53 protein-coding genes and 5 tRNA genes (2 of these 58 cut by a window edge) are annotated in these 57,671 nt (G+C 44.2%); 46 read left to right on the plus strand and 12 right to left on the minus strand.

Translation table 11 applies throughout. The annotated features are described in order from the left end of the window. From codY to BMX69_RS06465, 21 genes are all read left to right on the plus strand, one after another. Positions 1 to 122 carry the final stretch of a GTP-sensing pleiotropic transcriptional regulator CodY gene (gene codY, locus BMX69_RS06365; protein WP_100041888.1) on the plus strand. Its footprint begins 694 nt before the window's first position, so the window shows 122 of its 816 coding nt (coding positions 695-816); its start codon lies off the left edge, out of view; the stop codon is at positions 120 to 122. Positions 123 to 444: 322 nt separating this feature from the next. Continuing rightward, positions 445 to 1,185, plus strand: a complete 741-nt coding sequence (rpsB, locus tag BMX69_RS06370; RefSeq protein ID WP_054790600.1) for a 30S ribosomal protein S2 — start codon at positions 445 to 447, stop codon at positions 1,183 to 1,185. Between the two features lie 187 nt (positions 1,186 to 1,372). Beyond that, positions 1,373 to 2,296, plus strand: coding sequence for a translation elongation factor Ts (gene tsf, locus BMX69_RS06375; protein WP_054790601.1), 924 nt, complete (start codon positions 1,373 to 1,375; stop codon positions 2,294 to 2,296). 130 nt (positions 2,297 to 2,426) lie between these two features. Then, positions 2,427 to 3,344: an ABC transporter permease gene (locus BMX69_RS06380; protein WP_025232842.1), complete on the plus strand. Its 918-nt coding sequence runs from the start codon at positions 2,427 to 2,429 to the stop codon at positions 3,342 to 3,344. Between the two features lie 16 nt (positions 3,345 to 3,360). Further along, positions 3,361 to 4,401 carry an ABC transporter permease gene (locus BMX69_RS06385; RefSeq protein WP_054790602.1) on the plus strand — a complete coding sequence of 347 codons (1,041 nt, stop codon included), beginning with the start codon at positions 3,361 to 3,363 and terminating at the stop codon, positions 4,399 to 4,401. Positions 4,402 to 4,415: 14 nt separating this feature from the next. After that, complete coding sequence (locus BMX69_RS06390; RefSeq protein WP_025232844.1) at positions 4,416 to 5,420, plus strand: ABC transporter ATP-binding protein; 1,005 nt, start codon at positions 4,416 to 4,418, stop codon at positions 5,418 to 5,420. Then, entirely contained in the window at positions 5,420 to 6,397 is a 978-nt protein-coding gene (locus tag BMX69_RS06395) for an ABC transporter ATP-binding protein (RefSeq protein ID WP_334292479.1), read from the plus strand. The genes BMX69_RS06390 and BMX69_RS06395 overlap by 1 nt, the downstream gene beginning before the upstream one ends. Before the next feature lie 108 nt (positions 6,398 to 6,505). Further along, positions 6,506 to 8,197, plus strand: coding sequence for a peptide ABC transporter substrate-binding protein (locus BMX69_RS06400; protein WP_100041889.1), 1,692 nt, complete (start codon positions 6,506 to 6,508; stop codon positions 8,195 to 8,197). A 194-nt stretch (positions 8,198 to 8,391) separates the two neighbouring features. Beyond that, entirely contained in the window at positions 8,392 to 10,092 is a 1,701-nt protein-coding gene (locus tag BMX69_RS06405; RefSeq protein WP_054790603.1) for a peptide ABC transporter substrate-binding protein, read from the plus strand. A gap of 160 nt (positions 10,093 to 10,252) precedes the next feature. Then, a complete protein-coding gene (gene pyrH, locus BMX69_RS06410) occupies positions 10,253 to 10,954 on the plus strand; it encodes a UMP kinase (protein ID WP_025232848.1) in 702 nt (233 codons plus the stop codon). A 14-nt stretch (positions 10,955 to 10,968) separates the two neighbouring features. Further along, complete coding sequence (gene frr / locus BMX69_RS06415; protein ID WP_025232849.1) at positions 10,969 to 11,523, plus strand: ribosome recycling factor; 555 nt, start codon at positions 10,969 to 10,971, stop codon at positions 11,521 to 11,523. Positions 11,524 to 11,718: 195 nt separating this feature from the next. Continuing rightward, positions 11,719 to 12,441, plus strand: coding sequence for an isoprenyl transferase (locus BMX69_RS06420; RefSeq protein WP_100041890.1), 723 nt, complete (start codon positions 11,719 to 11,721; stop codon positions 12,439 to 12,441). Between the two features lie 19 nt (positions 12,442 to 12,460). Further along, positions 12,461 to 13,261 (plus strand): phosphatidate cytidylyltransferase, encoded by an 801-nt coding sequence (locus BMX69_RS06425; protein ID WP_025232851.1) that lies wholly within the window; start codon positions 12,461 to 12,463, stop codon positions 13,259 to 13,261. Between the two features lie 58 nt (positions 13,262 to 13,319). Then, positions 13,320 to 14,462 carry a 1-deoxy-D-xylulose-5-phosphate reductoisomerase gene (locus BMX69_RS06430; RefSeq protein WP_054790604.1) on the plus strand — a complete coding sequence of 381 codons (1,143 nt, stop codon included), beginning with the start codon at positions 13,320 to 13,322 and terminating at the stop codon, positions 14,460 to 14,462. Position 14,463: 1 nt separating this feature from the next. Beyond that, the gene (gene rseP, locus BMX69_RS06435) at positions 14,464 to 15,522 is read left to right on the plus strand and encodes an RIP metalloprotease RseP (RefSeq protein WP_100041891.1); all 1,059 of its coding nucleotides are present in this window, start codon (positions 14,464 to 14,466) and stop codon (positions 15,520 to 15,522) included. 132 nt (positions 15,523 to 15,654) lie between these two features. Beyond that, positions 15,655 to 16,710: a flavodoxin-dependent (E)-4-hydroxy-3-methylbut-2-enyl-diphosphate synthase gene (ispG, locus tag BMX69_RS06440; protein ID WP_100041892.1), complete on the plus strand. Its 1,056-nt coding sequence runs from the start codon at positions 15,655 to 15,657 to the stop codon at positions 16,708 to 16,710. Between the two features lie 8 nt (positions 16,711 to 16,718). Further along, positions 16,719 to 21,278, plus strand: a complete 4,560-nt coding sequence (locus tag BMX69_RS06445; RefSeq protein ID WP_100041893.1) for a PolC-type DNA polymerase III — start codon at positions 16,719 to 16,721, stop codon at positions 21,276 to 21,278. 154 nt (positions 21,279 to 21,432) lie between these two features. Then, positions 21,433 to 21,506, plus strand: a tRNA-Pro gene (locus BMX69_RS06450). Positions 21,507 to 21,532: 26 nt separating this feature from the next. Further along, positions 21,533 to 21,604: transfer RNA gene (locus BMX69_RS06455), tRNA-Glu, on the plus strand. A 147-nt stretch (positions 21,605 to 21,751) separates the two neighbouring features. After that, on the plus strand, positions 21,752 to 22,297 hold the full coding sequence (locus BMX69_RS06460) for a flavodoxin domain-containing protein (protein ID WP_100041894.1): 546 nt from the start codon (positions 21,752 to 21,754) through the stop codon (positions 22,295 to 22,297). Between the two features lie 16 nt (positions 22,298 to 22,313). Beyond that, complete coding sequence (locus tag BMX69_RS06465) at positions 22,314 to 23,195, plus strand: GGDEF domain-containing protein (RefSeq protein WP_100041895.1); 882 nt, start codon at positions 22,314 to 22,316, stop codon at positions 23,193 to 23,195. Between the two features lie 63 nt (positions 23,196 to 23,258). Here the strand turns inward: BMX69_RS06465 and BMX69_RS06470 are convergent, their stop codons facing one another. The 5 genes from BMX69_RS06470 to BMX69_RS06490 all read right to left on the minus strand — a co-directional run bounded on the left by BMX69_RS06470 (position 23,259) and on the right by BMX69_RS06490 (position 26,961). Further along, the gene (locus BMX69_RS06470) at positions 23,259 to 24,806 is read right to left on the minus strand and encodes a flotillin family protein (protein ID WP_100041896.1); all 1,548 of its coding nucleotides are present in this window, start codon (positions 24,804 to 24,806) and stop codon (positions 23,259 to 23,261) included. A 289-nt stretch (positions 24,807 to 25,095) separates the two neighbouring features. Continuing rightward, a complete protein-coding gene (locus tag BMX69_RS24385; protein ID WP_054790607.1) occupies positions 25,096 to 25,335 on the minus strand; it encodes a hypothetical protein in 240 nt (79 codons plus the stop codon). 231 nt (positions 25,336 to 25,566) lie between these two features. After that, positions 25,567 to 25,953 (minus strand): hypothetical protein, encoded by a 387-nt coding sequence (locus tag BMX69_RS06480; RefSeq protein ID WP_100041898.1) that lies wholly within the window; start codon positions 25,951 to 25,953, stop codon positions 25,567 to 25,569. Beyond that, positions 25,916 to 26,356, minus strand: coding sequence for a helix-turn-helix transcriptional regulator (locus BMX69_RS06485; RefSeq protein ID WP_100041899.1), 441 nt, complete (start codon positions 26,354 to 26,356; stop codon positions 25,916 to 25,918). The genes BMX69_RS06480 and BMX69_RS06485 overlap by 38 nt, the downstream gene beginning before the upstream one ends. Positions 26,357 to 26,781: 425 nt before the next feature. After that, positions 26,782 to 26,961, minus strand: coding sequence for an IS110 family transposase (locus BMX69_RS06490; protein WP_242941372.1), 180 nt, complete (start codon positions 26,959 to 26,961; stop codon positions 26,782 to 26,784). Positions 26,962 to 27,500: 539 nt separating this feature from the next. Between BMX69_RS06490 and BMX69_RS24060 the strand changes: the two genes are divergently transcribed. The 4 genes from BMX69_RS24060 to BMX69_RS06510 all read left to right on the plus strand — a co-directional run bounded on the left by BMX69_RS24060 (position 27,501) and on the right by BMX69_RS06510 (position 29,608). Continuing rightward, positions 27,501 to 27,650, plus strand: a complete 150-nt coding sequence (locus BMX69_RS24060) for a hypothetical protein (RefSeq protein WP_157724397.1) — start codon at positions 27,501 to 27,503, stop codon at positions 27,648 to 27,650. Further along, the gene (locus BMX69_RS24675; RefSeq protein ID WP_054790611.1) at positions 27,643 to 28,077 is read left to right on the plus strand and encodes a peptidoglycan recognition protein family protein; all 435 of its coding nucleotides are present in this window, start codon (positions 27,643 to 27,645) and stop codon (positions 28,075 to 28,077) included. Before BMX69_RS24060 ends, BMX69_RS24675 begins: the two co-directional genes overlap by 8 nt. A 211-nt stretch (positions 28,078 to 28,288) precedes the next feature. After that, positions 28,289 to 29,089: a collagen-like domain-containing protein gene (locus BMX69_RS24680; protein ID WP_242941373.1), complete on the plus strand. Its 801-nt coding sequence runs from the start codon at positions 28,289 to 28,291 to the stop codon at positions 29,087 to 29,089. Between the two features lie 336 nt (positions 29,090 to 29,425). Continuing rightward, a complete protein-coding gene (locus tag BMX69_RS06510; RefSeq protein ID WP_054791785.1) occupies positions 29,426 to 29,608 on the plus strand; it encodes a hypothetical protein in 183 nt (60 codons plus the stop codon). 137 nt (positions 29,609 to 29,745) lie between these two features. Here BMX69_RS06510 and BMX69_RS06515 read toward each other — a convergent pair whose 3' ends face one another. Further along, the gene (locus tag BMX69_RS06515) at positions 29,746 to 30,420 is read right to left on the minus strand and encodes a YczE/YyaS/YitT family protein (RefSeq protein ID WP_100041901.1); all 675 of its coding nucleotides are present in this window, start codon (positions 30,418 to 30,420) and stop codon (positions 29,746 to 29,748) included. Between the two features lie 354 nt (positions 30,421 to 30,774). On the opposite strand from BMX69_RS06515, the gene BMX69_RS24065 reads away from it, so the two are divergent. Continuing rightward, positions 30,775 to 31,083, plus strand: a complete 309-nt coding sequence (locus tag BMX69_RS24065) for a hypothetical protein (protein ID WP_166433182.1) — start codon at positions 30,775 to 30,777, stop codon at positions 31,081 to 31,083. Positions 31,084 to 31,486: 403 nt separating this feature from the next. On the opposite strand, the gene BMX69_RS06525 is transcribed toward BMX69_RS24065, so the two are convergent. Further along, positions 31,487 to 31,559 (minus strand) — tRNA-Thr (locus tag BMX69_RS06525). Positions 31,560 to 31,868: 309 nt separating this feature from the next. Between BMX69_RS06525 and BMX69_RS06530 the strand changes: the two genes are divergently transcribed. Further along, the gene (locus tag BMX69_RS06530) at positions 31,869 to 32,150 is read left to right on the plus strand and encodes an acylphosphatase (RefSeq protein WP_054791811.1); all 282 of its coding nucleotides are present in this window, start codon (positions 31,869 to 31,871) and stop codon (positions 32,148 to 32,150) included. A gap of 262 nt (positions 32,151 to 32,412) precedes the next feature. Further along, positions 32,413 to 33,045, plus strand: coding sequence for a manganese efflux pump MntP (locus BMX69_RS06535; protein WP_100041903.1), 633 nt, complete (start codon positions 32,413 to 32,415; stop codon positions 33,043 to 33,045). 234 nt (positions 33,046 to 33,279) lie between these two features. On the opposite strand, the gene BMX69_RS06540 is transcribed toward BMX69_RS06535, so the two are convergent. Beyond that, positions 33,280 to 33,350, minus strand: a tRNA-Gly gene (locus BMX69_RS06540). A 155-nt stretch (positions 33,351 to 33,505) separates the two neighbouring features. On the opposite strand from BMX69_RS06540, the gene BMX69_RS06545 reads away from it, so the two are divergent. The 8 genes from BMX69_RS06545 (at position 33,506) to BMX69_RS06580 (ending at position 45,258) form a co-directional block, all read left to right on the plus strand. After that, positions 33,506 to 35,425, plus strand: coding sequence for a DNA gyrase/topoisomerase IV subunit B (locus BMX69_RS06545; protein ID WP_054791787.1), 1,920 nt, complete (start codon positions 33,506 to 33,508; stop codon positions 35,423 to 35,425). A gap of 12 nt (positions 35,426 to 35,437) precedes the next feature. After that, positions 35,438 to 37,672: a DNA gyrase/topoisomerase IV subunit A gene (locus BMX69_RS06550; RefSeq protein ID WP_100041904.1), complete on the plus strand. Its 2,235-nt coding sequence runs from the start codon at positions 35,438 to 35,440 to the stop codon at positions 37,670 to 37,672. Between the two features lie 160 nt (positions 37,673 to 37,832). Beyond that, positions 37,833 to 38,921 carry an aspartate-semialdehyde dehydrogenase gene (asd, locus tag BMX69_RS06555; protein WP_100041905.1) on the plus strand — a complete coding sequence of 363 codons (1,089 nt, stop codon included), beginning with the start codon at positions 37,833 to 37,835 and terminating at the stop codon, positions 38,919 to 38,921. Positions 38,922 to 38,988: 67 nt separating this feature from the next. Next, a complete protein-coding gene (locus BMX69_RS06560; RefSeq protein ID WP_100041906.1) occupies positions 38,989 to 40,050 on the plus strand; it encodes an aldose epimerase family protein in 1,062 nt (353 codons plus the stop codon). 78 nt (positions 40,051 to 40,128) lie between these two features. Further along, positions 40,129 to 41,019, plus strand: a complete 891-nt coding sequence (locus BMX69_RS06565; RefSeq protein ID WP_100041907.1) for a DMT family transporter — start codon at positions 40,129 to 40,131, stop codon at positions 41,017 to 41,019. A 77-nt stretch (positions 41,020 to 41,096) separates the two neighbouring features. Continuing rightward, positions 41,097 to 43,223, plus strand: a complete 2,127-nt coding sequence (locus BMX69_RS06570; RefSeq protein WP_100041908.1) for a DNA topoisomerase — start codon at positions 41,097 to 41,099, stop codon at positions 43,221 to 43,223. Between the two features lie 11 nt (positions 43,224 to 43,234). Continuing rightward, positions 43,235 to 43,918 (plus strand): LbetaH domain-containing protein, encoded by a 684-nt coding sequence (locus BMX69_RS06575; protein ID WP_100041909.1) that lies wholly within the window; start codon positions 43,235 to 43,237, stop codon positions 43,916 to 43,918. Between the two features lie 11 nt (positions 43,919 to 43,929). Next, on the plus strand, positions 43,930 to 45,258 hold the full coding sequence (locus BMX69_RS06580) for a sodium-dependent transporter (protein WP_174715206.1): 1,329 nt from the start codon (positions 43,930 to 43,932) through the stop codon (positions 45,256 to 45,258). Positions 45,259 to 45,340: 82 nt separating this feature from the next. On the opposite strand, the gene upp is transcribed toward BMX69_RS06580, so the two are convergent. The 3 genes from upp to BMX69_RS06595 all read right to left on the minus strand — a co-directional run bounded on the left by upp (position 45,341) and on the right by BMX69_RS06595 (position 47,703). Then, complete coding sequence (upp, locus tag BMX69_RS06585) at positions 45,341 to 45,970, minus strand: uracil phosphoribosyltransferase (protein ID WP_025232901.1); 630 nt, start codon at positions 45,968 to 45,970, stop codon at positions 45,341 to 45,343. Between the two features lie 576 nt (positions 45,971 to 46,546). Further along, positions 46,547 to 47,392 carry a polysaccharide deacetylase family protein gene (locus tag BMX69_RS06590; protein ID WP_100041911.1) on the minus strand — a complete coding sequence of 282 codons (846 nt, stop codon included), beginning with the start codon at positions 47,390 to 47,392 and terminating at the stop codon, positions 46,547 to 46,549. Positions 47,393 to 47,620: 228 nt separating this feature from the next. Further along, positions 47,621 to 47,703, minus strand: a tRNA-Leu gene (locus BMX69_RS06595). A gap of 134 nt (positions 47,704 to 47,837) precedes the next feature. Between BMX69_RS06595 and BMX69_RS06600 the strand changes: the two genes are divergently transcribed. The 10 genes from BMX69_RS06600 to BMX69_RS06645 all read left to right on the plus strand — a co-directional run bounded on the left by BMX69_RS06600 (position 47,838) and on the right by BMX69_RS06645 (position 57,117). Then, positions 47,838 to 48,185 (plus strand): anti-sigma factor family protein, encoded by a 348-nt coding sequence (locus BMX69_RS06600; RefSeq protein ID WP_100041912.1) that lies wholly within the window; start codon positions 47,838 to 47,840, stop codon positions 48,183 to 48,185. A 123-nt stretch (positions 48,186 to 48,308) separates the two neighbouring features. Further along, on the plus strand, positions 48,309 to 50,861 hold the full coding sequence (gene polA, locus BMX69_RS06605; RefSeq protein ID WP_054791791.1) for a DNA polymerase I: 2,553 nt from the start codon (positions 48,309 to 48,311) through the stop codon (positions 50,859 to 50,861). A 104-nt stretch (positions 50,862 to 50,965) separates the two neighbouring features. Further along, positions 50,966 to 51,547, plus strand: coding sequence for a dephospho-CoA kinase (gene coaE / locus BMX69_RS06610; RefSeq protein WP_100041913.1), 582 nt, complete (start codon positions 50,966 to 50,968; stop codon positions 51,545 to 51,547). Between the two features lie 74 nt (positions 51,548 to 51,621). Then, complete coding sequence (locus BMX69_RS06615) at positions 51,622 to 52,419, plus strand: MBL fold metallo-hydrolase (protein ID WP_100041914.1); 798 nt, start codon at positions 51,622 to 51,624, stop codon at positions 52,417 to 52,419. Between the two features lie 104 nt (positions 52,420 to 52,523). After that, positions 52,524 to 52,796 (plus strand): ACT domain-containing protein, encoded by a 273-nt coding sequence (locus BMX69_RS06620; RefSeq protein WP_054791792.1) that lies wholly within the window; start codon positions 52,524 to 52,526, stop codon positions 52,794 to 52,796. 39 nt (positions 52,797 to 52,835) lie between these two features. After that, positions 52,836 to 54,200, plus strand: coding sequence for a PFL family protein (locus BMX69_RS06625; protein WP_100041915.1), 1,365 nt, complete (start codon positions 52,836 to 52,838; stop codon positions 54,198 to 54,200). A gap of 26 nt (positions 54,201 to 54,226) precedes the next feature. After that, a complete protein-coding gene (locus BMX69_RS06630) occupies positions 54,227 to 54,868 on the plus strand; it encodes a histidine phosphatase family protein (RefSeq protein WP_100041916.1) in 642 nt (213 codons plus the stop codon). A gap of 122 nt (positions 54,869 to 54,990) precedes the next feature. Beyond that, positions 54,991 to 56,163 carry a class I SAM-dependent methyltransferase gene (locus BMX69_RS06635; RefSeq protein ID WP_100043787.1) on the plus strand — a complete coding sequence of 391 codons (1,173 nt, stop codon included), beginning with the start codon at positions 54,991 to 54,993 and terminating at the stop codon, positions 56,161 to 56,163. Between the two features lie 66 nt (positions 56,164 to 56,229). After that, complete coding sequence (locus BMX69_RS06640; RefSeq protein ID WP_025232911.1) at positions 56,230 to 56,574, plus strand: phenylpyruvate tautomerase MIF-related protein; 345 nt, start codon at positions 56,230 to 56,232, stop codon at positions 56,572 to 56,574. Positions 56,575 to 56,610: 36 nt separating this feature from the next. Further along, positions 56,611 to 57,117, plus strand: coding sequence for an NUDIX hydrolase (locus BMX69_RS06645; protein WP_054791793.1), 507 nt, complete (start codon positions 56,611 to 56,613; stop codon positions 57,115 to 57,117). Here the strand turns inward: BMX69_RS06645 and BMX69_RS06650 are convergent. Further along, a protein-coding gene (locus tag BMX69_RS06650; protein ID WP_100041917.1) for a nucleotidyltransferase crosses the window boundary here: on the minus strand, positions 57,112 to 57,671 show its 3' end. It continues 700 nt past the right edge of the window; the window shows 560 of its 1,260 coding nt (coding positions 701-1,260); the start codon falls outside the window, past its right edge; the stop codon is at positions 57,112 to 57,114. The two genes, BMX69_RS06645 and BMX69_RS06650, sit on opposite strands and share 6 nt — an antisense overlap.

Here is a 57,671-nt window from a genome sequence, read left to right on the forward strand (position 1 = left end):
CCTCTGGTATGAAGGGAACTTATATTAAGGTACTGAACGATGTGGTGTTTGATGAATTGAAAGTCATAAAGGCCGGAACCATAAAAAATATGCCGGAGCGCCGGGAAATTAAAGATATGTAAAGCCATTGTCAGGAGAAAAAGGAGCAGAGTGATAGACTGCTCTTTTTTATATGGAAGGTTAAGGAAAAACGTTCAGATTTGAATTTATGAATCTGACGAATATGCTTTCATATCCAGTTGTTTCATCTGTACACAAAATATGGTAGGACATGTTTAATTTGAACACAAAATGTAAAAAAATACTTGCATCGTGTAAAAAGATATGCTATACTGGCTAAGCTGATAAAAAACACGTCTGCGGATTCCTGAGGAAGGTGCCGGATACCGGTCTCCCCGGAAGCATAAGAAGCGGGCGGAAGTAAAACCAAATGGAGGTAATAACATGAGCGTTATTTCAATGAAGCAGCTTTTAGAAGCTGGCGTACACTTCGGTCATCAGACAAGAAGATGGAACCCTAAGATGGCTCCATACATTTACACAGAGAGAAACGGCATCTATATTATTGATCTGCAGAAGTCTGTTGTAATGGTAGATGAAGCTTACAAGGCAGTATCCGATATTGCTGCAGAAGGCGGCAAGATCCTTTTCGTAGGAACAAAGAAGCAGGCTCAGGATGCCATCAGATCTGAGGCAGAGCGTTGCGGAATGTATTTTATTAATGAGAGATGGCTTGGCGGTATGCTTACAAACTTTAAGACAATCCAGTCCAGAGTTGCAAGATTAAAGCAGATTGAGACCATGTCCCAGGACGGCACATTTGATGTTCTTCCTAAGAAAGAAGTTATTGCTCTTAAGAAAGAGTGGGAGAAATTAGAGAAGAACTTGGGCGGAATCAAGGATATGAAGAAGATTCCGGATGCGATTTTTGTTGTAGATCCAAAGAAAGAAAGAATCTGCGTTCAGGAAGCTCATACACTGGGAATTCCGTTAATTGGTATCGCTGATACAAACTGTGATCCTGAAGAACTTGATTTCGTGATCCCAGGTAATGATGATGCGATAAGAGCCGTTAAGTTAATTGTTGCCAAGATGGCAGACGCAGTAATCGAAGCAAACCAGGGCGAGGCAGTAGCAGAGGAAGCAGAAGCAGCTCAGGAAACAGAAGAGACTGTAGAGGCTTAATTATTCAGGCGATTGAATGCTTCGACCTGCTTTGAGAAGCGGGTCGAAGCTTTTTTTACTGGAAAAAGGTTCCTGTAATAAAACGGCCTTTTATAATATCGAAATTGAAATGACGCCCTGCGGGCATACCTTTATTCCCAAAGAGCATGGGCATTAATAATGAAATCAATTGATGGAGGGAAAACAAATGGCAGCAGTTACAGCTGGAATGGTAAAAGAATTAAGAGAGATGACCGGCGCGGGCATGATGGATTGCAAGAAAGCTCTTGCAGAAACAGACGGTGATATGGACAAAGCAGTAGAGTTCTTAAGAGAAAAAGGACTTGCAGCTGCTTCTAAGAAGGCAGGAAGAATTGCAGCAGAAGGTATCGTTACCACGGTTGTATCAGAAGACGGAAAATCTGCAGCAATCGTTGAAGTAAACAGTGAGACAGACTTTGTTGCAAAGAACGCTCAGTTCCAGACCTATGTTGCTGAAGTTGCAACTCAGGTGCTTACTTCCCAGGCAACAGATATGGAAGGATTCCTTGCAGAGCCATGGACACAGGACAACTCCTTAACCGTTGCTCAGGCATTATCCAGCCAGATCGCTGTGATTGGGGAAAATATGAACATCAGAAGATATAAGAAGATCGTTACCGAAGGAGTCGTTGTTGATTACATCCACGGCGGCGGAAGAATCGGTGTCCTGATTGAAGCTGATGCAGAAGTAGTGAATGATACGGTAAAGGAAGCTTTAAAGAATATTGCCATGCAGATCGCTGCATTAACACCAAAGTATGTGAAGAGAGATGAGATTCCTCAGGATTTCATTGATCATGAGATGGAAATCTTAAAGGTTCAGGCTAAGAATGAGAATCCGGATAAGCCAGATAACATTCTTGAGAAGATGATTGTAGGTCGTTTAAACAAAGAATTAAAAGAATTCTGTCTGGTAGATCAGGCTTATGTAAAAGATGGAGATTTAACTGTTGGAAAGTACTTGGAGCAGGTTTCCAAGGAAGTCGGCGGTAAGGTAGATGTGAAAAAGTTCGTACGCTTTGAGACTGGTGAAGGTCTTGAAAAGAAGGAAGAGAACTTTGCAGAAGAAGTTGCTAGGCAGATGCAGTAATCTTGTAGCAGGATTCTGGGGGGAATCCCATGGGTATCCATGGGATTTTTCTTTTAAAACAGTGTCCGTTTACCATTGACAAATGTTTCCATAACTGACGGACATCACTATACCAAAGGAGTTGAGGAAAGTGGCTAAATATATTTTAAAGCGTATCGCTATGGCGATCGTAACCATCTTTGCTGTTGCAACGGTTACTTTCTTTGTCATGAATATGGTGCCAGGCGGCCCCTTCATGTCAGAGAAGGCCATCAGCCCACAGGCCCAGGCGGCCCTTAATGAAAAGTACGGCCTGGACAAACCGTTAGGCGAACAGTATATCACCTATATGAAGGATCTGCTTCACGGCAATTTAGGATTAAGCGTAAAACAGCGCGGCCGTACGGTGAACATGATCATTGAAACTAAATTTCCTGTATCTGCAAGGATCGGCGGAATGGCAATTCTGACCGCTGTTCTTGTTGGAGTTCCATTAGGCAGTATTGCTGCATTCAAGCGCGGAACCGCAGTTGATAATATTATCATTATCTTCAGTACATGCGGAATCGCAGTACCGAGTTTTGTTGTCTGTACTATATTAATGTATATTTTGAGTTTAAAGCTGGGACTTTTGCCTACGTTTGGACTGGCGTCGTGGAAAAACTACATTATGCCTGTCATGGCTCTTTCCTTTTATCCGTCCTCTTATATCGCACGTCTGATGCGTTCTTCCATGTTGGATGTTATGGGACAGGATTACATGAGAACAGCCCGTGCCAAAGGGCTTTCCCAGATGGTCAGCATCTTTAAGCATGCACTTCGTAACGCCATTCTTCCGGTTGTTACATATTTAGGACCGCTTTTGGCCTATACCGTAACAGGAAGTTTTATTGTTGAAAAGATATTTACGATTCCGGGCCTGGGATCTGAATTCATCGGTTCCATTACAGGACGTGACTATCCTCTTATCATGGGTACTACGATCTTCCTTGCTACTTTAATGGTTATCATGAATGTGCTGGTCGACGTTGCTTATAAATTCATCGATCCGCGAATTAATCTGAAGTAAGGGAAAGGAGAAAGAAATGCCAAAGAATAAATTATCATTACAGCTAAATGTAGAAGACTTTCTCCCGGCAAGTGATGCAGAAAAAGAAAGCCTGACAGTCATGCGTAAGAGCGTTGGATTTTGGAAGGATGGAATCAGACGCCTTAAAAAGAATAAGATTTCAATGATCAGCCTTGCTATTATCATTGTTGTATTTATTTTGTCCTTTTTAGTCCCTCAATTCTACCCATATAGGTATGAACAGCAGATCCGTGGAAGTGAAAATCTTGCTCCCATGCAGTATTCTGAAAAAGAACTGACTGCTATAGAATCGGGAGAGAAAGTATTTCCTCATATTTTAGGAACGGATAACCTGGGTCGTGACTATGCGGTCCGTGTCATGATGGGAAGCCGTGTTTCCCTGATGGTCGGTCTGATCGCTTCCTGTATCATTTTACTCATCGGATCCCTTTACGGTTCCATCGCAGGCTTCTTCGGCGGCTGGGTGGATATGATTATGATGCGTATTGTAGATATGATTTATACAGTACCAGATATTTTGATTATCGTTTTGCTTTCCGTTGCATTTGACCAACCGCTAAAAGCCTTGTCTCAAAGGCCCGGTTTTCAGTGGATCCAGGTCATCGGTGTTAACTTAATCAGTATCTTTGTTGTATTTGCCCTGCTTTATTGGGTAGGTATGGCACGTATCGTGCGAAGCCAGATCCTGATTTTAAAGGAGCAGGAATATGTAACTGCGGCAAGAGCCCTTGGAGCATCCAGCGGTCATATCATTAAGAAACATTTGCTTACAAACTGTATTGGTACCTTAATTGTTACGACTACGCTGCAGATTCCATCTTCAATTTTTACGGAGAGCTTTTTAAGCTTCCTTGGCCTTGGCGTTGCTGCGCCCATGCCTTCTTTGGGAAGTCTTGCAAGCGCTGCGTTAAATGGTCTGCAAAGTTATCCGCACCGTTTATTTGCACCGGCACTTATGATTTCTATCATTATTCTAAGTTTCAACCTGTTGGGCGATGGTCTGCGTGACGCATTCGATCCAAAGCTGAAAGATTAAGGAGGAGAGATTCGATGAACGAATATTTGGTTAATATTGAAAATGAACGTCTTTCCTTCTTTACCCCGGCTGGAGAAGTGAAGGCTCTTAATGATGTATCCCTTCATCTTCGTGAAGGAGAAGTTCTGGGTATTGTAGGTGAGTCCGGTTCCGGTAAGTCCGTAACAGCCTACAGCCTTATGGGACTTACAGCTTATCCTGGACGCATGATTGGCGGATCCCTTCAGTTTAACGGTCACCAGATTGAGAAGATGACAGAGAAGGAAATGAGAAAGATCCGGGGAAATGAAATTTCTATTATTTTCCAGGATCCCATGACCAGTTTAAACCCGGTTTACACAGTTGGAAACCAGATCACTGAAGTGATCATGCTTCATACAAATAAAAATAAACAGCAGGCGAATGAAAGAGCAAGGGAGCTTCTGACCCTGGTAGGGATCAATGAGCCTGATAAGCGTTTGAAGCAGTATCCTCACGAGCTGTCCGGTGGTATGCGCCAGCGTATCATGATTGCCATTGCTCTTGCATGTGAGCCAAAGCTTTTGATCGCTGATGAGCCGACTACCGCTCTGGATGTAACCATTCAGGCACAGATTCTGGAACTGATGATGGAACTGAAAGAAAAACTTGGGATGGCGATCATCATGATCACTCATGACCTGGGTGTGGTTGCGAACATGTGCGACCGAATTGCAGTTATGTATGCGGGAAAAGTAGTAGAATACGGCAATACGGATGATATTTTCTATAATCCAAGCCATGAATATACAAAAGGTCTGATCCGAAGCATTCCTAAGCTTACGGAAAAAGAGCACAACAAGCTTGTTCCTATTGAAGGAAGCCCTGTGGATATGTTAAATCCGCCGGCTGGATGTCCTTTTGCGCCCAGATGCCGCGCCTGCATGAAGATTTGCCTGCGTGAAATGCCGCCGTATACGGATATATCCGATATTCATTATAGTGCCTGCTGGCTGCTTCAGAAGCAGGAGTATGAACAGGCACAGAAGGGAGATGCATGATGGAAAATAAAAATCTTGTAGAGGTGCAGAATTTACAGCAGTATTTCCCTGTTGCCGGTGGCAAGTTATTTGAGAAAAAGGTCGTAAAAGCAGTAGATAACGTTTCTTTTGGAATTAAAAAGGGCGAGACTTTAGGACTGGTTGGAGAATCCGGCTGCGGAAAAACTACCACAGGCCGTACTTTGCTCCGGCTTTATGAGCCTACCGCAGGAAAGATTTTCTTTGACGGAGAAGATATTACCAAGGTAAACATGCTCCCTTACCGCCGAAAGATGCAGATCGTGTTCCAGGATCCTTATGCCAGCCTGGATCCCCGTATGACCGTTGGGGATATTATCGGCGAGGCAATTGACATCCATCATCTTGCTTCTAATAAAAAGGATCGTCAGGATCAGATCATTTCTGTTCTGTCAACAGTAGGACTTAATTCAGAGCACGCAAACCGTTACCCTCATGAATTTTCCGGCGGTCAGCGTCAGCGTGTGGGTATTGCCCGCGCTCTGGCAGTAAACCCTCAGTTTATCGTCTGTGACGAGCCGGTATCGGCTCTGGATGTTTCCATTCAGGCGCAGGTTGTCAATATGTTTGAACAGCTTCAGGAGGAACTGGGACTGACCTATCTGTTTATAGCCCATGATCTTTCTATTGTGAAGCATATTTCCAACCGGATCGGAGTTATGTACTTAGGAAAAATGGTAGAGCTTGCAGACAGCTATGAACTGACGTTCCACAGCGTACACCCATATACCAAGAGCCTGATTTCTGCCATCCCGATTGCGGATCCCGAAACCAGCCGTAAATCTAAGAGAATTGTTCTGGAAGGGGATGTACCAAGCCCGGTAAATCCGCCATCCGGCTGCCGTTTCCGTACACGGTGTCCTTATGCGGATGAACTTTGTGCTGCACAGGAACCGGAGTGGAGAGAGGTTTCTTCCGGTCATTTTGCTGCATGTCACCATCTGGACAAGGTAAACTGATTTTCATTGCCATTTTATAGTTTTTATGCTATGCTGAGAATGAATCGGCACAACAAACGTCGGACGTATTGCTGTGCCGATTTAAATATATTCTATAGGAGGGAATTTATGAAAAAAATGTCACTTGTATTGGCTGCTGTTATGGCAACCGGCATGATCCTTTCCGCTTGCGGCGGTAATAAATCGGCTGGTCCATCTGAAGGCGGTACTACCAATGCAGCGAATGGGGAAGCAACTACCCCAGGAGGAGAATCATCTGGAGGTCTTGACCTTGCAGTTCAGGTCGGCCCGAACCCGGAAACCATTGATCCCGCTTTAAATAGTGCGGCTGATGGTGCAAACGTGATCGTACATGCCTTTGAGCCTTTACTGATCGTAAATTCAGAGAACAAGATTGTAGGCGGTCAGGCAGAAACCTACGATGTATCTGAAGATGGACTTACCTATACCTTCCACCTTCGTGATGGTTTGAAGTGGAGTGATGGTACTCCTCTGACAGCCAATGACTTTGTGTATTCCTGGAAGAGACTGGCAGATCCTAATACAGCAGCTCCTTATGGGGCAGACATGCTGGGTTATGTAAAGGGCTATGAAGAGGCAGCTGCCGGAGATCCGGATGCCCTTGGTGTTTCAGCTTCCGATGACAAGACTCTTGTAGTAGAATTATCCGCTCCCTGCGTGTATTTTTCAAAGCTGGTTACTCATGCCTCCATGGTTCCGGTGCAGCAGACAGTTGTAGATGCAGCTGGGGATCAGTGGTGCTTAAAGCCTGACACTTATATCTCTAACGGACCTTTAAAGATGATTGAGTGGGTACCAGGCTCTCATATTACTTTTGCGAAAAATGAAAATTATTGGAACGCAGATAAGATCACTTTAAATACTTTAAAATTCGTCCTGATGGAAGATGCTAATGCGGCTTACAGCGCTTATCAGACCGGAGAAGTATCCATGATTAAGGATGTACCTACAGAGGAGATCCCGGCGCTTAAGGGCAAAGAAGAGTTCCATGTTGAGCCAGGTATGGGTATTTCCTATATCGATTTCCAGAACCAGAAGGAGCCATTTAACAATCCGGATGTGCGTAAAGCTTTAAGCCTTGCCATTGACCGTGATTATCTGGCTAATACCGTTATGCAGGGTATTGGCGCTCCTGCGGCTAACTTTGTTCCACGTGGTGTTTCTGATGCAGAAGGCGGAACCTTCTTTGAGGATGTAACACGCAAGAACAACGGTGGTGACTTCTTTAATATTGAAGATCATGAAGCAGATATTGCAAAGGCGAAAGAGCTTCTTGCAAAGGCTGGATATCCTGACGGAAAAGGCTTCCCTGTTACGGAGTATATGACCAATGATGCTGGCTATAACAAAGCGGTAGCAGAATACCTGCAGAGCTGCTGGAAGGAAAACCTTGGCATTAACGTAGACATTAAGATCCTTGAGTGGGCAACCTTTACACCTACCCGCCGTGCAGGAGATTATCAGATTGCCCGTGATGCCTGGAGTTTTGATTATGATGATCCTTCCAATCTTTTAAACCTGATGATGTCTACAAGCGGCAATAATAATGCTTTGTACAAAAATCCGGAGCTTGACAAGCTGCTCAATGAGGCCAACTCCACTGCTGATGTTAAAGAGCACTATGAGAAGCTTCATGAGGCAGAAAACATGATCCTTAACGACGCAGCCATTGCACCGCTTAATTACCGGAATGAATTCTGGCTAAAGGATCCTAAGTTAAAGGGAACATGGTATTCTCCATATGGATACTGGTTCTTCCAGTTTGCTACCATGGACTAATAAACTGTTATTTATAAATTGCACCCAGGAATATTTCCTGGGTGTTTTTTTACCCTTCATTTATTCTTTTCTAATATACCATTTTATCATTGCTATTTTGCTATTTTTATGTTATATTAAAGAATAAGTCGCTGCAGTAACTGATTAAAGCGTTATTGCGTTGATAGAATATAATTTTATTAGGAGGACGGTTTATGAAAAAAATGTCACTTGTGTTGGCTGCTGTTATGACCTCCGGTATGATTCTTTCCGCTTGCGGCGGAAATAATACCGCTGGCACGAAAGCAGGTTCTGACACAAACACAACTGCGGCAGCTAACGGCGAAACTGCAGCACCCGCGGATGGGACTTCTACCGCACTTGATCTTGCAGTGCAGGTTGGTCCAAATCCCGAGACCATTGATCCGGCACTGAACAGCGCTGCAGATGGTGCTAATATTATTGTTCATGCGTATGAACCTCTGATGATCGTTGATCCAGAGAACAAGATTGTGGGCGGTCAGGCTGAATCTTTTGATGTATCTGAGGATGGCCTTACCTATACCTTCCATCTTCGTGATGGCTTAAAGTGGAGTGATGGTACACCGCTGACAGCCGAGGATTTTGTATATTCATGGAAGAGACTTGCTGATCCTAATACGGCAGCTCCGTATGCAGGAGATATGCTTGGCTATGTAAAGGGATATGAAGACGCAGCATCAGGCAATCTGGATGCTCTGGCTGTTTCCGCACCTGATGATAAAACCTTTGTGGTTGAGTTGTCTGTTCCCTGTGTATATTTCTCAAAGCTGATCACTCATGCATCCATGGTTCCTGTACAGAAGGCTACGATTGAGGCAAATGGCGACCAGTGGACCTTAAAGCCGGAGACCTATGTGAGCAATGGTCCTTTAAAGATGGTTGAATGGGTACCAGGTTCTCACATTACCTTTGGTAAGAATGAAAATTACTGGAATGCAAGCAAGGTTACTTTAAATACCTTAAAATTCGTCCTGATGGAAGATGCCAATGCAGCTTACAGCGCATACCAGGCTGGTGAAGTATCCATGATTAAAACCCTTCCTACGGAAGAAATTCCAACCCTTAGAACTACCGATGATTTCCAGATAGGATCCACCATGGGCACATATTATATAAGCTTCCAGACCCAGAAGGAACCGTTTAATAACCCGGATGTGCGTAAAGCGTTGAGCCTTGCCATTGACCGTGATTATGTTGCCAATACTGTTATGCAGGGAATTTATGCTCCGTCAACAAATTTCGTTGGCCCTGGCATCTCTGATGCAGAAAATGGTTCTTCTTTTGAAGAAGTGACTCGTAAAAATAATGGCGGCGATTTCTTTAATGTTGCTGATCATGAAGCTGATATTGCTAAGGCAAAAGAACTTCTTGCAAAAGCCGGATATCCAGATGGCCAGGGATTTCCAACCATTGAATACATGACGAATGACCAGCTGTTCCATAAACCATTAGCTGAGTATTTACAGAGCTGCTGGAAGGAAGCACTGGGAGTTAATATGGACATTAAGATCGTTGAATGGTCTACCTTTACACCTACCCGTCGTGCAGGAGATTTCCAGATCGCACGTAACGGCTGGTTATTAGACTATGACGACCCATCCAATATGCTGAACTTATTTAAGTCCACCAGCGGTAATAACGATGGTAAGTACAATAACCCTGAAGTTGATAAGAAGCTTGATGAAGCAAACTCCACTTCTGATGTTGCAAAGCACTATGCATTGCTGCACGATGCAGAGAACATGATTTTAGAGGATTCCGCTATAGCTCCGGTTGCTTATTACAGCCAGCCATGGTTACAGGATCCTAAGTTAAAGGGTACATGGTATTCACCATATGGATATTGGTTCTTCCAGTATGCTACCATGGAATAGTAAGGATTATCTGAATTTTAGAAAGCATCCGGGAATTATTTTCCGGGTGCTTTGCTTTTGCCAGGTCTTTATTCCCTGCCTGCAAACTTCCTCTTTCCAACCCTAGGAAAGTATGTTATAATCTCCTAAGACAATACAAAAGTACAGGAGAGTTAAGGCTATGAATCCAAGACGTGTATTATTAAAGCTCAGTGGCGAAGCTCTTGCTGGTGCGAATAAGACGGGCTTTGACGAAGCGACTGTTAAAGAGGTCGCGCGGCAGGTTAAAATATCCGTGGATGCAGGTGTCGAAGTAGGCATTGTTATTGGCGGAGGTAACTTCTGGAGAGGCAGAACCAGCGATGCCATTGACCGTCCTAAGGCGGATCAGATCGGCATGCTTGCTACAATAATGAACTGCATTTATGTTTCAGAGATTTTCCGTAATGCCGGGATGAGTACACAGATACTGACCCCGTTTGAGTGTGGTTCCATGACAGAACTTTTTTCCAAGGACAGAGCTAACCGGTATTTTGATGAGGGCAAAGTTGTATTTTTTGCCGGAGGAACAGGCCATCCTTATTTTTCAACCGATACAGGCATTGCGCTTCGCGCCATTGAAATGGAGGCAGATTATATTTTACTGGCAAAATCCATTGACGGCGTATATGACAGTGATCCAAAGACAAATCCCAATGCTGTTAAATATGAGGAGATTTCCATTCAGGAGGTCATCGAGAAGCAGCTTGGTGTCATTGATTTAACGGCTTCCATCATGTGTATGGAAAATAAAATGCCCCTTGCGGTATTTAGCTTAAATGAAAAAGATGGCATTGCCAATGCAATGCAGGGAAAAATAAACGGTACCATAGTTACCGCATAAACCAGGAGGACGATATGCAGGAGAGTTTACAGGTTTACGAAGACAAGATGAACAAGACATTAAAAGCGCTGGAGAATGACTATATGACAATCCGCGCAGGACGTGCCAACCCGCATGTGCTGGATAAAATAAGAGTGGATTATTATGGTACACCGACTCCTATCCAGCAGGTCGGCAACATTTCTATTCCGGAAGCCCGTATGATTGTGATCCAGCCATGGGAGAAGAGCCTGTTAAAGGCAATTGAAAAGGCAATTCTCACTTCTGAATTGGGAATCAACCCCACCAATGACGGCAATGTAATCCGCCTTGTATTTCCGGAGCTTACTGAGGAACGCAGAAAAGATCTGGTTAAGGATGTTAAGAAAAAAGGAGAGGCTTCCAAGGTCGCTATCCGTAACATCCGCCGTGATGCCAATGACTTATTTAAAAAGCAGTTAAAGGCAGAGGAAATTTCTGAAGATGAACAGGCAGAGGCTGAAGACAAGATTCAGAAGCTGACAGACAAGATGATCGCCCAGGTAGACAAAATGATTGAAGAAAAGTCAAAGGATCTTCTTACAGTATAAAAATCTTGAACAAGGGCAGGCATTTTGCCTGTCCTGTTTTATATATCAGGAATTGGAATTCCCTGATTTATAAAACAGCGCTCCGTTAGGATGCGCACTCTGCGCTAAGGAAGTATGGTTACTAAAGCAACCGCGCTCCGGCGCAAGAGTCTGCTTTGCAGACTCTTTATTCTGTTTTAAAAGGAGCGGCATTATATGGACAAAACGAATGAGAATATGGTGATTCCGGAGCATGTCGCTATTATATTGGATGGCAATGGCAGATGGGCAAAAAAGCGTGGGCTTCCAAGAAGCGTGGGCCACAAGGAAGGATGCGTGACCGTAGAAAGAACAGTAGAGGATGCAGCAAGGCTTGGAATTAAGTATTTAACGGTTTATGGTTTTTCAACGGAAAACTGGAAACGTACTTCAGATGAAGTTGGAGCCTTAATGCAGCTGTTCCGCTATTATATGGTCAGGCTTTTGAAGATCGCCAAAGCCAATAATGTGCGTGTAAAGATGATCGGTGATAGGGATCGGTTTGACAAGGATATTATAGAGGGAATCGGTAAACTGGTGGAAGAGACGAAAGATAATACAGGTCTTACCTTTATCATTGCTGTTAATTACGGCGGCCGTGATGAGATTGTTCGCGCTGCCAGGAAACTCATGAAGGATTCGGCAGAAGGAAAGCTTTTGCCGGAGGATATGACGGAAGAAGTTTTTTCTTCTTATCTGGATACAGAAGGACTTCCGGACCCGGATCTTCTTATACGCACCAGCGGGGAGCTTCGGCTTTCCAATTATCTGCTGTGGCAGCTGGCCTATACGGAACTCTATGTTACGGATTGCCTTTGGCCTGATTTTAATATGGAAGAAATGAAAAAGGCAATTGCAGCGTACAATAGTAGGGAACGAAGATTCGGGGGAGTGAAGTGATTCGGAGGGAGGAAACACCATGTTTACAACCAGACTGATAAGCGGAGTCATTCTCGTTATCATAGCTCTTTTTACAGTTGGAAGTGGGGGAGTATTGCTTTTTGCCACAACCCTTTCCATATCTATGATTGGTTTGTTTGAGTTGTATCGCGTGATGAAGATACAGAAAAACCCATTGGGATTTATGGGCTATTTAACGGCCCTGTCCTATTATGGGCTGCTGTGGTTTCATGGAGAGCAGTTTATGATGCTCATGTTCATTGCATTTTTGATGATTCTTATGAGTATTTATGTATTTGCCTTTCCTAGGTATCAGATGGAAGAGGTGACGGTGGCCTTTTTTGGAGTTTTTTATGTTACAGTCATGTTGTCTTATCTTTATCAGGTCCGTGCCATGGCAGACGGGAAATATCTGGTGTGGCTGGTATTTTTAAGCTCATGGGGGTGTGATACCTGTGCTTATTGCGTGGGTATGCTCATAGGAAAGCACAGGCTGGCTCCTGTACTCAGTCCTAAAAAGTCTATAGAAGGGGCAATCGGCGGAGTGGCCGGCGCAGCTCTTCTGGGTATTCTTTATGCAACTCTTTTTGGAGGATCCATGACAGAGATCCGCAATCCCCAGGCAGCCTGTGGACTGGCTTGTGCCATTGGAGCGGTAATCTCCCAGGTTGGGGATCTGGCTGCATCTGCAATCAAACGCAATCATCAGGTAAAGGATTATGGAAAATTGATTCCGGGCCATGGGGGAATTCTGGACCGTTTTGACAGCATGCTCTTTACGGCACCTGCCATTTATTTTGCGGTAACATTTTTACGTTAAAAGATTATTTGGCTTAAAAATTGGTAAATTGGAAAAGAAAAGGAGTAAGCAGCATAAGATGAGGAAAATAGCAATCCTGGGTTCAACGGGATCCGTCGGGAAACAAACTCTGGAGGTGGCTGAAAATCAAAAAGATATAGAAGTGACCGCCTTGGCGGCAGGCAGTAACATCCGCCTGTTAGAGGAGCAAATCAGAAAATTTCATCCAAAGATCGCATGTGTATGGAGAGAAGATAAGGCCAGGGAGCTGGCGGCATCGGTAAAGGATTTGCCGGTCCGCATTGTTTCCGGAATGGAAGGCCTTATGGAAGCAGCCACAGAAAGCTCTGCAGAAATTGTGGTCACTGCCATCGTTGGTATGATTGGAATCCGTCCTACCATCGCGGCTATTGAGGTGGGAAAGGACATTGCTCTTGCCAACAAGGAAACCCTTGTAACTGCCGGGCACATCATTATGCCTTTAGCAAAGGAACGGGGAGTAAAGATTCTCCCTGTGGACAGCGAGCACAGCGCCATTTATCAGTGCTTAAACGGAGAAGATAAAAAAGCCATACATAAGATCCTTTTGACAGCGTCAGGCGGTCCTTTCCGGGGGAAAACCAGAAAAGAGATGGAGTCAGTCCAGGTGGAGGATGCGTTAAATCATCCCAACTGGTCTATGGGCAGGAAAATTACCATTGATTCCTCCACTATGGTCAATAAAGGCCTTGAAGTGATGGAAGCAAAATGGCTTTTTGGAGTGGAAATGGACCAGGTAGAAGTGGTAATCCAGCCTAAGAGCGTGATTCATTCCATGGTGGAGTTTGAGGATGGAGCAGTCATGGCCCAGCTTGGAACGCCGGATATGAAGCTTCCGATCCAGTATGCACTTTTCTATCCGGAGCGGAGATTTCTTCCCGGAGATCGTCTGGATTTCTGGACCATAAATCAAATAACTTTTGAAAAACCGGATATGGTAAATTTTCCAGGTTTAAAATTGGCATATATTGCCGGGAAAGAAGGCGGAACACTTCCAACAGTTTTCAATGCTGCCAATGAACGGGCAGTTGCCAAATTTTTAAACAGAGAAATTTCATATCCAACCATAACTGATATGATAGAGGGAGCTATGAACGGGCATACTGTAAAAGAGAATCCAACAGTAGAGGAAATTCTTGAAGCAGAGGCTGCAGCTTATGAATATATAGAAAGCAGGTGGTAAATTGTCCAGCGTTATCGTAGCGATTCTGGTTTTTGGGCTGATCGTATTAATTCATGAATTAGGGCATTTTTTATTCGCGAAAATGAACGGAATCGCGGTGGTTGAGTTTTCAATCGGCATGGGACCAAGATTGGTCCGTTTTAAGAAAGGTGAGACTATTTATTCCATAAAGGCGCTGCCCTTGGGCGGTTCCTGTATGATGCTGGGAGAAGATGAGGAAAATCCCGATGAGCGGGCATTCCAGAATAAATCAATTCCGGCCCGGATGTCAGTAATTGCAGCCGGTCCTATCTTTAATTTTATTTTAGCTTTTTTCCTGGCTGTACTTCTGGTAGGGATGAACGGATATGATACGACCTATATTAAGGAAGTAACCGAAAATTCGCCTGCTTATGAGGCAGGGATCCAGCCTGGGGATAAGCTGCTCCGGATCAATGGGGAAAGTGTATCCATGTATCGGGATTATATTCTTTATAAGCTTTTAAAGCCAGAAGAGAAGATGAATCTTGTAGAATATTCCAGAGTGGATCCAACGACCGGAACTGAAAGCATTCATTCTGTTTCTGTTAATCCGCAGTATTCAAAGGAAAGCGGGAAATATCTGATTGGTATTATCATTGCTCCTGAGAATAAAAAGGCTGCCTCTATTGGCGAGCTGGTAAAATACGGTTACATGGAAATGGAATACGATGTGAAGCTGACAGTAAAAAGCCTTGGCATGCTCTTTACCGGTAAGGCAAGTGTCAATGATTTAAGCGGTCCGGTGGGCATTGTAGTCATGATTGATGATTCTGTTAAGGCTGGACTTACGGTCAGTGTTGTAGCGGCACTTATGAATGTAATCAGCATGTGTATTCTGCTGAGTGCAAACTTAGGCGTTATGAATCTTCTTCCGATCCCTGCCCTTGATGGAGGGAGGCTTTTGTTTCTGATTATTGAAGCCATCAGAGGCAAGCGTATGGATCCGGAGAAGGAGGGCCTGGTTAATTTGATCAGTATGGCTGCCCTTATGGCCCTCATGATTTTTGTGGTGTTTAACGATATCAGCAGGTTTACGTGAGAAAACCATAATTACTCAGGCGGGCCAAAGGAATATGCATGCATGTTCCTTTGATGTCTGCCGCAATAACCGGATGGAACTCGCACAGCGGGTTGCTTCCGGTTTTGAGGTATATGCAGAATGGAGGAACGTATGAGCAGAGAGAAAACAAGAGTAATCCGCATCGGAGACAGGGTAATCGGCGGAGGAAATCCGGTCCTGATCCAGTCTATGTGCAATACGAAAACACAGGATGTGGCTGAAACAGTAAGCCAGATTAAAGCCCTGACAGAGGCTGGCTGCGATATCATCCGGGTTGCGGTGCCGGACATGGAAGCGGCTGCTGCCTTAAAGCAGATAAAGAAGCAGATCTCCATTCCACTGGTAGCGGATATTCATTTTGATTACCGGCTTGCCATCGCTTCCATAGAATCCGGAGCGGATAAGATCCGGATTAACCCAGGGAATATCGGATCGGCCGACCGGGTCCGGGCGGCTGTGGAAAAGGCCAGGGAATATGATATTCCCATCCGGGTAGGTGTAAACAGCGGTTCCCTTGAAAAGAATCTGATAGAGAAATACGGCGGGGTGACTGCAGAAGGTATTGTGGAAAGCGCACTTCAAAAAGTACGGATGATTGAGGAACTGGGATATGAAAAACTTGTCATCAGCATTAAATCTTCCAATGTGCTCATGTGCGTCAAAGCTCATGAACTGATTGCCAGGCAGTCGGATTATCCACTTCATGTGGGAATAACCGAAGCGGGCACTTATGTCTCCGGGACAATCAAATCCTCGGTAGGTCTGGGAATCATTCTTCATGAAGGTATCGGAGATACCATCCGTGTATCTTTAACAGGAGACCCGGTGGAGGAAGTGAAGACCGCAAAGCTGATTTTAAAGACACTTGGTTTAAGAAAGGGCGGTGTAGAAGTAGTATCCTGCCCGACCTGCGGAAGGACCAGGATCGATCTGATCTCTTTGGCAAACCAGGTGGAAAAACTGGTTTCAGAATTCGACCATCTGGATATTAAGGTAGCTGTTATGGGCTGCGTGGTAAATGGACCTGGAGAAGCCAGGGAAGCGGATCTTGGAATTGCGGGAGGAATCGGAGAAGGCCTCTTGATGAAAAAAGGAGAGATTATCCGTAAGGTACCGGAAGATGAACTGCTTCAGGCCCTAAAGGAAGAGCTTATGAAGATGCAATAGGTGATAGAATGTCAAAAAGATTTTTGGAGGTTTTTCCAAGTTTACATATTACAGAGGAATTACGGGAGCTTTTAAATCTGGTGGAAGTGGAGAAGGTCACTTTAGGCAGGGATAGAAGCTCTATTCGTATTTACCTTATGAGCCCGAGGCTCATACATAAACAAAATATTTACGGGCTGGAAAAGGGAATCAAGGACCAGCTGTTTCCCTCGAAGCGGATTACCATAAAGATTATCGAACGCTTCCGTTTATCGGGCCAGTATACGCCACAGAAGCTGTTAAAGGCCTATAAGGACAGCCTTTTAATGGAACTTAAAAATTACAGCATTATTGAATACAACATGTTCCGAAAGGCGGAATTCCAGTTTCCTGAACCGGATCTTCTTAAGATGACGGTGGAGGATACCATAGTTACCCATGAAAAGGCCGGAGACTTAAAACGAGTGCTGGAAAAGATTTTCCATGAACGGTGCAGCATGCCGGTAGAAGTCCAGTACGAATATGTGGAACCCAAGGAAAATGAGCTGGCAAAGCAAAAAGAGCTTCAGATGCAGCGGGAGGTGGCGGAAATTGTAAGCCGTACCTCCTTTGCGATACAGAATGATGAAGACCGGATAGAGTATGGTACCGGGGCCGGCGGGGGAGCTGGCGGTCCCTCCATGGCAGATGGCATTTCTTTGGATGCCATGACTGCAGAATATACGGCTTTCGCTCCGGCAGACCAGGCTTCCCAGGCTCCTGCACCTGCGCTGCGTATGGGAGGGAAGAAGGAAGCTGCTAAGACCGGAGATTCAGATTCCGGGAAAAAGGAGTGGAAGGATTATAAAAAGGGCGGCGGCTCCTACGGACGCCGTTCGGACAACCCGGATGTATTATACGGCCGTGACTTTGACGGGGAAATTATAGAGATTGAAAAGATTGATGGTGAGATCGGGGAAGTTGCCATCAGAGGCAAGATTTTAACTGTGGACAGCAGAGAGCTGAGAAGCCAGAAGACCATTATGATCTTCGATGTGACGGATTTTACAGATACGATCACGGTGAAAATGTTTGCCAGGGAAGAGCAGATTGACGATTTAAAAGCTGCAGTGGTGCAAGGAAGCTTTATACGCATCAAGGGCGTTACCACCATTGATAAATTTGACGGTGAGCTGACGCTCGGATCAGTGGTTGGAATTAAGAAATCCGAGGATTTTACCGGTAAGCGGGTGGATAACAGCCTTGAAAAGCGGGTGGAGCTCCATTGTCATACAAAAATGAGCGATATGGATGGCGTATCAGAGGTCAAGGATATCGTAAAACGGGCAAAGAGATGGGGAATGCCTGCGATTGCCATAACCGATCACGGCTGTGTTCAGGCCTTCCCGGATGCAAATCATGCTCTGGATAAAGGAGATCCCTTTAAACTGATCTATGGCGTGGAAGGGTATCTGGTAGATGATTTAAAGCAGCTTGTGGAAAATTCCAGAAACCAGGGCCTGTCGGACTCCTATGTAGTATTTGATATCGAGACAACAGGGTTCAGTTCTTCCAGGAACCGGATCATCGAAATCGGAGCGGTAAAGGTAATTAATGGGATCATTACGGATAAATTCAGCACCTTTGTGAATCCGGACGTACCCATTCCTTTTGAGATCGAGCAGCTTACAGGCATCAATGACAATATGGTTCTTCCTTACCCCAAAATCGATGAAATACTGCCGCAGTTTCTGGAGTTTTGCGGGGATTCCGTCCTTGTAGCTCATAATGCATCCTTTGATGTGGGCTTTATCGCCTATAATGCATCCAGGCTTAACCTGGCTTTTGATCCAACAGTCATTGACACGGTGGCGCTTGCAAGGCTTCTCCTTCCGAAACTTAACCGTTATAAGCTGGATACAGTTGCAAAGGCGCTTAATATTTCTCTGGAGAACCATCACAGAGCGGTAGACGATGCAGGTTGTACAGCTGAAATATTCGTGGCATTTGTGAAAATGATCCGGGAACGGGGCGTGGAAACTCTTGACGAGCTTAATGGTCTAAGCGCCATGACGGCGGATATGATTAAAAAGCTTCCTACCTACCATGTGATCATATTGGCTGCCAACGATGTGGGGAGGGTAAATCTTTACCGTTTGATTTCTTATTCCCACATTAATTACTATGCAAGAAGACCCAGGATTCCCAAAAGCGTTCTTAATAATTACCGGGAAGGACTGATAATAGGCTCCGCCTGTGAGGCAGGAGAATTGTATCAGGCCCTCCTTCGGGGAGTTTCCGACGCAGAGGTTGCAAAGCTGGTTCACTTTTATGACTATTTGGAAATACAGCCTTTGGGAAACAATGCATTTATGCTTCGGGATGAGAAAAGTTCAATAAAGTCGGAGCAGGATTTAATCGACATCAACAAAAGGATCGTAAGCCTGGGTGAGCAGTTTGGAAAACCAGTTTGCGCCACTTGTGATGTTCACTTTCTGGATCCGGAGGATGAGGTTTACCGTAGGATCATTATGACAGGCCAGGGCTTTAAGGATTCCGACGATCAGGCACCTTTGTACTTGCGTACCACTGAGGAAATGCTGAAGGAATTTAAATATCTGGGGCCAAATAAGGCGGAAGAGGTAGTCATTAAAAATACAAGAAAGATTGCCGATATGTGCGAGAAGATTTCTCCGGTTCGCCCGGATAAGTGTGCTCCCGTCATTGAGAATTCCGATGAAGATTTACGAAAGATCTGTTATGACAGGGCTTATGCCATCTATGGAGAAACCCTTCCGACAATTGTTACGGAGCGTCTGGAGAGAGAGCTTCATTCCATCATTTCCAATGGGTTTGCTGTTATGTATATTATCGCTCAGAAACTGGTTTGGAAATCCAATGAGGATGGGTATCTGGTAGGTTCCCGAGGCTCTGTCGGTTCATCCTTTGTAGCTTATCTGTCAGGAATTACGGAGGTAAACTCCTTAAGCCCACATTATTATTGTGCGTCCTGCCATTATTATGATTTTGATTCAGAAGAAGTAAAACAGTTCTCCGGTATGGCGGGATGTGATATGCCGGATAAGGTATGCCCGGTGTGCGGACGTCCGCTGGCAAAAGACGGATTTGATATTCCATTTGAAACCTTCCTGGGCTTTAAGGGAGACAAGGAGCCGGATATTGACTTAAACTTCTCCGGTGAGTATCAAAGTAAGGCTCATGACTATACAGAGGTCATTTTCGGCAAGGGCCAGACGTTCCGGGCAGGGACCATTGGTACCCTGGCAGATAAGACTGCCTTTGGATATGTAAAAAATTATTATGAAGAGCATGGGGTGAGAAAGCGCAATTGCGAGATCAGCCGGATCGTGCAAGGCTGTGTTGGAGTCAGGAGAACCACCGGACAGCATCCGGGCGGAATTATCGTACTTCCTCATGGAGAGGAGATCTATTCCTTTACTCCGGTTCAGCGGCCTGCCAATGATATGACCACCATGACGGTAACCACCCATTTTGATTACCATTCCATTGACCACAACTTACTGAAGCTTGATATTCTGGGACACGATGATCCTACCATGATCCGTATGCTTCAGGATTTAATTGGGTTTGATCCGGTAAAGGATATTCCCCTGGACAGCAAGGAGGTCATGTCGCTGTTTCAGGACACCTCTGCCTTAAAAATCACGCCGGAGGATATCGGAGGATGTAAGCTTGGAGCCCTCGGGGTTCCGGAGTTTGGTACGGACTTTGCCATGCAGATGTTGATTGACACGCAGCCCAAGTATTTCTCTGACCTGGTACGTATTGCCGGTCTTGCCCATGGTACGGATGTGTGGCTGGGCAATGCCCAGGCCCTGATTCAAGAGGGAAAAGCTACCATTCAGACAGCAATCTGTACCCGCGACGATATCATGGTTTATTTAATATCAATGGGAATCGAAGAGGGACTGTCCTTTTCCATTATGGAGAGCGTCCGAAAGGGAAAAGGGTTAAAGAAGGAGTGGGAGGAGGAGATGACCGCCCACGGAGTTCCGGACTGGTATATCTGGTCCTGTAAAAAGATCAAGTACATGTTCCCTAAGGCCCATGCGGCCGCCTATGTTATGATGGCCTGGCGTATTGCCTATTGTAAGGTGTTTTATCCTCTGGCTTATTATGCCTCCTTCTTTAGTATCCGTGCCAACGGCTTCAGCTATGAGCTGATGTGCCAGGGACGGGATAAGCTGGAGTATTATCTGGCCGACTATAGGAAGCGGATCGACACTCTTTCCAAAAAAGAGCAGGACACCCTAAGGGATATGAGAATCGTACAGGAGATGTATGCCAGAGGATATGACTTTATGCCCATCGATATTTACCGGGCAAAGGCAAGGCATTTCCAGATCATTGACGGCAAACTGATGCCGTCCTTAAGCAGTATCGACGGATTGGGTGAAAAAGCAGCTGATGCCGTCGTGGATTCGGTAAAGGATGGAGCTTTCCTGTCAAGGGAAGATTTCAGAAACAGGACAAAGGTCAGTAAGACCGTCTGTGATCTGATGGGAGACTTAGGACTTCTTTTTGAACTCCCGGAATCCAATCAGCTGTCCTTGTTTGATCTGGGTTAACAGGGGGAATAAGATTCCCCCTTAGGCCCGGGGCTTTTCCGTATAAGTAGTAACAGAAATTTATTGAAATTTTTCCAGAATTTTAAAATAATAAAAAAATTTTGAAAATAAGGTTGACATCCGCTGGGATATGTATTATACTACCTAACGTAATCGAGGCGTGGCTCAGTTTGGTAGAGCGCTGCGTTCGGGACGCAGAGGTCGCAAGTTCGAATCTTGTCGCCTCGATTCTGTATCAATAATATGCTGTAAATGGCCTATTGGTCAAGCGGTCAAGACGCCGCCCTCTCACGGCGGAAACCCGAGTTCGATTCTCGGATAGGTCATACTAAAAACCTTCAGGAGCAGCCTGGGGGTTTTTGCGTTAAGTGGGACAGTTTTAAAATAGGAGCGCTGTTATTTTTTGATTGATGTATAAAACGATTAGGAATACATAGGTTTGTCATAGATAAAGAATATAGGAGGAGCCTGTTATGAAGAAGATTGCAGTAGTATATCAATCAAAATATGGAGCGACCAGAAAATATGCGGAATGGATCGCCGAGGAATTATCCTGTGATCTGTTTGAAGGTAAAGATATAAAGGCGAGTGATCTGGAACCGTATAATACCATCATTTTAGGCGGCGGCCTTTATGCCGGGGGCGTCAACGGGATTAAGATATTAACAAAGAACTTCTCTAAGTTCTCCAACAAGAATCTGGTAATTTTCACTTGCGGACTGGCTGATCCTTCCGATACAGTCAATACGGATCATATTAAAAAGAGCCTGTATAAGGATCTTACCGAAGAAATGAAGGATAAGATCAAAGTATTCCATTTACGCGGGGCCATGGATTATTCCAAACTCAGTCCCATACATCGGTCAATGATGGCTCTTGTCTGCAAGATGACCGCAAAAAAGGACCAGAATTCTTTGACAAACGAAGACAAAGAGATGCTGGCAAGCTACGGAAAAAAGGTTGATTTTATAAATAAAGAAACGATATTGCCACTTATAAATTATATACGGAGTTTATAAGCATTACGGGGTTAAAATGGATAATATTTCGCTGGATGAGATAAAAGACAAATTGGACTTTTTTTATAAAATGTATGATATCGTACGTTTGGTTGATCCGCTCCACAAAAGGGTGCTGGATTACCGCCAGTCATCTTTAACCGGGACACCGGATGTATGTTATCATTATTGGGAAAACAACAGGATTTGTGATAACTGTATTTCCATTAGAGCTTATCAGGAAAATAAAAGCTTTGTAAAAATGGAAAAAAGCAGGGAAGAGGTTCTTCTTGTAACAGCTATTCCCATTGATAACGCCGATCGTCCGGCGGTACTTGAGCTGTTAAAAAATGCTACCGACACAATGCTCGTGGGGAACGGTGATTATAACCAAGGAGAAATATTTTCCCGCTTTATAAAGGAGCTTAATGATGCGGCAGTGAGAGACCCCCTTACAACCCTTTATAACAGGCGTTTTGTGGATGAGCGCCTTCCGGTTGATATTATAAATGCTTTGTTAAGGCATAAGCCATTGTCCGTATGCTTTATTGATCTTGATAATTTTAAAGCAATTAACGACCTTTATGGGCATAAGGCGGGGGATTCAACGATCAAAGAAGCAGGCGAAGTCATTGCCCGGAATATTTCTCATGATGATGTTTGGGCTGCGAGATATGGAGGAGATGAGTTCCTTCTTTGCCTGAGCGGCGTTGAAGAAGACCAGGCACGTGCAATTGCTGAATGCATACAAAGGGAAATTGAACAGATGCCGTTAAGCCAGGCTGTAAAAGGGGGGCCACTTTCCATCTCTTTTGGGATAGAGACCATGAAGGACTTTCCTGTGACTGCGGAGGAGCTTATACGCAGGGCGGATGAAAAGATGTATAAAGCAAAAAAGGAAAAAAGCTCGGATATATGATAAAATAAGATTAATAAATGAGAAAAACCATCCTGTATAAGGATGGTTTTTCTTTTTCTGTTTTTACTCTTTATCTGTGCTTTCAGCAATATCCTTGCTGATGTTTGCAACAATTACTTCGCTTGCCGGTTCATTTATATTTGTACCATCAGGAATTCCAGTAATATTTACATTTCTGGTTACCTTGGCATCATATGTATTTGCCTTCATGATCTCTGTAATATCCAAACCGGTTGTTTCTTTTACAGACTCAATCGTCTTAGCTAAGACAGCTGGTACATAGCTCCCCATGGAAGTTACACCTGTATCACCATTTCCGCTGTCAATAATAGTAACCTTATCAATTGCAGCTAATGGTTCTGCAATTGCCTTTGCCATCTCTGGCAATGCCTGCACAATCATTTCCATCATCGCGGCCTGCCCGTATTTCTTCATTGCGTCCGCTTTTTTTTCCATTGCTTCCGCCTCTGCAAGTCCCTTTGCCTGAATAGCAGCAGCTTCTGCTTCACCTTTGGCTTTAATACCTTCGGCTTCCTGGAGCATAGCAAATTTTTCTGCTTCCGCCTGGGCTTTTCTTGCTTCTGCCTCTTTTTCCTGCTCGTATTTCTTTGCTTCCGCTTCACGCTGCCTTCTTGCCAAGTCAGCGGAAGCTTTCTGTTCTACCGCATAGCGTTCTGCATCGGCTTTTTTATTAATTTCGGCTTCCAAAGTCTGCTGCATAACGGCAACTTCTTTGTTCTTTAATTCTGCTTCCCGCTCTGTTTTTGCAATCTGGGCATTTACCGTAGCAGTCTGAACTGTTTTTTGCTGTTCCTGGTTCTGAATTTCATAGGCTGCATCCGCTTCCGCACGTTTTGAGTCAGATTCTTTCTTTAATTCAGCCTTCCTGATCTCAAGTTCATTATTCTTCTGGGCGATTTCTGTTTGAGCGAGTACTCTTGCATCATTAGAGGCTTTATCCGCTTCTGCCTGGGCAATAGCAATGTCTCTTTCCGCCTGAGCTTTTGCAATAGAAGCGTCTTTCTTGATTCTTGCCGTATTGTCGGCACCAAGATCCTTAATAAGGCCATTCTCATCGGATATATTCTGGATATTGCATGATACAATTTCAATCCCAAGTTTTTTCATATCTTTTGATGCTTTTGCCATTACCTGATCGGAGAAGGAATCTCTGTCAGTATTGATCTCTTTTAAAGTAAGAGTACCGATAATCTCACGCATATTACCCTGAAGAGAATCCTGTAAGTCCTGGGTAATCTGATCCTGGTTTTTATTTAAGAAGTTTTTAGCAGCTAATTTGATTCCTTCTTCCGTTGGCTCAATTCTTACTTTCGCAACAGCGTCCACATTCACGTTGATGAAATCATTGGTTGGCACAGATTGTTCAGTCTTGATATCCACCGTCATCTGACCAAGGTAAAGCTTATCTAATCGTTCAAGAAATGGGATTTTAATTCCGGCGCGTCCAATTAAAATCTTTGGCTCTTTTTTCAATCCTGAAATAATGAATGCCCTGTCTGGCGGTGCCTTTACATATCCGCTTGCTAAGATACCGAGCAGGACAATTACAGCTGCAGCAGTAAGAACGAATGGTAAAATGATCTCTAACATAATTTCTCCTTTCAATCATAAAAAGTTTCAATTGCATCGTGTAAGTAATTCTTTATATGAAGAAAAAACCTCGTAAAGTTTTTATAAAGCTCCCGGGGGGACTCGCCCCCCCCCCGACTCACGCATTACGAAAACTGTTTTTCTACATTGTGATTGGTAGAAAAATGGGAAAAACCTCGAATTTACAATGTTTTTTCGATTTTTAATTTGCTGTATTTGTTGCTTTTTCAAGCGATTTTGCCGTATGTAGTGGGAAAGTAGTGGGATGAAAAACTGCTTTCCCGCTGCTTTATACAACTTGTTCTTCGGACTTTGGAGCAGGGCAAAGAACATTTTCCATAATATTAGCCGCTTCCTGATTTTTGCTTTTGAAGTAGTAGGAATAGATATTTAGGGTTGTAGTTGGATCGGCGTGACCAAGAACCCCGGCGACTGACTTAAGTTCAGCAGCAATATCCATTACAAAAAGGGGGACCACATGGAGTTCCTGAGGAATGAGTCTTAGTGTCCTTAATATAAATTTCTCCATCTACACTGGCCGTGGATTTATCGATATTAACGGTACAGGTTTTAAAGTCCAGGTCTTCCCAAGTAAGGGAAATTGTTTCGTCACGCCGGTTGCCTGTAAAAAGGGAAAGAACAAAGAATAATTGCCATTTAAGTGGAAGTTTCCATGTTTGACTATATTCACGGACTGTTTATATAGTACCGTCTTTTCTTTTACATTTATGTTCTTTGCGCTTTATGTCTATTTCATTCTCTAATGCCCATAGAAACCATTTTGTCTGTTCATTGGTAAAATAGTCAACCTTATATTCTTTGGCGGCTTTCTGACGGCCTCTGCGCTTCCCAGAGTATATAAGAGGATTAATACTAAGCATTCCTTCGAAAACAGCGTAGGAGACATAGTACTGATAACAGACTTGTCTTTTGTGATTGTACCATTAGAGAGACCACCGGGTTTGTTATCCAGGCGGATGCCGTCCTGACGGAGGATTTTAGAATATTCCTTCATGGTGTGGCCGTAGAATCTGGCAGCAAATTTCTGAACCTCTTTTTCGATTCTATCCTCATTCCATGTTTCTTTTGGTGTAAAGGTGCGGCTGATTTCAAATTTCGAATTCCTCCGGATCTTTTGAAATTTCATTATAATAATCCATCGGTTTATTTCCATGCCATTCTTCGCTTAAAAAAATTTTTTCAAGCATATTGTACACAGCATCTTTTGCACTTGGTTCGAGTGCCATAAATTCCCGGATAATAATACGATCTCTTTCTGTTAATCCCTTTGCCTTTGTGTATTCATCAAGGGAAAAGGTGCCTGGTTCAATAAATTTTGGGGCCAAGCCTTCTAATATCCAATTTTCATTAACATTAAATTCTCTGCACATTAGTTTTATGAGAGATAATTTTTGATCTGGCCTAGCAAGTCGGTTTAATTCTATGTTTCCAATAACATCTCTAGTTACCCCTAAACGATCGGCAAAAGCTTCTTGAGACATTTTTAAATCCTTTTTTCTTAATTCTTTAATTCTATCATGCATTTCCATTTGGTGTATCACTCCCTTTCTTGAAAAACCCTGATTTGAGTATACATTTGCAAAATGAGTTTGTCAACACAAAAAAGGTAAGTAAATCGCATTAAAATGTTGACAAACACATTTATAAGTGAAAATATCAGTTTACCAACACAAACATTGAATGAAAATCAAAAAATAAAGGAGGGTTAGCAAGGCTGATACAATTTATAGCATTAAAGTATTACCGGAAGTTGATAAAATTGCGGCGCTGCTCATGAACACTGATGATAAGCAACGCGATCTAATGCAGCTTGTTATCCAGAGTGTGAACTTGGGAATTGCATTAGGTAAGGGAGATGTGGAAAGCATTGATCCCAAGTAATAAAGGAGGGAACGTAAAATGAGTGAACAAACTGTGCCGAGAATGCGCACGATCCATATTGGAGTACCGGGACCTAGATGCATCGAAGTACAATTTTTATATCATCATGGAGAGAGTGCAGGTAAGTGATGAGGTTATCTAAATCACTTTCAACATGATGAATATCATAGGGTTTGGCGAGTATTTCACCATCAGAATTAAGAATAGCAACGGTATTTTTTGATTTGGATACATCAATACCAACAGCAATCATGGTATTCCTCCTTGGTAAATTATTATGATTGGGTCCAACATCTCAAATATCTATTCATGTTCGTTAGTGACCCGGGAGCTTTACCTGCGGGCGTGGAGTCCCAATTAAAATTACGTTAGCCAATCAACCTCATCATAACAAAAAATAAGAATAGGGTAAATTCCCTACTCTTATATAGTACGAATTAGTATTTAACCTTAAAGGGGCGAAAACCTATGGTTTCCACCCCTGGGGTACACAATACAATCATGATCAGGAAGTACTGCAGAACATCATATCAAGATCCAGGGCGAAAAAGTAATAATGAGGTGTTCTTTCTATGAAAGATGTACAAAGACTTTCCCCTACGGTTGATATTCTGTTCAATAATAATATATGTATTTTACATAAAAAATGTGAACAAGCTGTACAAAACCTTCTGACCTGACGGAAGAACCAGGGTAAATACGGTACAAATGGATTACATTATCTTTCACTGGGTATGCTAAGTGAAAATATTAATAGAGGCATATCCAGTGGCCCAAAGAAAGGAAGACAGGATGATTAAGAAAGTGATAAAAACAGCAACCACATTATTTAAAGTATCTGTACTGTATGTAGTTGCTATGGCAGTATTCATGACACTAGGATTTACTATATCAAGGCCGGTATTTGACTCTAAAAGTGATGTATGTGGTGACGATGATTAGTTATTTAATGAATTTGTTCTTGCTTAGCCTGGGAATTGAAATGTGTGTAAGAAATAGCAGTGGAAATCTGGCAGACACAAGCCGGGACTGGCACTTTGAAGATGCAGCGGTTCAGAAGGCCATAGTGCCAACCAAAGAGCTGATGACAAAATATAATATACCTGCGGACCTGGTGATCCGCCATTATGATGTAACTGGGAAGATTTGTCCAAATCCATACGTTTATAATCATACAAAGTACACCTGGAAGGCATTTAAGGCGGCCCTTGTAACTCCTGCTATATATACTCTGGGCTGGAACCATGATAAAAACGGCAGGTGGTATGCTAATTCCAAGACTACGTATTATAAGTCCTGCTGCAAATCATCAATGGCCATAAATACAGTTTTAATCCAGATGGGTACGCACTCACTGGCTGGCATGTGATTGATGGACAGGATTTTTACTTAGAACCGAGAGCAGGTCACCCACTAGAATGTGCGCTGTATGTATCAAATCATGATGGGGTACAGGGACCGGGAAGGTTTTAATCCTGCCTGTATCCTTTATAAATTTCTTTATTTATTATGAAACAAGCACTTATCTATTCGGATATATATATAAATATATTAGAAATATAAATAAAGGGATCATGAATATGTATTATGATTATCAATATGGCAATTTATATTCAAGAGGAAATATTTATTCTGGCATGAACTGGATACCTACACTAGAAGAAAACAGAGCGGATTATAAGCTTTTTGAAAATCAAATTACAGTTCCAACAGGCCCGACAGTTCCAACAGGCCCGACAGTTCCAACAGGTCCGACAGTTCCAACAGGCCCGACAGTTCCAACAGGTCCGACAGTTCCAACAGGCCCGACAGCTCCGACAGCTCCAACAGGTCCCACATTTCCAGGCTTTCCAGGGCTCAAATTACCAACAGGTCCTATGACTCCAACAGGCCCTATGACCCCAACAGGTCCTATGATCCCAACAGGTCCTATGGTCCCAACAGGTCCTATGACCCCAACAGGTCCTATGACCCCAACAGGTCCTATGATCCCAACAGGTCCTATGGTCCCAACAGGTCCTATGACCCCAACAGGTCCTATGACCCCAACAGGTCCTATGACCCCAACAGGTCCTATGACCCCAACAAGTCCTATGATCCCAATGGCTTCTGCAACTACAACAGCGGCTAGACTGTGGGAGTTTGAAGATATTGAGTCACAAGAATCGCTACCTTCGTTACCAAGTACAATAGTTTCAATTATAGAAGATTGCATGAATGATATGATTTATGTTTGGATGAAAGATGGAGATAATTTTTGGCTGATTCCAAGAAGCAGTACACAGAGAGCCGTTTCTGGATATCGATGGGATCAAAACTTAACATGGTATAATGAGGAAATCAGCTACACCGATATTTATAGCGTTACTTGTGTTTCTTAAAACACTGCACTCCTGGATCAGAACGGAGGCTGAAGTATCCATGATTAGCAGAGTAGGCCTTTGCTCAACGATAAAAGGCGTCATTGCATCCAAGAATAATGGTGGCATGTCTAATAATATATTCTATATTAGTTACAATATACTAAGGGCCAATATACTGCATATAATATATTGTTATTGTTATTTTGTTTTACTCCTATTTTAAGGGCTCCAGTATTCCAAACTGGGGCCCTTTATTCTACTCATTCAAAAAATGCACATCTCGTCTATCCGTCCCATATAATATATTGTGAATAATGATTATGAGGTATTTTATAATGGGTTGCTCTAACATTGGTGGCAGAAATAATTGTAGATGCAGATGTGAATGTAAATGCGAATGTGAACGTGAACGTGTTGATCCTTGCGCGGAAGAAAGAAGAAGATGCTACTGTGAAGGTTTCCGCGATGGATGCAATTGTGCACCATGTTGCGGAAGAAATGAAGAAAGACGCGAAAAAAAATGGGATTGCTAGTTAATATAAAATGGCGGGTGTTGGAACCCGCCATTTATTTAAGAGCATCATATTAAAGAGAACACCCATCGAAAAAATCGACAGGTGCACCGTCATTTTATACAGAAGTACCCGGTTCCGGCGGACCAACAGAAACAACGCCTACAGACAGACATCCCCTGTATTGGTATAAGCGGGAATCCACCCTGCAAGCAGGCCAGATACCTTGTCTATAAAAAAGTGAGAAATACTTCCTACAATAAGAGCAGCGATCACTGTTCCCTCCCTGATTCCCAGCACGCTGCCTGTCACAAGTACAGACACAATCACAGCACTGATAACAATACTCAGGTCAAATCCGGTCTTAACCCTGCCGAACCTCCAGCCTGTAAGCCCTGCTATCACCCTTACCAGACCTTCTCCAGGCAGGATAAGCACATTGGGAATCACTTCAAGTGATATTCCAAAGCCTAAGAATACACAGCCTGAGAGCAGCATCAGAGCCTCACCCAGATAATTTCCCACCTTACAAAAGGAGAGCAGATACATCCATACGTCAATGCACAGGGAAAACAGAAGTGCGGCAGGAAGCTGCAAAAGCTGGATCTTCTTAAAGGTTTTTCCCAAAAGAACTGCCTGAAGTAGAAACATAGCAAAATTAACCATCATTGTAAATACGCCCAGGCTCTTAGGAAAGATAAAGGTCAACACAAAAGCAAGGCTTGTAATCGGTGATGTACCAAGCCCTGCTTTCGTTATAAGGCTGATTCCCAATGCACTGAATATAACTCCTGCAATAAACAGTCCATAACGTTTAAACATGTCTGAATTTTTCACAAGCAAACTCCCCTTATTTTTTTTGTGTTATTTAAATATTTTATTCAATAATCTTATCACTTAGGATTCACACCTGCAATGGACATTGTTACTTAAATTCCATATGAAAATTCGGCATTGTGCATAATTAATTTTAGTATACCTAAAAATTTTTTAGTTTTTTATATCCTGTTTTATCACATTATTACAGGATGGAGGCCAAATCAGCCTCCCCCGGACATCATACGGGCAAGATAATTCCCAAAGGTCTCCTGTTCTTCCGGGCTGAGGCAGTCAAAATATCAGTACGCTTCTGCTGCCCGGATTTGCCCTTCTCCGCCAGTTTCACCATTATCACGCGTCTGTCTTACTCAGATGGTTTTCCCAGAAGTTCTGGATAGGGAGTTGCCGGAAGGTATGGTCTATGATGAGGAAAAAATCATGGTAAACTTTGACGAAAGCTTTTGCCATTTTTCAGATGTATCAGCCAAGATTTTTACGCAAGATATTTATGATGCTTATCAAACTTTTTGCATGAGACAAAAAGTGCAGGCCATTGCTGTGGTGAGACCCTGTTTGCTGATGGGACAAAGCTGGAAGTCTGTGCCAATAAATATACAATTGTCTGGAAAAAATCTGTTGGAAGATGGGAAAACAGGATGTCTGAAAAGATTGAAGCTGTAAATCCGATGGATTCTGTCAGCCAAATGCAGATGGAATTGCTACTTTCAGTGAACGCGGATATCGCGTATTAGACAGGTTGGATGGAGAAACGGTGCTCATTTTCTTCAAGTGACAATGGCAATTAAAGATTTGAATAATAATTAATATGAACTCCTGTAAAAGATGAAGTTAAAAATAAAGTAGACAAGATATATTACTAATTGCCTACTTTTATTTTGTCTATCGAATACAGACGTAAATTGCTATTTTGTATAGCATGGTATTATTGTAAAATTTTTAAGCCTATTATATATAGAAGAAAAACGTTAGTCAAAAGTTAGTCATTTGAATAAAAACAGATCTCCTGAAAAAAAAGTTTACCTTTTAAACAAGAAAAAACCTCGTAAAAACGAGGTTTCTTTAAAGCTCCCGGGGGGACTCGAACCCCCGACCCACGCATTACGAATGCGTTGCGCTACCAACTGCGCTACGGAAGCAATCCGGTTATAATATTATAAGGTCTGAACCTTTGATAGTATAACAGCTATATGGTAAAAAATCAACCCCTACTTGAAAAAAAACTTAAATTGCGTAAGGATTGCCAAATTCCCCATAAAAAGATATAATTAGTAAAAGAATCCATGAGAAAGCGCCTATTTATAAGGAGTTTTTTACGCAAAATTGCGGAAAGAGTCAGCCGGAAAATAAGATCGTTTTTATAATTAAATATATGTGGTCATTGATGAGACTATTATTAATAAAGGAGAAACCCTGTCACTAAGGAGGTCAGGGTGCGGGTGAATGCGATGGAAAAATGGGGTGAAATTAGAAAGCATGTTTATGTCAGCGGACGGGTCCAGGGGGTGGGATTCCGCTTCCGAACCCAGCAGCTTGCCCGGGGCCTTAACCTTACCGGCTGGGTGAGAAACTTAGATGACGGGCGGGTGGAAATGGAACTGCAGGGGCGGGAAGAAGAAATAGACCGCCTGTTCGACCATTTAAGGCAGGATCGTTACATTATGATTGACAGCTTCCAGGCGGCAGAGATCCCGCCAGTGAAAGAAAGCGGATTCCGGGTAAGGTATTAAGTGAGAAAGATTGACATCGGCTGCATACCCATGTTATACTACCAACACAACAGAATAGCTCATGAGGGAGTAGTTTGCGCGGACTGCCGCGTGTCAAGTCAACATACTGACCATGATGGTCTGGCTTGTCTTAAAAAACGAGACTCATGTATAGCCCAGGCTATACATAGGTCTTTTTCTTTATATTGGCTCAAGTATAACCTGACAGGGTTGTACGGGAGTCTTTTTTGTTGAATAAACGATTTAGTACGGAGGAAGTAAAATGAACTTAGTTGAACTCTTTATTCTTGCTGTGGGGCTATCTATGGATGCATTTGCCGTGGCGATCTGCACCGGGCTGACAATGAAGAAAACAACCGTAAAAAAGGCAATGATTGTCGGTCTGTACTTTGGTATATTCCAAGCTGTTATGCCGCTTATGGGATATTTTGCAGCCACATGGTTTGCGGACAAGATTATCTCCTATGACCATTGGATCGCGTTTGCATTGCTCTGCTTTCTTGGCGGTAGAATGATTTTTGAAAGTTTTAAAGGAGGGGGATGTCCTGACAGAGTCTGTCCGGTTGAAACGTGCAAAGACAGAAACTGCCCCGGAGGAAAGCGGCCTGAAAACAAGGAAGCCACTTTAAAGCCCGACGAGATGCTGCCCCTTGCCCTTGCCACGAGTATAGACGCTCTGGCTGTGGGCGTGTCCTTCGCCTTCCTTCAGGTCAACATCGTTCCGGCGGTTTCTTTTATCGGGATTACAACATTTGCCTTATCCATGATCGGTGTTAAAATAGGAAATGTATTCGGCACAAGGTTCAAATCGAAAGCGGAGCTGGCCGGAGGTATTATATTAGTTTTAATTGGTTTGAAAATATTGCTTGGCCATTTGGGGATTATTCCTTTGTAAAATGAAGAGGGGATATGTATGGAGAATGTTTGGAAAAATTAGCACATAGAAATGGGATATGTTATCATAGTTACATGGAGCAATCGGGTTACTGCAAGGGCGTTGGCCTTCCATCATACATAGATGTGAGGTGGTGCGGTATATTCCGTAATTTTTCTTTAGCATTTATCAAGTTGTATCAAGCAAAAAAAAGAAGACTTTCCAAGTTATTTTGGAAGTCCTCTTTTTGTTTAGAGCAGATAACGGGAATCGGACCCGCCTCCTCAGCTTGGGAAGCTGATGTTCTACCAATGAACTATATCTGCATAATATCATTCGATACGTTTTATATTATAGCATAGGGTATTGGAAAAGTTCAATACTTTTTTATGAATTTAGCAAAAAAAATGCCAGAAACTTGCCAAAACTGGAAAAGGCATTGTATAATGGGAAATGATAATACCAGATGTGGAGGAGTAACATGGCAAAAGCACAGTATAATGCGGATAGTATTACCGTATTGGAAGGCCTGGAGGCGGTTCGTAAACGTCCGGGCATGTATATAGGCAGTGTTGGGACAAAGGGATTGAACCATTTGATTTATGAGATTGTAGATAACGCGGTGGACGAGCATCTTGCCGGTTACTGCAGTCAGATTTGGGTCACCCTGGAAGCAGATGGATCCTGTACCGTAAAGGATGCAGGACGTGGAATTCCGGTGGAGATGCACAAAAAGGGAATATCGGCAGAGCGAGTCGTACTGTCTACCCTTCATGCAGGCGGTAAATTTGATAATGACGCCTACAAGACCAGCGGCGGCCTGCACGGAGTCGGCTCCTCGGTTGTGAACGCCCTGTCTGCCCACATGAAAATTAAAATATATAAGAATGGTCTGATTCATTACGACGAATATGAGCGGGGCATACCAACGGTAGAACTGGTGGATGGCCTGCTTCCCACGTTAGGAAAAACAAAAGAGACAGGAACAGAAATCAACTTCCTGCCTGACGGGGAGATTTTTGAAAAGATCCGTTTTAAAGCGGAGTGGCTGAAAAGCCGTCTTCATGAAACTGCGTATTTGAATCCGGATCTTCATATCACCTATGTGAATAAAAGGCAGGGAGAAGAGGAAACCGTCATTTATCATGAACCCGATGGAATCATCGCCTATGTAAGAGAATTAAATGCCGGAAAGGATGCAATTCACGATCCCATCTATTTTAAGGGAACCCTGGATAAGGTTGAAGTGGAGGTTTCCCTGCAGTTTGTGGATACCTTTGAAGAGAATATCCTGGGCTTTTGCAACAATATTTTCACCCAGGAAGGGGGAACCCACCTGGCGGGATTTAAGACCCGCTTCACTCAGATGATCAATAACTATGCCAGAGAACTGGGGATTTTAAAAGAAAAGGATGCCAACTTTACAGGAGCCGATACGAGAAACGGTTTAACAGCCGTAGTGGCAGTAAAGCATCCGGATCCCATTTTTGAAGGACAAACCAAGACAAAGCTTGCAAGCGCCGATGCCACAAAGGCGGTATTCACTGTGGCAGGAGATGAGCTGCAGCGATATTTTGACCGGAATCTGGAAGTCTTAAAAGCAGTCATCGGCTGCGCGGAAAAGTCTGCAAAGATCCGTAAAGCAGAAGAGAAGGCAAAGACAAACATGCTTTCTAAGTCAAAATTTTCCTTTGACAGCAACGGAAAGCTTGCAAACTGCGAAAGCAGGGATGCAAAAGAATGTGAAATTTTTATCGTAGAGGGAGATTCTGCGGGCGGTTCCGCGAAAACGGCACGTAACAGACAGCATCAGGCCATTCTTCCGATCCGAGGAAAGATATTAAACGTAGAAAAGGCCTCTATGGACAAGGTTCTGGCCAATGCGGAGATCAAGACCATGATCAATACCTTTGGCTGCGGCTTTTCCGAAGGATACGGCAATGATTTTGATATTTCAAAGCTGCGGTATCATAAAATCATTCTCATGACCGATGCCGATGTAGATGGAAGCCATATCGACACCCTTCTTCTCACCTTTTTGTACCGGTTTATGCCGGAGCTAATTTATAACGGCCATGTGTTTATAGCCATGCCGCCTCTGTTTAAGGTAGTTCCAAAGCGGGGAGAAGAACAGTACCTTTATGATGAAAAGGAGCTGGAGCGCTACCGCAGGACCCATACGGGAGAATTTACCCTGCAGCGGTATAAGGGACTTGGAGAAATGGATGCAGAACAGCTGTGGGAAACCACTCTGGACCCTGAAAGGCGGGTGCTGAAACAGGTGGAAATCGAAGATGCCCGTATGGCTTCGGAAATTACCGAAATGCTCATGGGAAGCGATGTGCCTCCAAGGCGGCAGTTTATCTATGAGCATGCGGATGAAGCTGAGATTGACGCGTAAGGAGAAGGAGTAATGGCAGAAAAAATCATTAAAACAGAATATTCCGAGGAAATGCAGAAGAGCTACATGAATTATTCCATGAGCGTGATCACGGCCAGAGCGATCCCGGATGCAAGAGATGGATTAAAGCCAGTACAGCGGCGAGTATTATATGACATGAGCGAGCTTCGATTAAACCATGATAAGCCCCACCGGAAGTCGGCACGTATCGTGGGCGATACCATGGGTAAATACCATCCCCATGGAGACAGTTCCATTTACGAAACCTTGGTAGTTATGTCCCAGATATTTAAAAAGGGGATGCCTTTAGTCAATGGCCACGGAAACTTCGGTTCCATTGAGGGAGACGGAGCGGCAGCCATGCGTTACACGGAAGCCAGGCTGGAAAAATTCGCAGAGGAAGTCTATTTAAAGGACTTGGATAAGACGGTTGATTTTGTCCCCAATTACGATGAAACAGAAAAAGAACCGGAAGTCCTTCCTGTACGGGTTCCAAACCTGCTGATCAACGGGGCGGAGGGGATTGCAGTAGGTATGAGCACCAGCATTCCTCCCCATAACCTGGGTGAAGTCATAGATGCGGTCCGTGCGTATATTGATAATCAGGATATTACCATAAAGGAATTAATGGAATATTTGCCCGGACCGGATTTTCCCACAGGCGGCATTATTGCCAACAAAAGTGATCTGCCTGCCATTTACGAAACCGGTGTAGGAAAGATCAAGCTCAGAGGAAAAATAGAAGTAGAGCTAGGAAAACGGAAGGCAGATAAGGATAAACTGTTAATCACAGAGATCCCTTATACCATGGTAGGAGCCGGAATTAATAAATTTCTGATGGATGTGGCAGACCTGGTTGAGAGTAAAAAACTTACGGATGTGGTGGATATTTCCAACCAGTCCAACAAAGACGGGATCAGGATCGTTCTGGAACTGAGAAAGGATGCGGATGTGGAGAAAATCCGCAACATCCTTTATAAGAAAACAAAGCTGGAAGACACCTTTGGAGTCAACATGCTGGCCATTGCAGGCGGGCGCCCAGAAACCCTGGATTTAAGGGGAATCCTTAAAAATTACCTGGATTTCCAATATGAAAATGCCACCAAAAAATACCAGACCCTTCTGGAAAAAGAGCTGGAAAAGAAAGAGATCAGGGAAGGCCTTATAAAAGCCTGTGACGTCATTGATTTGATCATCGCAGTTTTGAGAGGTTCCAAGAACCTAAAAGACGCAAAGAACTGTCTGATGACCGGAGATATCTCCAATATAAACTTCCGGGTTAAGGGATTTGAAGAGGATGCGAAGAAGCTGTGCTTTACGGAAAAACAGGCGGGAGCCATTCTGGAAATGCGCCTCTATAAGCTGATAGGCTTAGAGATCCTCCAACTGGAAAAGGAGTATAAGGAAACGCTGGCTAAAATCGCTGAATATGAAAAAATCCTGTCCAGCCGCAAAAACATGGATGCGGTCATTAAAAAAGACTTGTACAATATCAAAGCCGAATATGCGACTCCAAGAAGAACTCTTATTGAGGATGGCAGGGAAGCAGTTTATGAGGAAGATGCAGTTGCCGTATCAGAGGTCACCTTTGTCATGGACCGTTTTGGCTACTGTAAGGTGCTTGATAAGAATACTTATGAAAGAAACAAAGAAACCATTGAAACAGAGAATCCTTATGTGGTAAACTGTTTGAATACGGATAAAATATGTATCTTTACCAATACAGGAAACTTACATCAGGTGAAGGTTCTGGATATACCAGGCGGCAAGCTGCGGGATAAGGGTACGCCCATTGATAATTTAAGCAAGTTTGATGGGACCAGGGAAGAAATCATATATCTGGGCCATGCACAAAGCTTCAAGGGCCGTAAATTTTTGTTCGCTACCAGACAGGCCCTTGTAAAACTGGTACCGGGAGAGGAATTTGAAACAAATAACAGGACCGTGGCGGCCACTAAGCTTCAGGACGAAGATCGTGTCATCAGCGTTCAGCTTGTTGGCGGACAGACGGATGTTGTGCTGCAGACCTCGGCAGGTGTATTTTTACGTTTCCAGACAGAAGAGATTCCTGAGATGAAGAAGAATGCAAGAGGCGTGCGGGGAATCAAGCTGGCACCCGGCGAGGAGTTAGAGACCGTGTATCTTTTAGGCGAGGATCCTATCATTCATTACAAGGAAAAAGAGGTTCATTTAAACCGGCTGAAGATTGGAAAACGTGACGGAAAGGGCAGCAAGGTGCGCCTTTAATGCTTTACTCCAGCATACATTTTGAAGAAATGTGTGCGTATGGCGGACGAATGTATTTTTCTGGCGAATAAATATTGATTTTTTTTTCACTTTGTTATAGGATAGTTAAGAATTTAGCATATGATAAGATTACAAAATGAAAAGAAAAGAGGAGAAAGCGATGGAAAAAAGATTGCGAGTTGGCGTTTTAGGAGCAACCGGTATGGTGGGACAGAGATTTATTTCTCTTCTGGAGAATCATCCATGGTATGAGGTGGTGACAGTGGCAGCAAGTCCACGTTCTGCCGGCAGAACTTATGAGGAAGCAGTAGGCGGCCGTTGGAAAATGACCACTCCAATGCCTGAGACCGTAAAGAATCTAATTGTCATGAATGTTAATGAAGTGGAAGCGGTTGCTGCCAGTGTTGATTTTGTATTCAGCGCTGTGGATATGACCAAGGAAGAAATAAAAGCCATTGAGGAAGCATATGCAAAGACCGGAACACCGGTCGTGTCAAATAACAGTGCCCATCGGTGGACACCGGATGTTCCTATGGTGGTGCCTGAGATCAATCCTGAGCATTTTGAAGTCATTGAGGATCAGAAAAAGCGTCTGGGCACAGACCGTGGATTCATTGTGGTAAAACCCAACTGCTCCATTCAAAGCTATGCTCCTGTTTTGACAGCCTGGAAGGAATTTGAACCCTATGAAGTGGTGGCTACGACCTATCAGGCAATCTCCGGAGCCGGAAAGACCTTTAAGGACTGGCCGGAGATGGTAGAAAATATCATTCCTTATATCGGAGGAGAAGAAGAAAAGAGCGAGCAGGAGCCTCTTCGCCTCTGGGGAAAGATTGAAAACGGAGAGATCGTAAAAGCCAGTGAACCGGTCATCACCTGCCAATGCATCCGGGTACCCGTATTAAATGGACATACGGCGGCTGTATTTGTAAAATTCCGCAAAAAGCCTACCAAAGAGGAATTGATTGACCGCATAGTGAATTTTAAGGGTCTTCCGCAGGAACTTGAGCTTCCAAGCGCTCCCAAGCAGTTCATACAGTATCTGGAAGAGGATAACCGTCCACAGGTTACCCTTGATGTGGATTTTGAAAAAGGAATGGGAATTTCAGTAGGACGTTTAAGAGAAGATTCGGTTTACGATTATAAATTTGTGGGTCTGTCCCACAACACGGTCCGCGGAGCGGCCGGCGGTGCGGTTCTCTCAGCAGAGCTTTTAACCGCAAAGGGATATATCAAAGCCAAAGAATGATTGGATCATAGAGCTCTCGACTGAAAGGGAGAGAGCTTTAAGTAAAAAGGTATATGGAGGAAGGAAAATGGCATACAAGAAAGAGCTTTGGGGAAACATGCCCGATGGAAGGGAAGTGTATTTGTATACACTGGTAAATAGAAACGGAGTTTCCGCTTCTTTCACAAATCTGGGTGCAGTTTGGGTCAATATGAATGTACCTGACAGGGATGGGGCTGTGGTTGATGTGGTCCTGGGATTTGACAGCGCGGAGGAATATCTTTTAAATCCGCCTCATTTTGGAGCTCCCATCGGAAGGAATGCCAACCGTATTGCAGGTGCGAAATTCACTATTAATGGAAAAGAGTACAAACTGGAACCTAATAATGGGCCTAACAATCTTCATAGCGGCCCGGATCTTTACCAGAGCCGTCTTTGGGACAGTGAGGCGGAGGAAAATGATCTTGGAACCAGTGTCAGCTTTTCTCTGTTTTCACCGGATGGAGATCAGGGATTCCCAGGGAATGCTAACATTACAATAACCTATACGCTTACACCGGATAACAGCCTTGATATTTCCTACCATATGATCTGCGATGCAGATACCGTAGCAAACTTTACCAATCACAGTTATTTTAACTTAGATGGACATAACGGCGCAGATGCCATGAAGCAGCGTGTCTGGATTGATGCAGATACATATACAAGGGCGGATGAAGGTTCGATTCCCACCGGGGAGTTCACCACGGTTAAGGGAACTCCTATGGACTTCACTGTGATGAAACCTATTGAGCAGGATATCAACGAGAACTATGAGGCGCTGATATTCGGCGGAGGTTATGACCATAACTGGGTCTTAAACCACCCCCAAGGTGAGGTTTCCCTGTGTGCCGCATCGGAATCAGATAAGACAGGCATCCGGATGGAGGTATATACAGACCTTCCAGGAATACAGTTCTACACTGCAAACTTCTTAAAAAATGGAATGACGGGCAAAGGCGGAGCGGTATACGAAAAGCGTTGCTGCTATTGCTTTGAAACCCAGTATTATCCTGATTCCGTAAACAAACCGGAATTCCAGTCTCCAGTCTTAAAAGCCGGCGAAGAATATAAGACAACAACCATTTACAAGTTTTCTAATATAAAATAGAAATGAGCAGGTAAAATAAACCAGGGACGCAGAATACTGCGCCCCTGCTCTTTTGTGAAAGGACATCTAGGTGTACATATGAATAAACAGGACGGAAAAGGGATTAAGGCATTATCTGCCTTGGGTCTGATTATAACAACCATCATATGGGGCAGCGGCTTTGTTGTGATGAAGAATTCGGTGGAAGTGGTTACTCCGGCTTACTTGCTGGCTTTACGTTTTACCATTGCGTCTGTTGCACTGGTAGCCGTATTCTGGAAGCGGGTGAAAAAAATCAGTAAATCGGATGTGATGTGCGGCGGACTTTTAGGCGTGTTTTTGTTTGTCAGTTATTTTTTTCAGACCTATGGGCTTAAATATACCACTGCCAGTAAAAATGCATTTATCACCACATTGTACGTGATCCTGGTGCCATTTCTTCATTGGTTTTATAACAGAAAAAAGCCTACCAGAAACAATGTGGCAGCAGCAGGTATCGCAGTGCTGGGACTTGCGCTGCTGTCCCTGGAGGGAGACTTTTCCGTGAATATTGGGGATTTGATGACTTTGGTTTGCGGCTTTTTCTTCGCGTTTCACATTGTTTTTATTGATCGTTATACCGAAGACCATGATCCCATTATCCTGACTGTGATCCAGATGGCCATGGCCGCAATCTTAAGCTGGGTAATTGCTCCGCTTTTGGAAGGTTCCTTAGATGTAACCGTGATTAACACTTCTATGATGACCGGTCTGCTGTATCTGGGAATCTTTTGCACGATGATCTGTTTTCTTCTCCAAAATGTGGGACAAAAGCATCTGACTCCCAATACTTCCTCCATTATTTTATCCTTTGAAGCTGTATTCGGCCTGACGTTTTCCGTTCTGTTTTTGGGGGAGCAGGTGACGATAAAACTGGCTGCAGGATGTATGCTGATGTTCACCTCCGTCCTCTTATCTGAATATAAAAGGAAAGGTTCCGCAAAGCCATAGTTATCAGAAAGATTTGCCATTCATGAATTTTAGTGTTATAATGAACAGGTTACTATCATAAGGCGGTAGGGAGATATATGTCGAAATCGTTATACATTGCAGAAAAACCAAGTGTGGCCCAGGAGTTTGCCAATGCTTTAAAGGCGAATGGAAGGCGCAGGGATGGATATATAGAATCGGATCAGGTGATCATAACCTGGTGCGTAGGGCATCTGGTAACGATGAGCTATCCGGAAAGCTATGATCCAAAATTCAAACGGTGGAGCCTATCCACCCTTCCTTTCCTTCCAAAGGAATTTAAGTACGAGGTGATTCCAAGTGCTGAAAAACAATTTAAGATTGTAAGCAGCCTGCTCAACCGTCCTGATGTGGATACCATTTATGTATGCACGGACTCCGGGCGGGAAGGAGAGTACATATACCGCCTGGTGGCGCAAATGGCAGGAGTGGGGGACAAGAAGCAGAAACGTGTGTGGATTGATTCCCAGACTGAGGATGAGATTTTACGAGGCATCCGGGAAGCAAAAGATGAATCCGAATACGATAATCTTTCAGCCTCAGCCTATTTAAGGGCGAAGGAAGATTATCTCATGGGAATTAATTTTTCCCGATTGCTTACACTAAGATATGGGCAGCATATTTCCAATTACTTAAAAAGCGGGAAGAATACGGTAATATCCGTCGGCCGGGTCATGACCTGTGTCATGGGGATGGTGGTGCGGAGAGAGCGGGAGGTCCGGGACTTTGTTAAAACTCCGTTTTACCGTGTAATCGGAACCTTTTCCAGAGAGGATGCAGCGAACCCCGAATTATCGGGTATGGATTTTGACGGTGAGTGGAGAAGTGCTCCAGGATCCAAATATTTCGAATCCCCGTTCCTTTATAAGGAAAACGGCTTTAAGGAACGAAAATATGCGGAAGAGCTGATAAACACCCTGTCTCTCATGGATCCCATGGAAGGAACCGTTGCTTCCATAGAAAAGAAAAAGGAAACAAAGAATCCCCCCTTGCTTTACAATCTGGCTGAGCTTCAGAATGACTGTTCCAGAATGTTTAAGATCAGTCCTGATGAGACCTTAAAGCAGGTTCAGGAGCTTTATGAGAAGAAACTGGTCACTTACCCAAGAACTGATGCCAGAGTTTTATCTACGGCGGTTGCAAAGGAGATCCATAAGAACATAGCCGGGCTTAAGGGCTTTGAACCTTTGGCAGAAGCAGCAGCAGAAGTTATGGAGAAGGGCTCTTTTAAGACCATTGAAAAAACCAGATATGTCAATGATAAACAGATAACGGACCATTATGCCATCATACCCACCGGCCAGGGTCTTGCCGCGTTGAGGGGGCTGTCTCCCCTGGGATTGAAGGTTTATGAAGTCATAGCAAGAAGATTTATAAGTGTCTTTTATCCCCCGGCTGTTTATCAGAAATACGCTCTGGAGCTTGTGGCGGATACAGGAAACCCCGCTGCAGATCCTGCCCAGAATCAGGAGCTTATAAAAGAACATTTTTATGCCAATTTCCGGGTCATGCTGGAAGCGGGCTATTTAAAAGTGGCAGAGGTGTCCTGGGGAAAAAAGAAGCAGCAGGATGAAGGAAATGGTGAAGCGCCTTCAGAGGACAACGGACAAGAGGAGAACAACCAGGAATCCTCTCAGAATCAAATGGATAACCCCGCATTCGTTGCCATGCTTGGCACCCTGAAAAAGGGAATGAAGCTTCCTCTTAAAAAGCTGACGATTAAGGAGGGAGAGACCTCCCCTCCCAAGCGTTATACATCCGGTTCCATGATCTTAGCCATGGAAAACGCCGGACAGCTTATAGAAGATGAAGAGCTCCGAGCCCAGATAAAGGGAAGCGGAATAGGAACCAGTGCTACCCGGGCTGAGATTTTAAAAAAGCTGTGCAATATCAAGTATCTTTCCTTAAACAGCAAGACCCAGGTAATTGTTCCCACTCTTTTGGGAGAGATGATTTTCGACGTAGTCAATGCTTCCATCAGACAGCTTCTTAATCCGGAATTGACGGCAAGCTGGGAAAAAGGGCTGACTTACGTAGCCGAGGGGTCTATAACCCCGGATGAATATATGCAGAAGCTGGAGAATTTTGTTGCCGGGCGGACCGCAGGAGTTTTAAGACTCAACAATCATTACGATCTGCATGGTGTATTTGATGCTGCGGCAGCTAATTATAAAAAACAAAAATAGGAGATTATAAAATGAAAAAAGAAGATATGACAAACCAGGACTTATTTGATACTACCCATACGATAGCAAAATTATTATTTGAACAGACTACTTACCCATGGGAAATCATCCCGAAAATCAGTGAATTCATCGTTTCCCTGGGAGAGCGCCTTCCAAAGGATGAGTTTGTTCACGTGGGAAAAGCGGTATGGATCCATAAATCCATCAATCTTCCGCCAACAGCATGTATGGGTGAGCATGTAATCATCTGTAAGGGTGCACAGATCCGTCATTGCGCATTTATCAGAGGCAACGCCATCATTGGAGAAGGTGCTGTAATAGGAAACTCTTCTGAAATTAAGAACTCCATTCTTTTTGATGGTGTACAGGTTCCTCATTATAACTATGTAGGAGATTCCATCTTAGGCTATAAGTCTCATATGGGTGCTTCTTCTTTGGCTTCCAACGTAAAATCTGATAAGTCTTTGGTTACGGTTCATGCAGAAGACGGGGATATTGAGACCGGTCTTAAGAAATTCGGTGCGATCATAGGTGATTTCACAGAAGTTGGCTGTGGTGCAGTCTTGAATCCAGGTACCGTAATCGGGCCAAAATCCAATATTTATCCTCTTTCCTGCGTCAGAGGCTGTGTAGATGCTAACTCCATCTATAAGAATCAGGGTGAAATCGTAGAGAAAAAAATGATTGAGGAATAAGGAACAGTATAATGGATAAACAACACACTGCGGCGAAAAACGGAACCTTTGGTTCGCGGATCGGATTTATTCTCGCCTCTGTTGGCTCTGCGGTAGGTATGGGAAACATTTGGATGTTTCCCTACCGCCTGGGCCAGTATGGGGGAGCCGCTTTTTTACTGGTGTATTTTGGCTTTGTTTTTTTGTTTGGCATGGTCGGTCTTTCCGGTGAGTTTGCCTTTGGAAGGCTGACCGGGACAGGCCCTATTGGTTCCTACGACTATGCCATGAAGACCAGAGGAAAAAAAGGAGGCGCCTTTATTGGAGCAATTCCCTTAATCGGGTCTTTTGGCATTGCCATTGGCTATGCCATCATTGTAGGCTGGGTTCTTAAGTACCTGTTCGGGGCTTTAAGCGGCGTGATGATGAATACGGATGCAACGGTATACTTTTCCAGCATGACAGGAAAATTTGGCAGCGTGCCCTGGCATTTCCTTGTGGTAGTCCTTACTGTGGCTGTTCTCGCAGGTGGGGTATTAAAAGGGATTGAAAAAGTGAATGCGATCATGATGCCGTCTTTTTTTATCCTGTTTGCGATCATTGCGGTCCGGGTCTTTTTTCTTCCAGGCGCTTTGGCAGGCTATGAATATCTGCTGGTTCCCAGATGGGAGTACTTACTGAAACCGGAAACCTGGGTGATGGCCATGGGACAGGCATTCTTTTCCTTATCCATTACAGGCTCCGGAATGGTCATTTACGGCAGTTATCTGGATAAAAAAGAAGATATACCAAAGGCAGCCGTCACCACTGCATTACTTGACACGGTTGCTGCGCTTTTGGCTGGTTTTGCAATCATTCCGGCGGTATTTGCTTTCCAGATGGACCCTGCAAGCGGCCCGCCTCTTATGTTCATCACAGTACCAAAGGTCTTTTCCATGATTCCGGCAGGAAGATGGGTGGCAGTGCTGTTTTTCCTTTCCGTATTGTTTGCAGGGGTGACTTCTCTGGTAAACATGCTTGAGGTGTGCTCAGAGGCTGTACAGACCCACTTGCACTTTTCACGTAAGAAGGCTATTTTTTTGGTAGGGGCAGCGGTGTTTATTCCAGGACTCTTCATAGAATACGAGCCTTATATGGGATTCTTTATGGATCTGATTACAATATACGTAGTTCCATTTGGCGCCGTTTTATGCTCTATTATGATTTACTGGGTCTTAAAAGACGGAAAGATCATGGAAGAATTAAACAGGGGAAGGAAGAAGCCTTTAGGGGCGGCTTATCTTTTTACTGCAAAATACATCTATGTTTTTCTTGCTGCGTTAGTGTTCGCACTTAGCATCCTATATAAAGGAATCGGATAAAATATAGTCAAAAAGAAACGCACTTTGAAGCGGCAGGATATGCCGGATCAAGGTGCGTTTTTAAGTGGTCTTTAGTTGTCTGCTATTTTGTACCGAAGATTCTGTCTCCTGCATCTCCCAGACCAGGACAGATATAGGCGTTATCATTTAACTGGCGGTCCAGATGTCCGATGTAGATCTGAATGTCCGGATGTGCCTCACGGAGTCTCTTTAAGCCTTCCGGAGCTGCGATAATAGCCATGAATTTGATGTTTCTTCCGCCATGCTGTTTGATGAAATCTACAGCGGCTACTGCGGAACCGCCTGTTGCCAGCATAGGATCTGTCACAACAATGGTTCTCTGCTCGATTGGGCTTGGCAGCTTACAATAGTATTCGTGAGGCTCATGGGTAACTTCATCCCGGTACAGGCCGATGTGGCCTACTTTTGCAGAGGGAACCAAAGCCAGGATTCCGTTGACCATACCCAGTCCTGCACGAAGGATAGGAACGACAGCCATTTTTTTACCGGCAATCATAGGAGTCATGCAGGTCTCAATAGGAGTTTCCACCTCTACATCCTGTAAGGGGAGATCTCTTAAGGCCTCAAATCCCATCAGCATTGCAATTTCTTCGATGAGGGCACGGAACTCATTGGTGCCTGTCCTCTTATCTCTTAAAATAGAGATCTTGTGCTGAATAAGCGGGTGAGTAAAAACGGTTACATTGTCCATTGAAAAGTCCATAATTGTTTTAAATCCTTTCTTTATTCTCTTAGAGTATCAGGGTTTCCGGTAATATGAGGTTCATGAGAACAACGATTATGACTGCTAGAAACAGACCTTAGCTGTTTCTTGTAATAGAGTCTGCTATAACATTAAGTTCTCCAAGCTGTGCGAATCCAGGTTCGAATATCAGAATCAGTCCAACGATGGTCTGGCCCTCAGGGCGAAAATAATTCCACCCTGTACTAAAGGTACGTTTCCTGGGATCACGGTTCCTTCCGGCCGGATAACTGCGGTGGCAGCGGCCAGAAAAGTAAAGGAGGAACCAAGAAATACAGGAACTCTAAATTTAGTACAGCAGTGGAATATTAAGTTGCCGTCGCTTGCTGAAAATAATGCCAACGATAGATTGTGACCTGTCATTTAGGGTATGCACGGTTGCAACGAAGATGACGAACATATGTCTGATACTGAGCAGATAATCTCGGGTTGTCAGTTTTGCGTTGTTACTCATTTTTCTACCCCATTTCTTTTTATTTTCCGTACTATTCTAACAGAGAAAGAGGTAAAAGGCAACTATTTTTCCTATTTTGTCTCAGGAGTATATTTTATCAGCGCAAAATCACCCAGGCTATGAGGCACCGGAATGGAAATAATTATGGTACCGCTATCTTCATAGCTAAAGGATTCCGGAAAGACAGGAGTGTTGCCTGAGGATGCTGATTCCAAGGGAAAATCCGCTTTTTGGAACATTTTGGCATATGTCTCCATGCCGATTTGAACAAAATAAGGAATTAAGGCTTTTGCAAGTTCAGGAGATGCATCATAGAGCTGACAGTCATCAGAACGGATGTATTCAGCCAGCGCATTGGGATCTGCATAATCCGTGAGTCTTATATCCTTAGCCAGAGACATATCAACCGTGTTAGTAAAAAACACATTGACCGGATGCGCAGCTCCATCCCCGGAAAAGAGTCCGGTGTATATAACTGTGACGCGCTTCCTGTCTACGGAGTTTACCTTGGCTGTAAGGGACAGGCTGTCCTTTTCTACATTGACGGAATAGGCTTTTAATATCTCTAAAGCATTGCTTTTTAACAGGTCGTTTATTTTTTCTTCCATGGCCCCATCTACCAATCCGGAGACAGCCGGATACTGAATGGAAACATTTCCATCCTTATAGGTGTGGAGGGCAGCGGTGATGCCGGCGGCGGCAGAGGTGTTCTTGCCCGATTCCTTTTGCTGAGCCTGGGTATCCGGGTTTTCGATCTTTACAGGTTCCGGTGCTTCTGTGGCAGAGGACATGGATTCTCCTGTTACAGCAGTGGTAGTGGCTGGCACGTCGGTTTTAACATAATTCTTTTGTCCGCAGCCGCTTAAAATCAGGGTGCAGCCGATGAAAAGGGCTGGGATAACAGTATTTCGTTTCATAGGATTACCTCCCTTCATTTTTGCTGATTTTTTTACAGTATATCACAAATATTGCAGTTGCGCCCGTGAATTTCCCCGAATTAAGAAAAAGTATAGGAAAATTTGGAAGTAAGGTATTGCAGAAAATGCCGTAAGATACGAAGATGTACAAGCCGCAGAATAGAGAAAAGGCCCTGGAAAACTGAATGTTTCAGCTTTCCAGAGCCTTGCTCCCTGCCAAGGGTGTAGTGCCGGCAGTGGGACTTGAACCCACACGATGTTGCCATCAACGGATTTTGAGTCCGCCTCGTCTGCCATTCCGACATGCCGGCCTTTCCTTACAACGCTCATTATTTTATCATAGGATTTTCCATTTGGCAAGTGTTTTTTTGCGATTATTAAATTGAAAATGAGCAAAATATATTGTATGATAGACAAAAGATATAATTAAGGAGGTGTCTGGACCATGACATGTAAGGAAGCAGAACGTCTGGTTATGCCATACATCAATGATGAACTGACAGATGAAGAGCTGTGTGAATTTCTGGAACATATGGAATCCTGCCCGGATTGCCGGGAGGAACTGGAAATATACTTTACTGTGGACGTGGGAATCAGGCAGCTGGATTCCGAAACGGGGAATTATAATATAAAAGGAGCACTGGAGGCCGCCATAGAACAGTCCAGACAAAGGCTTCAGGTGATACAGTGTATTAAAATTGCCAGGTATGCGGTGGCTACGGTAAGTGTAATGGCACTGTTTTTTACGGTCCTTCTGCAATGCCGGATCTGGCTGCAGTGGGGCTTAGTATGATGGAAGAAAGTGCCCAATGAGTATACCTAGTATACCTTTATGCCCCAATAGCATGGGCAGGAAAGAGGAAATACCCTGCGGGTATACCTTAATGCCCAAAAAAATGGGCAGGAAAGAGGAAACATGAGCAGAAAAAATATCGTTTTAGTAGATGGAAGCAGTATGCTAAGGAACGCCTTTTATGGTCTTCCTTCCAATGGGGCGAGAGGGATTCAAAGCCTGATCGTGAAGCTTTTAGAGGCAAAAGAAGCGGATTATGTGGCAGTGGCCTTTGATTCCGAAACAGAAGGCAGCCATAAAGAAATATATAAAAATACGGCGGTAAACGAAGGCCTTTTAAAGGAGGAAGAGTGCTTAAGGGAGGCGCTGCTTTCCCTGGATATTCCTGTTTTGGATAAGGACGGATATACTTCCGCTGATATTCTGGCCTCATTGGCAAAAAGGTGTCAGGAAGAGGAAGGGGAAGTCCTGCTTATGACTGGGGAGCGAAAGCTTTTACAGGCAGTGGAAGAACATGTGACCCTTAAAATACCGGTTGTAAGAGAAGAAGGTCTGGAGTTTAAGTCCTATTCCATAGAGCTCGTAAGGGAAGAATTTGGCCTGGAGCCGGAGTCCCTGGCCGGAGTTTTTGCGCTTTCCGGAGCATGGGGGATTGGTGAGAAAACTGCCTGTCAGTTGATCAGGGAGTACCATAATGTAGAAAATATTTATAACCACATAGAAGAGATAGGGTCTCAGAGAATCCGGGAGGCACTTACCGGGAATCAGGAAGAGATAAAGCGGAATGCAGAACTTGGTGCCCTTCGCAGGGATTGTGATATCAGCCTGGACTACACAAAAACTCCCCAGCAGGCAGAGATTCAGAAAATTATTGATATGGATTTTGTTCCGGCCGTTTTCCCTGGAGAAGATGAGGAACCTTCCCTGGAATCTGGCTTTCATGCTGTTACAGACCTTTCAGAAGCTGAAACCATATTTTTAAAGTGCAAAGAGGGTTGCCGGTTGGGGCTGCAGCTGGTCATTGAGGACAAGGCTGTGTCAGCTCTGTCTCTTTGCCTCAGTGAGACAGAGTGTTACTGCTTTATTCCCCAGGGGACTCTTACGCCGCAATATCTGGCAGAGAAAGCAGAGGAAGCCTGTAAAAGAGCGGGGCAGACAACGGTTTTTCACTTAAAGAGCCAGCTGGCGTTTTTAAAGCTTACGCCGGAGCAACCGGTGTTTGATGCAGGAGTTGCCGGATATCTGTTAAACCCGTTAAAGGATTCCTACGAATACAATGATCTGGCGGAGGATTATCTGGATCTCTCCATTCCATCTAAAACAGAGCTTTTAGGAAAAAGCTCCTTTAAACGTGCGCTGGAGGGGGATAAGGAAAAAGCCGTTACCTGCATCTGCTATATGTCCTATGTCGCTTTAAAAAGCCATGACCTGCTTCGTGAATCATTGGAACAGGCGGGCATGGATAAGCTGTATTATGAGATCGAAATGCCTTTGATCTACAGCCTGTTTCATATGGAAGAAGCAGGAATCCGCGTGGAAAGGGAACGCCTGAAGGAATATGGTGACCGTTTAAAGGTCCGCATCACAGAGCTTGAGCAAAAGATATATGAAGAAACGGGAGAAACCTTTAATATCAATTCTCCTAAGCAGTTAGGAGAGGTTCTCTTTGACCATATGAAGATTCCGGGAGGGAAAAAGACCAAAACCGGTTATTCAACGGCAGCGGATGTATTGGAAAAGCTGGCACCTGACTGGCCTGTGGTCAACCTGATTCTGGATTACAGACAGCTGACGAAATTAAATTCCACCTACGCAGACGGGCTGGCAGCTTACATTGGGCCGGATGAGCGGATTCACGGAACCTTTAACCAAACCATTACAGCCACGGGAAGAATCAGCAGTACAGAACCTAACTTGCAGAACATTCCGGTCCGCATGGAGCTTGGAAGGGAAATCCGGAAGGTTTTCGTTCCTCAGGAGGGATGCCAGTTTGTTGATGCGGATTATTCTCAGATTGAGCTGAGAGTACTGGCCCATATGTCAGGGGACCAGCGTCTTATTGATGCTTACCGGCAGGCAGAGGATATCCATGCCATCACGGCTTCCCAGGTGTTTCATGTTCCGTTAAATGAGGTGACGCCTCTTCAGAGAAGGAACGCAAAGGCTGTAAACTTTGGCATTGTATATGGAATCAGCTCCTTTGGACTAAGCGAGGGCTTAAGCATCACCAGAAAAGAGGCTTCGGAATACATTAGTAAATATTTCGAAACCTATCCGGGAGTGAAGTCATTTTTAGACGGCCTTGTATCTGAGGCGAAAGAACAGGGCTATGCAGTCAGCATGTTTGGGAGACGCCGTCCCGTCCCAGAGCTTAAATCCTCTAACTTCATGCAGCGCTCTTTTGGAGAACGGGTCGCTATGAATTCTCCCATCCAGGGTACTGCGGCAGATATTATCAAGATTGCCATGATCCGGGTGGATCATGCTTTGAGAAAACAGGGATTAAAATCCAGGATCGTCCTTCAGGTTCATGATGAGCTTCTCATTGAAGCATATCATGATGAGGTTGATAAGGTAAAAGAGCTTCTTGTGGAAGAAATGAAGCATGCAGCGGACCTTGCAGTATCCCTTGAAGTAGAGGCCAATGTAGGAGACTCCTGGTTTGATGCAAAGTAAAATACCTTGCAGCATTAAAGTATTTGATGGGCTGTCGCCAGATGGACATGCAGGCATGTCCATCTGGGCCGCTGCCTTTACGAGAATAAAAGGTTGGTGACTGGATGAGAGTGATTGGATTGACCGGAGGAGTCGGAGCCGGAAAAAGTCTGGTTCTTTCTATTTTAAAAGAGGAATACGGTGCGGAAGTAATCAAAGCGGATGAAGTGGCCCATGAGCTTATGGAGCCGGGAAGGGAGGGCTACCTGGCTGTTAAGTCAGCCTTGGGGGAAGACCTTCTAAAACCCGATGGAACCATTGACCGCAAAGCTTTGGCCGCACGTATCTTTGAGGATGACAACGCAAGGAAAACCGTAGATGGAATCATTCACCCTATGGTATGGAAAACCATTGAGGATAAAATTTCTGCTTCCCAAGCAGGGCTTATTGTGGTAGAATTTGCAATTATGAATGAAAATATGGAGGACAGCTGGGATGAGATGTGGTACGTTCATGCTTCAAAGGAGAACCGGATCCGCCGTTTGGCGGAAAGCAGGAGCTATACGAGAGAGCATTCGGAGCGTATCATGGCGAGTCAGGCCTCTGAATCTGAGTTTTTAAACCGCAGTACGCGGGTTATTGAAAATAACGGTTCCATGGAGGAGGTAAAGCAGCAGCTGGCTGAATTATTGAAAAGCAGAGGGTAATACCCTGCGGGTATCCCATTACACCCGGTAAAGCGGGGGGATCATCCAGAATGCAGGGCTGAAAAGAGGATAATATGAGATTGGTAAGTATTGCAAGCGGAAGCAGCGGGAACTGCATTTATGTGGGCTCCGATACCACGCATATCCTGGTGGATGCCGGGATAAGCAACAAACGGATCCAACAGGGATTAAACGAAATCGGAGTAAAGGGCAGTGAACTCACAGGAATCGTCATTACCCATGAACACTCCGACCATACGAAAGGACTGGGAGTTCTGGCCAGGAAGTATGGGGTTCCTATTTATGGGACCAGTGAGACCCTGGAAGAGATATCAAAGCAGAAGTATTTAGGGGAATACCCCAGGGAATTATTTTGTGCCATCAGGCCTGATGTGGATTTTAATGTTGGGGATCTGGAAGTAAAGCCTTTTTCCATTGATCACGATGCGGTAAAGCCGGTGGCTTACCGGATCCAGCATGGACATAAGTCTGTTGCGGTTGCCACGGATATGGGGCATTATGACCAGTATATTATTGAGCATCTTCAGGGACTTGATGCGGTATTAATCGAATCCAATCACGATGTAAATATGCTGCAGGCAGGGCCTTATCCCTACTATCTGAAACGCCGGATCCTGGGAGAACACGGGCACCTTTCCAATGAGAATGCGGGACGGCTTTTGTGCTGTATTCTTCATGAAAACTTAAAGAAGATTTTGCTGGGCCACTTAAGCAAGGAGAACAATTATGAAGAGCTTGCTTATGAGACGGTAAGGCTTGAGATCACAGAAGGAGATAATCCATTTAAGGCATCTGATTTTTCCATAGCGGTTGCAAAAAGGGATCAGATGTCAGAGATTATTACGATATAACGAGCGCAAGAGAGCGAAGATGAGCTTTTTCATCGGCGCGAAGGTTGAATGTTGATTATGAACCGCAGGTCCATGATATAATCTAATGAAAGAGGAGAAACATTATGAACAAAACGATTATTACAGTAGTTGGAAAAGATACCGTAGGGATCATAGCAAAGATTTGTACTTATTTAGCAGGCAACCAGGTGAACATATTGGATATTTCCCAAACCATTGTCCAGGGCTTCTTTAATATGATGATGATCGTGGATATCAATGATGCAACAAAGCCTTTCGGTGAACTGGCTGATGAACTGGAACAAATTGGCGATGAAATCGGAGTAAAGGTGAAATGCCAGCGTGAAGAGATTTTTACCAGCATGCACCGTATCTGATAACAAGTTCAAGGCATAAGAAAAGGATGGGTTCCCGATATGTTAAATATGTTTGAAGTTAATGAAACCAATAAAATGATCGAACAGGAGCTGCTTGATGTACGTACCATTACCATGGGCATCAGCCTTCTTGACTGCAGTGACAGTGACTTAAAAACGGTGAATGAAAAAATTTATAACAAAATTACAACCGTTGCAAAAGATCTTGTGGCAGTTGGTAAGGAGATTGAAAAGGATTTTGGAATTCCCATTGTAAATAAAAGAATTTCTGTAACTCCCATTGCCATAGTCGGCGGTGCGGCCTGCAAGAGTCCGGAAGATTTTGTGACCATTGCACAGACCCTTGACCGTGCGGCCAAGGAGGTGGGCGTTAATTTCATTGGCGGCTATTCTGCCCTTGTGAGCAAGGGAATGACCGCTGCGGATAAAAACCTGATCTGCTCCATACCAAAAGCTCTCGCCTGTACAGATCGTGTATGCAGCTCTGTGAATGTAGGTTCCACAAAGACAGGCATTAACATGGATGCAGTGGCTCTTATGGGAGAAACTGTAGTGGAAACGGCAAAGGCCACCAAGGACATTGATTCCCTCGGCTGCGCCAAACTGGTGGTATTTTGCAATGCACCGGATGATAATCCTTTTATGGCAGGAGCGTTTCACGGGGTGACGGAAGCGGATGTCATCATTAATGTGGGAGTCAGCGGTCCTGGAGTTGTTAAGACCGCCATTGAAGCAGCCAGAGGAAAGGATTTTGAAGTTCTCTGTGAAACCATTAAGAAAACCGCCTTTAAGATAACCCGCGTGGGTCAGCTGGTTGCCCAGGAGGCGTCAAAAAGGCTGAATGTTCCATTTGGTATCATTGATTTATCTCTTGCACCGACTCCAGCCGTTGGTGACAGTGTGGCTGAAATCCTGGAAGAGATCGGTCTGGAACGGGTAGGAGCACCGGGTACCACGGCTGCCCTTGCCCTATTAAATGACCAGGTAAAAAAAGGCGGCGTTATGGCCTCCTCCTATGTGGGCGGTTTAAGCGGTGCGTTTATTCCGGTCAGCGAAGATCAGGGAATGATCGATGCGGTAGCCATGGGAGCGTTAAATATTGAGAAACTGGAAGCCATGACCTGTGTCTGCTCAGTGGGACTTGATATGATCGCAATTCCTGGAGACACACCTGCCACTACCATTGCAGGGATTATTGCAGACGAATCTGCGATCGGAATGGTAAACCAGAAGACGACGGCAGTCCGCATTATTCCGGTTATTGGAAAATCCGTGGGAGAGACGGTGGAATTCGGCGGTTTATTGGGATATGCTCCTGTTATGCCGGTCAGCAAGTACTCCTGCGAGAAATTCGTTACCAGAGGCGGACGGATTCCGGCGCCTATTCACAGCTTTAAAAATTAAGTACTGGTAGAGGATGGATACAGGGAATGAATATCTATTTGATTCGCCATGGACGGCAAAACAGCAAACTCTGTAATATCGATGTGGATCTATCCGAGGAAGGCCGCCGCCAGTCGGCCTTAGTCGGGGAACGGCTTGCCTCCATAGGTATGGAAGCGGTATATTCCAGCCATTTGATCCGGGCGGTGGAAACCGCCAGGGAAGCAAACCGGTACTGGAATGCAAAGCACATCATAAGACAGGAGCTTAGAGAGATTTCCTTTGGAGATATGGAAGGAATGGCGGATGAGGAGATAGCGGAAAAATACGGAGATTTTCAGAAAGAACAGGCACGGCTGGAACAGGATTTGCCCTACCCCGGAGGCGAGTGTGCCGGGGATGTGATGAAACGGGCCATCCCTGTCCTTGAAGAAATAGCCGCAAGCGGTTACCAGAATGTAGCCGTTGTGACTCACGGAGGCGTGATCCGCTCCGTGACATCTGCGCTGCTTCATATGGAGCCGAAATATTATCGTCTCCTTGGAAATTCCCTTGAGAACTGCAGTATTACAGAAGTGCACTGGAACGAAAAAACAGGGCGTTTTTTAATGGAACGTTTTAATGATTATGCGCATCTTGAACCTTACCCGGAGCTTTTGCGGGCAAGCTGGGTGGATGCAGAAAACTGAAACACCCATCGGGTGTACCTTTGCGCCCAAAAAGCATGGGCAGGAAAGAAGGAACACCCTACGGGTATCCCTTTATGCCCAAAAAGCATGGGCAAGAAATAGGAAAGGAAATGCCTGATTTCATGGAAGAAAAGGAAAAAGAACATTTAATTCAGATTGGAAGAGAGTTTCTTGATGAAAATCTGCTTCGGATCGTAATCAGCAATCCATCAGATAAGCAGGGCGTTTCCAAAGTAAAGGTACGCCCGCTTTTGTTAAAAGGAAGCCTGATTTTTCAAGCGGAAGAGCTGGTGGGAAACCAGGCTTTTCATAAGAATTATTCTGCAGGTGAATGCATCTCTTATATCGTGGATCTGCTGGATGGAACCCTTCGTCAGATGGAACTGGAATCCAGGAAAGGTCAGGTCAGAGTGCTGATGAGCAAGAAAGGAAGCCCAAGCATCAAGATAAAGCGGCAGCAAAAGATTGCGGCACCTTCCCCGGTCCTTCAGCATAACAGACAGAAAAGTTATATATTAAAAGAAGGCACACCAGTCCCCTTTCTGGTGGATCTGGGAGTCATGACGGCGGAAGGAAAAATCATTGCTTCCAGATATGATAAGTTTCGCCAGATCAACAGGTTTTTAGAATTTATTGAGGATATCCTCCCCAGGCTTGATAAGAGCAGAGAGAATGTGATCATTGATTTTGGCTGCGGGAAGTCCTATCTGACCTTTGCCATGTATTACTATCTTCATGAGCTGAAAGGGTATTTGATCCGTGTCATCGGACTGGATTTAAAGCAGACGGTCATTGATGACTGTAACCGCCTGGGAGAACGGTATGGATATGATAAGTTAAAATTTTATCATGGAGATATCGCTTCCTACGAGGGAGTGGACCATGTAGATATGGTTGTAACACTTCATGCCTGTGATACCGCTACAGACTATGCCCTTGCAAAGGCAGTCCGCTGGGGAGCCTCTGTCATTTTATCAGTTCCCTGCTGTCAGCATGAGCTGAATAAAACCATACATCAGGAGCTTATGGCTCCCGTATTTCAATATGGTCTGATCCGGGAACGGATGGCAGCTCTATATACGGATGCACTCAGGGCAGAAATTCTGGAAAACCATGGATACCGGACTCAAATTCTGGAATTCATCGACATGGAGCATACACCGAAAAATATTTTAATTCGCGGAGTTAAACAGGGCGAAAAGAAAGATAACCGCAGGGAGATCCAGGAAATCATGGAATTTCTCCACGGGAAACTGACTCTTGCTGACCTGCTTATAGAAGAGGATAAGAACTAGAAAGTGGATGGTAATTTTTGATTATATGTGGTATGATATATAAAACGATTTAAGGAGGAGAAATCAGTGCCTTTCATCAACTCGAAAGTAAATGTCGCATTATCAGAAGAAGAAAAAGCAGCACTAAAAACAAAGCTTGGACAGGCCATCAGCCTCATTCCCGGTAAATCGGAAAGCTGGCTTATGGTTGGCTTTGAAGATAACTGTTCCCTTTACTTTAAAGGGAATAATAATACAAAGCTTGCTTTTGTAGAAGTAAAGATTTTTGGTCATGCATCAGAACGGGATTACGACAGGCTGACCGCTGAGATCTGTAAAATCTATAAAGATGTGCTATCCATCGCCCAGGATAAAATTTATGTGAAATATGAAGAAGTGGATCACTGGGGTTGGAACGGAGGAAACTTTTAGCTGCACCAGCTGATTCTTATTCGGGAGGAATGGTTTATGGAGCTTTGGGATGTTTATGATGAAAACCGGGTGGCCACTGGAAAAACCCATGTCCGCGGAGTACCTCTTGGTACAGGAGAATATCACCTTGTGTCGGATATCTGGCTTGTAAATGGAAATCAGGAGATTTTGCTCACCAAAAGGCATCCGGATAAGCCTTACGGCCTTATGTGGGAATGCTCCGGGGGCTCTGTTCTTGCGGGAGAAACCAGCATAGAAGGAGCCCTTCGGGAGCTTTCTGAAGAAGTTGGGATCCGGACGGAAAAAGAGCAGCTCATCCTGATTCATGCAATCCGTCTGAAAGAGCGGTTTGTGGACACTTATATCACCAGACAAAAGGTTACCATAAATGACATAACCATTCAGCAAGAAGAAGTGGTGGATGCGAAGTTTGTAACGTTTGAACAGCTCCTTGAAATGTGGAAACAGGGAATCGTAGTTCCTAAATCCCGGTTTCTTCTATATAAAGATAGGATCAGGGAATTCATTCAGCCGCCATCATAGGATGACGACGGAATGAGTGAACTCATTTTTCATTTTTATGCGATATTTGTCCTGCACAATGGTCTGATAAATGTGGGAGCAGTAAAAATCCTGGCGGAGCATGGACCAGGCTGCTCCGGAAAGAATGAGTCTTGCATCGGCAGTTTTTGTGATGAGAGGGATGCTCCCTCTCTTTTTTATTTCTCCCATAAGACCTGCGGAAGTTTTTTTAAAGCCTAAAATCCGGGCATATGGGGCGTAACCGGCGTTCCGGCCTAAAACAACCTGCTGGGCAGTGATTCCAAGGGCGATATGGAGAAGCGCCCGGCTGATCCGTGTATAAGTATATTGCCTTGTTTTTAAGAGGTTGATTTTTTCCTCAAAAGGTAGGAAATCCGGAAGCTGCCTTAAGAGTCTGGCTGCCAGTTCTTCTGAAACGTCGGCATACTTCTCATAGGGAATATCTTCGCTGTCCAATTTAAGCAGGGTAGTATTTAATAAGGCGCTGAAATCGTCAGGAAACACAGGAAAACCCTGGGACATCATCTGTTTTGCTGAATCCGGCACCTGTATCA

This window comes from Lacrimispora sphenoides JCM 1415, from assembly GCF_900105615.1.
GTDB classification, from domain to species: Bacteria; Bacillota; Clostridia; order Lachnospirales; family Lachnospiraceae; genus Lacrimispora; species Lacrimispora sphenoides.

Coding starts and splice junctions, on each gene's coding strand:
- BMX69_RS06460 (WP_100041894.1), top strand. CDS start 21,752: ATGAAGAAGATTGCAGTAGTATATCAATCAAAATATGGAGCGACCAGA.
- BMX69_RS06580 (WP_174715206.1), top strand. CDS start 43,930: ATGGATAAACAACACACTGCGGCGAAAAACGGAACCTTTGGTTCGCGG.
- BMX69_RS06470 (WP_100041896.1), bottom strand. CDS start 24,806: ATGTTAGAGATCATTTTACCATTCGTTCTTACTGCTGCAGCTGTAATT.
- BMX69_RS06635 (WP_100043787.1), top strand. CDS start 54,991: ATGGAAGAAAAGGAAAAAGAACATTTAATTCAGATTGGAAGAGAGTTT.
- BMX69_RS06535 (WP_100041903.1), top strand. CDS start 32,413: ATGAACTTAGTTGAACTCTTTATTCTTGCTGTGGGGCTATCTATGGAT.
- BMX69_RS06420 (WP_100041890.1), top strand. CDS start 11,719: ATGGACAAAACGAATGAGAATATGGTGATTCCGGAGCATGTCGCTATT.
- BMX69_RS06545 (WP_054791787.1), top strand. CDS start 33,506: ATGGCAAAAGCACAGTATAATGCGGATAGTATTACCGTATTGGAAGGC.
- BMX69_RS06645 (WP_054791793.1), top strand. CDS start 56,611: ATGGAGCTTTGGGATGTTTATGATGAAAACCGGGTGGCCACTGGAAAA.
- BMX69_RS06425 (WP_025232851.1), top strand. CDS start 12,461: ATGTTTACAACCAGACTGATAAGCGGAGTCATTCTCGTTATCATAGCT.
- pyrH (WP_025232848.1), top strand. CDS start 10,253: ATGAATCCAAGACGTGTATTATTAAAGCTCAGTGGCGAAGCTCTTGCT.
- BMX69_RS06385 (WP_054790602.1), top strand. CDS start 3,361: ATGCCAAAGAATAAATTATCATTACAGCTAAATGTAGAAGACTTTCTC.
- BMX69_RS24385 (WP_054790607.1), bottom strand. CDS start 25,335: ATGGAGAAATTTATATTAAGGACACTAAGACTCATTCCTCAGGAACTC.
- BMX69_RS24060 (WP_157724397.1), top strand. CDS start 27,501: ATGATTAAGAAAGTGATAAAAACAGCAACCACATTATTTAAAGTATCT.
- BMX69_RS24675 (WP_054790611.1), top strand. CDS start 27,643: ATGATTAGTTATTTAATGAATTTGTTCTTGCTTAGCCTGGGAATTGAA.
- BMX69_RS06570 (WP_100041908.1), top strand. CDS start 41,097: ATGTCGAAATCGTTATACATTGCAGAAAAACCAAGTGTGGCCCAGGAG.
- BMX69_RS06445 (WP_100041893.1), top strand. CDS start 16,719: ATGTCAAAAAGATTTTTGGAGGTTTTTCCAAGTTTACATATTACAGAG.
- tsf (WP_054790601.1), top strand. CDS start 1,373: ATGGCAGCAGTTACAGCTGGAATGGTAAAAGAATTAAGAGAGATGACC.
- BMX69_RS06405 (WP_054790603.1), top strand. CDS start 8,392: ATGAAAAAAATGTCACTTGTGTTGGCTGCTGTTATGACCTCCGGTATG.
- coaE (WP_100041913.1), top strand. CDS start 50,966: ATGAGAGTGATTGGATTGACCGGAGGAGTCGGAGCCGGAAAAAGTCTG.
- polA (WP_054791791.1), top strand. CDS start 48,309: ATGAGCAGAAAAAATATCGTTTTAGTAGATGGAAGCAGTATGCTAAGG.
- BMX69_RS06590 (WP_100041911.1), bottom strand. CDS start 47,392: ATGAAACGAAATACTGTTATCCCAGCCCTTTTCATCGGCTGCACCCTG.
- BMX69_RS24680 (WP_242941373.1), top strand. CDS start 28,289: ATGTATTATGATTATCAATATGGCAATTTATATTCAAGAGGAAATATT.
- BMX69_RS06550 (WP_100041904.1), top strand. CDS start 35,438: ATGGCAGAAAAAATCATTAAAACAGAATATTCCGAGGAAATGCAGAAG.
- BMX69_RS06430 (WP_054790604.1), top strand. CDS start 13,320: ATGAGGAAAATAGCAATCCTGGGTTCAACGGGATCCGTCGGGAAACAA.
- BMX69_RS06565 (WP_100041907.1), top strand. CDS start 40,129: ATGAATAAACAGGACGGAAAAGGGATTAAGGCATTATCTGCCTTGGGT.
- BMX69_RS06620 (WP_054791792.1), top strand. CDS start 52,524: ATGAACAAAACGATTATTACAGTAGTTGGAAAAGATACCGTAGGGATC.
- BMX69_RS06395 (WP_334292479.1), top strand. CDS start 5,420: ATGGAAAATAAAAATCTTGTAGAGGTGCAGAATTTACAGCAGTATTTC.
- asd (WP_100041905.1), top strand. CDS start 37,833: ATGGAAAAAAGATTGCGAGTTGGCGTTTTAGGAGCAACCGGTATGGTG.
- BMX69_RS24065 (WP_166433182.1), top strand. CDS start 30,775: ATGGTTTTCCCAGAAGTTCTGGATAGGGAGTTGCCGGAAGGTATGGTC.
- BMX69_RS06390 (WP_025232844.1), top strand. CDS start 4,416: ATGAACGAATATTTGGTTAATATTGAAAATGAACGTCTTTCCTTCTTT.
- frr (WP_025232849.1), top strand. CDS start 10,969: ATGCAGGAGAGTTTACAGGTTTACGAAGACAAGATGAACAAGACATTA.
- BMX69_RS06490 (WP_242941372.1), bottom strand. CDS start 26,961: ATGATTGCTGTTGGTATTGATGTATCCAAATCAAAAAATACCGTTGCT.
- BMX69_RS06630 (WP_100041916.1), top strand. CDS start 54,227: ATGAATATCTATTTGATTCGCCATGGACGGCAAAACAGCAAACTCTGT.
- BMX69_RS06485 (WP_100041899.1), bottom strand. CDS start 26,356: ATGGAAATGCATGATAGAATTAAAGAATTAAGAAAAAAGGATTTAAAA.
- BMX69_RS06575 (WP_100041909.1), top strand. CDS start 43,235: ATGAAAAAAGAAGATATGACAAACCAGGACTTATTTGATACTACCCAT.
- upp (WP_025232901.1), bottom strand. CDS start 45,970: ATGGACAATGTAACCGTTTTTACTCACCCGCTTATTCAGCACAAGATC.
- BMX69_RS06600 (WP_100041912.1), top strand. CDS start 47,838: ATGACATGTAAGGAAGCAGAACGTCTGGTTATGCCATACATCAATGAT.
- BMX69_RS06615 (WP_100041914.1), top strand. CDS start 51,622: ATGAGATTGGTAAGTATTGCAAGCGGAAGCAGCGGGAACTGCATTTAT.
- BMX69_RS06560 (WP_100041906.1), top strand. CDS start 38,989: ATGGCATACAAGAAAGAGCTTTGGGGAAACATGCCCGATGGAAGGGAA.
- BMX69_RS06625 (WP_100041915.1), top strand. CDS start 52,836: ATGTTAAATATGTTTGAAGTTAATGAAACCAATAAAATGATCGAACAG.
- BMX69_RS06480 (WP_100041898.1), bottom strand. CDS start 25,953: ATGAAATTTCAAAAGATCCGGAGGAATTCGAAATTTGAAATCAGCCGC.
- BMX69_RS06465 (WP_100041895.1), top strand. CDS start 22,314: ATGGATAATATTTCGCTGGATGAGATAAAAGACAAATTGGACTTTTTT.
- BMX69_RS06400 (WP_100041889.1), top strand. CDS start 6,506: ATGAAAAAAATGTCACTTGTATTGGCTGCTGTTATGGCAACCGGCATG.
- rpsB (WP_054790600.1), top strand. CDS start 445: ATGAGCGTTATTTCAATGAAGCAGCTTTTAGAAGCTGGCGTACACTTC.
- BMX69_RS06530 (WP_054791811.1), top strand. CDS start 31,869: ATGGAAAAATGGGGTGAAATTAGAAAGCATGTTTATGTCAGCGGACGG.
- ispG (WP_100041892.1), top strand. CDS start 15,655: ATGAGCAGAGAGAAAACAAGAGTAATCCGCATCGGAGACAGGGTAATC.